Annotated in this window: 49 protein-coding genes and 1 riboswitch (2 of these 50 only partly in view); of the genes, 9 read left to right on the forward strand and 40 right to left on the reverse strand. The window is 32.6% G+C overall.

Translation table 11 applies throughout. The features are described from left to right. From citX to N4A68_10675, 17 genes are all read right to left on the reverse strand, one after another. Positions 1-440 carry the 5' portion of a citrate lyase holo-[acyl-carrier protein] synthase gene (gene citX, locus N4A68_10595; protein MCT4564741.1) on the reverse strand. The gene continues 88 nt to the left of window position 1, outside the view, so 440 of the gene's 528 nt are visible here — the first part of the coding sequence; its start codon is at positions 438-440; its stop codon lies off the left edge, out of view. Between the two features lie 8 nt (positions 441-448). Then, positions 449-1,993 (reverse strand): citrate lyase subunit alpha, encoded by a 1,545-nt coding sequence (citF, locus tag N4A68_10600; GenBank protein MCT4564742.1) that lies wholly within the window; start codon positions 1,991-1,993, stop codon positions 449-451. Between the two features lies 1 nt (position 1,994). Further along, positions 1,995-2,885: a citrate (pro-3S)-lyase subunit beta gene (citE, locus tag N4A68_10605; GenBank protein MCT4564743.1), complete on the reverse strand. Its 891-nt coding sequence runs from the start codon at positions 2,883-2,885 to the stop codon at positions 1,995-1,997. After that, on the reverse strand, positions 2,886-3,182 hold the full coding sequence (gene citD, locus N4A68_10610) for a citrate lyase acyl carrier protein (GenBank protein ID MCT4564744.1): 297 nt from the start codon (positions 3,180-3,182) through the stop codon (positions 2,886-2,888). 106 nt (positions 3,183-3,288) lie between these two features. Then, positions 3,289-4,338: a [citrate (pro-3S)-lyase] ligase gene (citC, locus tag N4A68_10615; protein MCT4564745.1), complete on the reverse strand. Its 1,050-nt coding sequence runs from the start codon at positions 4,336-4,338 to the stop codon at positions 3,289-3,291. Positions 4,339-4,681: 343 nt separating this feature from the next. Then, positions 4,682-5,563: a triphosphoribosyl-dephospho-CoA synthase CitG gene (gene citG, locus N4A68_10620; GenBank protein ID MCT4564746.1), complete on the reverse strand. Its 882-nt coding sequence runs from the start codon at positions 5,561-5,563 to the stop codon at positions 4,682-4,684. A gap of 144 nt (positions 5,564-5,707) precedes the next feature. Beyond that, positions 5,708-8,098, reverse strand: coding sequence for a cellulose biosynthesis cyclic di-GMP-binding regulatory protein BcsB (locus N4A68_10625; GenBank protein ID MCT4564747.1), 2,391 nt, complete (start codon positions 8,096-8,098; stop codon positions 5,708-5,710). Positions 8,099-8,112: 14 nt separating this feature from the next. Then, the gene (locus N4A68_10630; protein MCT4564748.1) at positions 8,113-9,375 is read right to left on the reverse strand and encodes a glycosyltransferase family 2 protein; all 1,263 of its coding nucleotides are present in this window, start codon (positions 9,373-9,375) and stop codon (positions 8,113-8,115) included. Positions 9,376-9,379: 4 nt separating this feature from the next. Then, complete coding sequence (locus N4A68_10635; protein ID MCT4564749.1) at positions 9,380-10,990, reverse strand: polysaccharide deacetylase family protein; 1,611 nt, start codon at positions 10,988-10,990, stop codon at positions 9,380-9,382. Further along, a complete protein-coding gene (locus N4A68_10640) occupies positions 10,980-11,816 on the reverse strand; it encodes a GGDEF domain-containing protein (protein MCT4564750.1) in 837 nt (278 codons plus the stop codon). The genes N4A68_10635 and N4A68_10640 overlap by 11 nt, the downstream gene beginning before the upstream one ends. Positions 11,817-11,827: 11 nt before the next feature. Then, entirely contained in the window at positions 11,828-12,949 is a 1,122-nt protein-coding gene (locus N4A68_10645; GenBank protein ID MCT4564751.1) for a glycosyl hydrolase family 8, read from the reverse strand. A gap of 363 nt (positions 12,950-13,312) precedes the next feature. Beyond that, complete coding sequence (locus N4A68_10650) at positions 13,313-14,326, reverse strand: hypothetical protein (GenBank protein MCT4564752.1); 1,014 nt, start codon at positions 14,324-14,326, stop codon at positions 13,313-13,315. 11 nt (positions 14,327-14,337) lie between these two features. Next, positions 14,338-14,426, reverse strand: a riboswitch (cyclic di-GMP riboswitch). Between the two features lie 62 nt (positions 14,427-14,488). Next, the gene (locus tag N4A68_10655) at positions 14,489-15,295 is read right to left on the reverse strand and encodes a TrmB family transcriptional regulator (GenBank protein MCT4564753.1); all 807 of its coding nucleotides are present in this window, start codon (positions 15,293-15,295) and stop codon (positions 14,489-14,491) included. A 27-nt stretch (positions 15,296-15,322) separates the two neighbouring features. After that, on the reverse strand, positions 15,323-16,249 hold the full coding sequence (arcC, locus tag N4A68_10660) for a carbamate kinase (GenBank protein ID MCT4564754.1): 927 nt from the start codon (positions 16,247-16,249) through the stop codon (positions 15,323-15,325). Between the two features lie 56 nt (positions 16,250-16,305). Then, on the reverse strand, positions 16,306-17,298 hold the full coding sequence (gene argF, locus N4A68_10665) for an ornithine carbamoyltransferase (protein MCT4564755.1): 993 nt from the start codon (positions 17,296-17,298) through the stop codon (positions 16,306-16,308). Positions 17,299-17,317: 19 nt separating this feature from the next. Beyond that, a complete protein-coding gene (gene arcA / locus N4A68_10670; protein ID MCT4564756.1) occupies positions 17,318-18,550 on the reverse strand; it encodes an arginine deiminase in 1,233 nt (410 codons plus the stop codon). Between the two features lie 321 nt (positions 18,551-18,871). Further along, entirely contained in the window at positions 18,872-19,033 is a 162-nt protein-coding gene (locus N4A68_10675) for a hypothetical protein (protein ID MCT4564757.1), read from the reverse strand. A gap of 290 nt (positions 19,034-19,323) precedes the next feature. Between N4A68_10675 and N4A68_10680 the strand changes: the two genes are divergently transcribed. Beyond that, on the forward strand, positions 19,324-21,264 hold the full coding sequence (locus N4A68_10680) for a Cache 3/Cache 2 fusion domain-containing protein (protein MCT4564758.1): 1,941 nt from the start codon (positions 19,324-19,326) through the stop codon (positions 21,262-21,264). A gap of 53 nt (positions 21,265-21,317) precedes the next feature. Here N4A68_10680 and N4A68_10685 read toward each other — a convergent pair whose 3' ends face one another. The 10 genes from N4A68_10685 to N4A68_10730 all read right to left on the reverse strand — a co-directional run bounded on the left by N4A68_10685 (position 21,318) and on the right by N4A68_10730 (position 33,417). Continuing rightward, positions 21,318-22,301, reverse strand: a complete 984-nt coding sequence (locus tag N4A68_10685; GenBank protein MCT4564759.1) for a LacI family transcriptional regulator — start codon at positions 22,299-22,301, stop codon at positions 21,318-21,320. A 20-nt stretch (positions 22,302-22,321) separates the two neighbouring features. Then, positions 22,322-24,013 carry an alpha-glucosidase gene (locus N4A68_10690; protein MCT4564760.1) on the reverse strand — a complete coding sequence of 564 codons (1,692 nt, stop codon included), beginning with the start codon at positions 24,011-24,013 and terminating at the stop codon, positions 22,322-22,324. A gap of 47 nt (positions 24,014-24,060) precedes the next feature. Beyond that, positions 24,061-25,284, reverse strand: a complete 1,224-nt coding sequence (locus tag N4A68_10695) for a hypothetical protein (protein MCT4564761.1) — start codon at positions 25,282-25,284, stop codon at positions 24,061-24,063. A gap of 13 nt (positions 25,285-25,297) precedes the next feature. Continuing rightward, complete coding sequence (locus tag N4A68_10700) at positions 25,298-26,134, reverse strand: carbohydrate ABC transporter permease (GenBank protein MCT4564762.1); 837 nt, start codon at positions 26,132-26,134, stop codon at positions 25,298-25,300. 3 nt (positions 26,135-26,137) lie between these two features. Then, positions 26,138-27,013 (reverse strand): sugar ABC transporter permease, encoded by an 876-nt coding sequence (locus N4A68_10705; protein MCT4564763.1) that lies wholly within the window; start codon positions 27,011-27,013, stop codon positions 26,138-26,140. Between the two features lie 216 nt (positions 27,014-27,229). Next, complete coding sequence (locus N4A68_10710; GenBank protein ID MCT4564764.1) at positions 27,230-28,501, reverse strand: ABC transporter substrate-binding protein; 1,272 nt, start codon at positions 28,499-28,501, stop codon at positions 27,230-27,232. Between the two features lie 207 nt (positions 28,502-28,708). Next, on the reverse strand, positions 28,709-29,338 hold the full coding sequence (locus N4A68_10715) for a PHP domain-containing protein (GenBank protein MCT4564765.1): 630 nt from the start codon (positions 29,336-29,338) through the stop codon (positions 28,709-28,711). Between the two features lie 23 nt (positions 29,339-29,361). Further along, positions 29,362-30,411, reverse strand: a complete 1,050-nt coding sequence (locus N4A68_10720) for an ABC transporter ATP-binding protein (GenBank protein ID MCT4564766.1) — start codon at positions 30,409-30,411, stop codon at positions 29,362-29,364. After that, positions 30,402-32,138 carry an iron ABC transporter permease gene (locus N4A68_10725; GenBank protein MCT4564767.1) on the reverse strand — a complete coding sequence of 579 codons (1,737 nt, stop codon included), beginning with the start codon at positions 32,136-32,138 and terminating at the stop codon, positions 30,402-30,404. The genes N4A68_10720 and N4A68_10725 overlap by 10 nt, the downstream gene beginning before the upstream one ends. 166 nt (positions 32,139-32,304) lie before the next feature. Beyond that, positions 32,305-33,417, reverse strand: coding sequence for an ABC transporter substrate-binding protein (locus tag N4A68_10730; GenBank protein MCT4564768.1), 1,113 nt, complete (start codon positions 33,415-33,417; stop codon positions 32,305-32,307). Between the two features lie 547 nt (positions 33,418-33,964). Here N4A68_10730 and N4A68_10735 point away from each other — a divergent pair. The 4 genes from N4A68_10735 (at position 33,965) to N4A68_10750 (ending at position 37,684) form a co-directional block, all read left to right on the forward strand. Beyond that, entirely contained in the window at positions 33,965-34,489 is a 525-nt protein-coding gene (locus tag N4A68_10735) for an FmdE family protein (GenBank protein MCT4564769.1), read from the forward strand. Between the two features lie 164 nt (positions 34,490-34,653). Then, a complete protein-coding gene (locus N4A68_10740; protein ID MCT4564770.1) occupies positions 34,654-35,739 on the forward strand; it encodes an iron ABC transporter permease in 1,086 nt (361 codons plus the stop codon). After that, entirely contained in the window at positions 35,736-36,488 is a 753-nt protein-coding gene (locus tag N4A68_10745) for an ABC transporter ATP-binding protein (GenBank protein ID MCT4564771.1), read from the forward strand. The genes N4A68_10740 and N4A68_10745 overlap by 4 nt, the downstream gene beginning before the upstream one ends. Before the next feature lie 71 nt (positions 36,489-36,559). Continuing rightward, positions 36,560-37,684, forward strand: a complete 1,125-nt coding sequence (locus N4A68_10750) for an iron ABC transporter substrate-binding protein (GenBank protein ID MCT4564772.1) — start codon at positions 36,560-36,562, stop codon at positions 37,682-37,684. 81 nt (positions 37,685-37,765) lie between these two features. Here the strand turns inward: N4A68_10750 and N4A68_10755 are convergent, their stop codons facing one another. Then, a complete protein-coding gene (locus N4A68_10755) occupies positions 37,766-38,503 on the reverse strand; it encodes a TIGR03915 family putative DNA repair protein (GenBank protein ID MCT4564773.1) in 738 nt (245 codons plus the stop codon). Then, positions 38,503-39,813, reverse strand: a complete 1,311-nt coding sequence (locus tag N4A68_10760; GenBank protein ID MCT4564774.1) for a putative DNA modification/repair radical SAM protein — start codon at positions 39,811-39,813, stop codon at positions 38,503-38,505. Before N4A68_10760 ends, N4A68_10755 begins: the two co-directional genes overlap by 1 nt. A 185-nt stretch (positions 39,814-39,998) precedes the next feature. Between N4A68_10760 and N4A68_10765 the strand changes: the two genes are divergently transcribed. Then, positions 39,999-42,194 carry a beta-propeller domain-containing protein gene (locus N4A68_10765; GenBank protein MCT4564775.1) on the forward strand — a complete coding sequence of 732 codons (2,196 nt, stop codon included), beginning with the start codon at positions 39,999-40,001 and terminating at the stop codon, positions 42,192-42,194. 98 nt (positions 42,195-42,292) lie between these two features. On the opposite strand, the gene N4A68_10770 is transcribed toward N4A68_10765, so the two are convergent. From N4A68_10770 to N4A68_10785, 4 genes are all read right to left on the reverse strand, one after another. After that, positions 42,293-43,213, reverse strand: a complete 921-nt coding sequence (locus tag N4A68_10770; GenBank protein MCT4564776.1) for a CPBP family intramembrane metalloprotease — start codon at positions 43,211-43,213, stop codon at positions 42,293-42,295. A 110-nt stretch (positions 43,214-43,323) separates the two neighbouring features. Further along, complete coding sequence (locus tag N4A68_10775; GenBank protein ID MCT4564777.1) at positions 43,324-44,010, reverse strand: response regulator transcription factor; 687 nt, start codon at positions 44,008-44,010, stop codon at positions 43,324-43,326. A 1-nt stretch (position 44,011) separates the two neighbouring features. After that, the gene (locus tag N4A68_10780) at positions 44,012-45,169 is read right to left on the reverse strand and encodes a HAMP domain-containing histidine kinase (GenBank protein MCT4564778.1); all 1,158 of its coding nucleotides are present in this window, start codon (positions 45,167-45,169) and stop codon (positions 44,012-44,014) included. A gap of 49 nt (positions 45,170-45,218) precedes the next feature. Continuing rightward, positions 45,219-45,974 carry a hypothetical protein gene (locus tag N4A68_10785; GenBank protein ID MCT4564779.1) on the reverse strand — a complete coding sequence of 252 codons (756 nt, stop codon included), beginning with the start codon at positions 45,972-45,974 and terminating at the stop codon, positions 45,219-45,221. 258 nt (positions 45,975-46,232) lie between these two features. Here N4A68_10785 and N4A68_10790 point away from each other — a divergent pair, with 258 nt between their 5' ends. Next, a complete protein-coding gene (locus N4A68_10790) occupies positions 46,233-46,916 on the forward strand; it encodes a response regulator transcription factor (protein ID MCT4564780.1) in 684 nt (227 codons plus the stop codon). 1 nt (position 46,917) lies between these two features. Then, on the forward strand, positions 46,918-48,396 hold the full coding sequence (locus N4A68_10795) for a cell wall metabolism sensor histidine kinase WalK (GenBank protein ID MCT4564781.1): 1,479 nt from the start codon (positions 46,918-46,920) through the stop codon (positions 48,394-48,396). A gap of 142 nt (positions 48,397-48,538) precedes the next feature. Here the strand turns inward: N4A68_10795 and N4A68_10800 are convergent, their stop codons facing one another. The 5 genes from N4A68_10800 to N4A68_10820 form a co-directional block, all read right to left on the reverse strand. Beyond that, entirely contained in the window at positions 48,539-49,201 is a 663-nt protein-coding gene (locus N4A68_10800) for an ABC transporter ATP-binding protein (GenBank protein MCT4564782.1), read from the reverse strand. 19 nt (positions 49,202-49,220) lie between these two features. Next, positions 49,221-49,757: a hypothetical protein gene (locus N4A68_10805; protein MCT4564783.1), complete on the reverse strand. Its 537-nt coding sequence runs from the start codon at positions 49,755-49,757 to the stop codon at positions 49,221-49,223. 13 nt (positions 49,758-49,770) lie between these two features. Further along, entirely contained in the window at positions 49,771-50,961 is a 1,191-nt protein-coding gene (locus N4A68_10810) for an ABC transporter permease (protein ID MCT4564784.1), read from the reverse strand. 10 nt (positions 50,962-50,971) lie between these two features. Beyond that, complete coding sequence (locus N4A68_10815; GenBank protein ID MCT4564785.1) at positions 50,972-52,204, reverse strand: efflux RND transporter periplasmic adaptor subunit; 1,233 nt, start codon at positions 52,202-52,204, stop codon at positions 50,972-50,974. Positions 52,205-52,499: 295 nt separating this feature from the next. Beyond that, a complete protein-coding gene (locus N4A68_10820) occupies positions 52,500-53,309 on the reverse strand; it encodes a TIGR00266 family protein (protein ID MCT4564786.1) in 810 nt (269 codons plus the stop codon). Positions 53,310-53,541: 232 nt separating this feature from the next. Here N4A68_10820 and N4A68_10825 point away from each other — a divergent pair, with 232 nt between their 5' ends. Beyond that, positions 53,542-54,468, forward strand: a complete 927-nt coding sequence (locus N4A68_10825; GenBank protein ID MCT4564787.1) for a metallophosphoesterase family protein — start codon at positions 53,542-53,544, stop codon at positions 54,466-54,468. Between the two features lie 165 nt (positions 54,469-54,633). On the opposite strand, the gene N4A68_10830 is transcribed toward N4A68_10825, so the two are convergent. Then, the gene (locus tag N4A68_10830) at positions 54,634-56,265 is read right to left on the reverse strand and encodes an MFS transporter (GenBank protein ID MCT4564788.1); all 1,632 of its coding nucleotides are present in this window, start codon (positions 56,263-56,265) and stop codon (positions 54,634-54,636) included. Between the two features lie 280 nt (positions 56,266-56,545). Further along, positions 56,546-57,671, reverse strand: the 3' portion of a protein-coding gene (locus N4A68_10835; GenBank protein MCT4564789.1) for a MerR family transcriptional regulator. The gene runs 110 nt beyond the window's last position; the window shows 1,126 of its 1,236 coding nt (coding positions 111-1,236); its start codon lies off the right edge, out of view; the stop codon is at positions 56,546-56,548.

Here is a 57,671-nt window from a genome sequence, read left to right on the forward strand (position 1 = left end):
CATACCCAAACGTATTTATCACACAAAAAGCATTTCCTTTGGGCTTTTCCTATCGTCCCACGTCCAATAGAATTTCCCGAAGAATCAATCACATCAAAGTCATATATTCTTCCTAGGTTATCCTCCTCTTCAATTTCCGTACAAAGTATTTTTATTTCTTCTGCTTTTTTATCTACTACAAGAAATGCCATTGGTCCAGTAGCTTTAAAAAATACCTTTTCAAAAATAGGGTTAATATTATGCTGCTTCAATGAAGCTTTAAGCAGCTTTAATCCATTGCTAAATATCTTTCTGTATAGCTGACCATCTTTCTTCGGCCCTGGGATGTTTAATTTAAAAGCTATTAATGTATTTTTATAGCTCTTGATTAGCATATTTTGATATATAACACGATTTTCTCTCTCTAGTAAAATAGACTCAATATTCTCGTTAGTAGTCACCTAGTATATCATCCCCTGCTTACCTGATTGATAACATCTATGATACTTCCATCACGGTATTCAACTACAGCAACAATCTTATCTGTATATTCAATTGGCTTTGGCTCTCCAGTAGTCCTTAATGCCATATCCCTTAGGTCTTCAATGGTAACAATAGGCAATCCTCTATCTTTAAGGGCTTCAATTAAATCCCTACGTCTTGGATTAATAGCTATTCCCCTATCAGTTACTAAAACATCCACTGTCTCCCCCGGTGTGATAACAGTATTTACACGATTTACTACAGTTGGAATTCTACCTCGAATAAGGGGAGCAACAATTATTGACATCTTTGAACCTGCGGCTGTATCTGAATGGCCTCCAGAAGCTCCACGTATTACTCCATCGGAGCCAGTTATCACATTAACATTAAAGTCTATATCTATTTCTAGGGCACTTAATATTACCACATCTAATTTGTTTACAAAGCTTCCTTTGTTATGGGGATTTGCATATAGCGATGCATCTATTTCATGATGATTTGGATTATTTATGATTGACTCACAAGCCGCCAAATCAAAGGTTTGCACATCAAATAAATGCTCTATAAGCCCCTCTTCATAAAGCTCAACCATTGGCTTTGTAATTCCACCTAATGCAAATTTCCCTTTAACTCCCTTATCCTTCATCTCTTCCTTTAAAAATCTTGTAACAGCTAATGATGATCCTCCAGACCCCGTTTGAAATGAAAAACCATCTTTAAAATATCCTGAATTAACTATAACTTTGCTGGCATACTCTGCAATTAGCAATTCCTTAGGATTTTTAGTATACCTAGTTGCCCCAGAGGCTATTCCATTTGGATCTCCTATGGAATCCACCTTTACAACATAATCAACATCGGTCTGACAAATACTTGCAGGAAAATTGGGATAAGGCACTAAGTCATCGGTAATGAGAACCACTGTATCTGCATACTTGGCATCTACTTTAGAATATCCCAATGACCCACATATTGTATTTGCTCCCTTACCACTGGCATTACCATACTCATCACATCGGGGCATACCTAGAAATGCAATATCAATATGTATATCTCCTGCTTCAATAGCCCTTGCTCTACCACCATGGGAACGTATAACAACTGGCTTTTTCATTATCCCATTAGAGATGGCTTCTGCTAATTCACCCCTAACCCCACTTGTATAAATTCCTGTAATCACTCCACTTTCTACATACTTCTTAAGTGATTCATGAACGGTGGTCAGAGAACTAGGAGCGATTGTAATATCCTTGATGCCCATTTTAGCTATTATCTCAATTACCATGTTTATAATATAGTCACCATTTCTAAAATGGTGGTGGAAGGAAATCGTCATTCCATCCTTTATACCTGCTTTTTTTATGGCTTCTTCTAAGCCGTCAATTACTTTACTATCCTTTGGTTTTACCTGCCTTAACAGGGGGGCTGCTTTTCTTCCGACTGGTTCATTTTTAAAGGGTGCAGAATAGTTATGTACCTCTTTATATCCAATAATACTTTTAGGAACTTCCCGTCCGATGGAATTCTTCATTTTACTGTCCCTCCTTCTCCATACCAGATACCTTAGCTAATTCCAATATTCTTTCAGCTCTTTCAACAATAGGTTTATCGATCATTTTTCCATTAAGGGAAACCACTCCTAAGCCCTTTTCCTTGGCTTCTTTTATTGCTTCTATAACCCTTTTGGAGTGCTGTATTTCCTTTTTATTAGGTGCATATATTCCATGGACTGGAGCAATCTGTCTTGGATTTATTATGGACTTTCCATCAAATCCCAATTGTTTTATATGCTCAACTTCCCTACGAAAGCCCTCTTCGTTGTTTACATCGGAGTAAACAGTATCTAGTGCATATATTCCTGCGGCACGAGCTGCCACTAGTATTTGACTTCTTGCATATAAAAGCTCTATTCCCTCTGGGCTCCTTTTGGTCTTCATATTTGTTACAAAGTCCTCTGCTCCAATTGCTATACCAATTAATCTTGAACTTGCCTGAGCTATTTCCAATGCGTTTATAACACCTAATGGACTCTCAATTGCACCCATCATCTTAGTTGAACCTATGGGGCGTCCAATTTTTCTTTCAACCTCTTCTATTATCTCTTCTACATCCAATATATCCTGAGCCGTCTCTGTCTTAGGCAGCCGAATAACATCTACTCCAGCCCTGACCATGGCTTCTATATCATTTCGACCATAGGGCGAATCTAATCCATTAATTCTTACAACAATCTCCGTATCCCCATAATCCATGGTTTTTACAGCATTATAAACCAATAGTCTTGCTGAATCCTTTTCTGAAAGAGAAATGGAATCCTCTAAATCAAACATCAATGAGTCTGCTCCATAGATATGGGCATCTGCAAGCATACCAGGGTTACTACCTGGAACGTACATCATTGTTCTCCTAAGTCTCTTTTCCATCTATAATAACCCCCAATCCATCTCATTTTCCTTCTGTGCTGACCTCATAACTGCACTCTGTACCCTAGCACGTATAGTACAGTCTAAGGCCCCACGATCAACTGCCCTTACTATCACATCGGTTACATTTAACTCTTTAAGTGTTTCTAATATAACTTTTCTAATTTGATCCCCAAATTGCTTTTCCACTGAGCTGCTTAGATATATTTTAATACCAGACTCTTCATTTTTTTCTATTACTACATTGATATCACTTGATTCCATTGTTCCTGCCATACCTGTCTTTACAATTTTCATTTTTGTCCCCCCTTTAGGTTGATTTCTTAGTACTCCTTAATTAAGGCATATGGAAAGAAATAGTTTAAATAACAAGTGAAATGACCTATTTATTTTTTGAATATGCCTAATGTCTATTTAAAGAAGCATCTTGAATTTTTTTTATTACAGCTTCACCTTCCTTTGAAGTTAAAAAAGAATAGGTTGAAGGTGGAACTATGTCCCTAGTTTTTTCTATTTCACTATTTAAAATATATGATCTAACCTGCGATGCACTAATATATACATCATCCATAGATTTTCGAGGAATCTCCTTTACCTCAATTCCATGCTGGGGCAATATTTTCTTTAATGACTCATTATATGTATTTGTGATATCACAATATGGTTCTTCACCAACATATCGTCTATTTATTCCAAGGCAGGGCCCAATATATTTCCCAAAAACCCTTGCATCTAAAGCGGTATGCAATTGAGCAATCTGGGATTTTTCCTTTATAAAATATGATGGAAAGGTAGCATTTGAAATAATATAATTACCGCCTTCATGGATAGTGACATTTTTAATATCCTTTACCCCTTCCTTTATCAGGCTCATTCGAATCCCATAGGGAAAACTGGATTCATCAGAGGATAAAACGAAAATATGTAAATGATCACTTTCCCTCGATGCCCTTTCAATTAAGTACCTATGTCCAAATGTGAAGGGGTTTCCATTCATGACAATAGCACTTATCCTTTGCCCATCTACTTTGTACCTTCCCAATTTATCTAAATAGTTTCCTAAGCCATCAGGTCGATTTTCCATTAGTACTACCTTATTATCAACCTCTTCTATAACATGAAAACCTAAAAACTCAAAGCTCTTCTTAGCAGATGGTTTTGTAAATAAAAATATATCGTCCACATTACGTAGGTATTGAATGCGTATTAATTCACTCATAAGCATATTTAATACCTTTCCTCCTTGATAAAGCTTATTTACAGCTATACACCTCAAGGTATTAGCTTTGACTCCACCCACAGCAATTAATTTTTCTTCATCAAAAATACCTACCATTTCTTCTATTGATGGGTCTATAGTCAAATCATTCTGCTCCAAAAGATTAAGCACTTTTTCCATTGTATTTTCTTCATGAATATTTATTTTTTGGATTTGAAATTCATCATATGCCATAGATACCTTTCCTCCAGGCTAAACATGTATAGATTCACCCTAAACTCTCTATAAATGGGTTCTACATAATAAACAACAAAAAAGGCCAGCATATAAAATTCCTAGAATATCTAAGAATTTTATATACTGACCTTTGATAGCTTAACAAATTTGTTATCTCTCGCTTTGTCAATATACATATTATTAAATTGCATTTTAAGACTTTATGATTTTCTACCCCTCTTGTCTTGTTCATGGTCTACACTCAGCATCCATAACAAGCCCAAGAACATGTTAGAAAACGTTTTTTCAAGTTTATTATACAACAAAATTTATAAGAATACAATATTTTTTATTGCTTTTTTTATGCATTCAATGTCTCTATAAAATACATCATTATGGTAACAGCTAGTAAATCAGCTGAACCCCCAGGGCTCACCCAATGCTTTATGCACCATTGGTCAAATCCCTTAATAGCCTCAATCCCTTCTAAAGAAAAAATACCGCCTATCTCAATAATTCTTTTGCCTCGATTTTGTACCTCTTTTAGCATTTCAATATTATGACGTCCAAGAATATTTGAATCCTCTGTATGGGCCATTAAATGTAATAACACCTGCACCAATCTGTCATTCAGTGATCCTGTTTTAGATATCATTAGTTTCTTTAACAAAGGCAATCCATAATCCATAACCGTTTTAAATCCTGATGCAACTTCTCCTCGTATCCCAGTAACTCCATATTTTACATATAATTTCTCACCATAGGTTAGCTGCTTATGAAATGTTTTACTTGTTAATTCCCTTTCAACCAAGCCCTCCGTCATATATATTACTTGTTCACATATATCTGGGGCACACCAAGTACGATTTGGATTCATCCTATAAAGATATCCTATAACTGCACATATAATTCCTAGGGAAAAAACCAGCCCCTTATGGGTGTTTACATTTTTTGTAATAAAAAACATTCTTTCTTCACCTTTGATTCCGAAAGATCGAATGGACTTTAATAGATTTTTGATAGACCCCGTATGTTCTATACCTGCCAACGTACAATCATAAAACATTTCTCCAAGCACAGAGCTACTATCCATGAAGGTAAAAAAATTCATATCATTATGGGCCCCGTTATTATTTCGGTCTACTAATCCTGGTTTTGGCGTAGCAGAGACTTCATAGAGAAGAGAACGAACAGCCATGGACTCTATCTCTTTTGCAAAACAATTTTTATTCTTCAAGATCATCTCTCCCATGTTTTCCAAGCATATCAGCTCCAATAATACCTAATTTGTTTTCTCATATACTATAAATGATAACCCATGTTGCTAATTAATTTCAAGTATAAAAAGGGGAGGACGGGGATGACCAAATACTAATTTTAGATATATTTATTTTTTCTTCCTCATTATCAAAATAGAGCTTACTATGATAAAACATAGGATAGCTGTAATAAAAATAATGTAATTCCTTATTTGCTTATTTGATATTATTTTTTTTATATCCTTCTTTTTATCTTCCTGTTCTTTGATAGGCTTTTCTTCTTTTTTATCATCTGGGATTCCATAATAGTTTGACTGTACATTACCTGACTTTCCTATTATTACTGCATTTCCCCTTAATTCATTTATAAGCTGAAAGTCAGTCAAAAACTCCTTAGCCCAGCTTAACCCTTGGTCTTTAGTGGCAGTAATTATAAGTGCTTTTTTGCTTTCATCAAATGGTGATTTAAGAAGCTGCAAAGAAGCTAAATCATTATTATAATCATCTAATAATGTTATCCTTTCATTAGATATAAATCTTTGAAATTCCTTATCAAACTTAATGTGCAATTTATCATTCATAGATTTTATAATACTATTTTTAATTGGAGTCCCAATAATAATTAAGTTCTTATCCTTAAATTGATTAGTATCTCCATCAAAAATTAAAGCTTCTATATCATCCAAACTATTAACATTACGACCTAGGGCACTAGCTATACTTCCCACTATGCTCATTTCGTAGGAAGATGGACTTCTAGGAACTACTACCATCAGATCATTAAATCTCTTATTTGTAATAAAAGGATTTTCATAGTTCTCAAAAAAACTATCATTTCTTTTTTCATGGGGTAAATATAAGTATGATTCATTTGAAATATATGCCCAAGAGTTGCTATCACGTCTATAATTACAATCTTGACTATCTAATTCTAGATAAAAAACTATTTCAATATTATAATAATCGTTTTCTTTCACTTCTTTAGGTATTTCTATGTCAAATCCATCATTATTTGCGGTTTCATAATCCAGCTTTTTACTTCCAATTGGCACATCATTCAAGTATACTGTTAACACGGATCTTTCAAAATTTAAAACCTCAGAATACCTCATATCAATATGTAAAAGTGATCCCTCTTTTACAATCCAACTTTTAGGTATATTAACCCCAAAGGTAGCTTTTTGATAAAATATTCCTTCTAATTTAATGTTTGAATAACCTAGGTCTTTTAGGTAAATATACTGAGATTCCTTTGGGCTTTCCTCATCCATCTTTAGTATATTAGGTATAAACTGATAGGATTTATCCATTTGGGCTATGATATTATCATTAGATAGTGCCTTTACAGCCTGTTGACTGCTTTTTTTATCATCAGATAATATAATTAGCATCTTATAATTACTATTATAAGGAGAACCTAACTCCTTAATCAATGCATTATTTGAACTCAAATTAATTTCTTCCTGGGATAATAAGTCCAATATTTCCTTTGGAGTATTATCCTTGCTTCCAATATAAATTATATTACTTTTATCCTTATTAGCAGCTTCACTGAACCTTGATATATTAATATCTAGCTTTGAATAGGGATATCTTTGCCCAAAATTAGCTGCTAAAACCATGGCCGCATTTACCTCATTGCTGCTAAAATTATCTGGTATAACTATCATATTGTTTAATGGGTTATTATTTGTTTCTTTTAAGTATGGGTATGGATATTCTTTTAAACTCAAGCTATCATTTTTTTCCGCAAATTCTATATGAACATAGGAGTCTTTATGAAATACTATCCAATTCCCTGGGTTTATGATATCAGTACAGGGTTCATCTGTGATTCTATGATAAACCTTTATTTTAACTTCATTAAATCCTTGCTGAATTTTATCTAATGGAATAGGCACTCTTATCTTTTCTTTGTTTACACCCTTATCATATAAAAGAACGCTGTAAATTGGAGAATTATTTACTTCAATGGTTAAAGTGGAATTTCTATAGTTCTTTATTTGACTTTGACTAAAAATCAATTCTAAATAGGAGTTATCCTTAACCTCCCAGTACTTGTTGATGTCAACAAAAAATGTATGACTTCCAAAAATACCATCTATGGTAATATCCTCATTTAAATGATAGTTCTTAGCTTCTATTTCTTTAGTTACACCGGCCACTTTGTATAGATTTTGCTCTAGGCTATTATTATTAGTAGTATTACTCTCTCCAATAATTATCTTCTTTACATATCCATCAATTCCTATTTTTGTAAGATTCTTGAGGACTATGTTCGCCTTAAGCTTATCTTCATATGGTCCTATATAAATCCAAATTTTATCTTTTTCCTCCTTATATGCAGGAAGTTCATTCTTTATTAAAAGATCATATACCTTGTTAGCATTATATTGACTCTGAAACACTCCTGCCTGGACTACATATTTTTCATTGGCATTTGCTTGGGTATAGATTAGACTAAGATTTAAAATACAAATAAATATTACACATGAAATAAAGATTTTTAATTTTTTCATTCTCTCACCCCAATTTAGAACCTCTCTGTCTTATACCACTTCGTTTCTTTTTTCAATAAAACATCCTTAAAATATAATATTATTCCTTTGATAGCAACTACCATCCATAGCTGGCAATATGTAAAATACATAAGTGCAACTATTAAAATATTTTTGTAGTTACTTTCTCCCTTCTCCATGGTTAAGGTTATGCTTACTTCTAGAATAAACAAAATATAGGCAAGTATCCAAAGGAGTAAATAGTTGCTGGATAAGCCTATCTTTATATTAGTAAATAACCCTAATATAAAAATAATGTCTGATATTATAACCGATGATAGAAAGAAAAAGTATACGGAAAAAAAGTAATATAAATCAAATAAAACACTTTTTGTTTTTTCCCTAAAAATATTTCTTATATATTTAACAAGTACATATACATTTCCCTTTGCCCATCTTGTTCTCTGCTTGAACCAAACTCTAAGCTTTTCTGGCTCCTGTTCCCAGGTGACAGCCAAGGGCATAAATCCTATTCTATAACCCATTTTATATATCCTAAAGCTAATCTCAGTATCCTCTGCTATAGCATGTATATCCCATCCTCCAAGGGCTTCCACAATACTTTTTCTAATGATAAAATTAGTTCCTGGAATGGTACAAAGTCTAAATAATTGCCATCTTCCTGCCTGAGCCATCCATTGAAAGCTTAGGGTTTCGATATTTATAAATCTCGTTAAAAGGTTTTTACTTTTATTTCTGGTTCTAAACTTTCCTATTACTGCCCCTAACTCCCTTGAATTAGTAATAGCATATACTAAATATCTTAAAGCCAATTTTTCCGGAGTGTTATCGGCATCATAAACTGCGATAAACTCACCCCTAGAGTTTTTATAACCTATATTTAATGCATTAGATTTTCCTTTACCCCCAGTTATTTTGTCGGTAGTAATGACTTTTAATCTTCCCTTGCCATATGTTTTTTTTATTTCTTCTAATATTTTTCCCGTATTATCACTGGAATTATCGTTTATAACAATAACCTCTAATTTATCTTCTGGATAATTGAGGGATAACATAGACATCACAGTTTTACCAATAACTTTTTCTTCATTATGGGCTGGTATCAATATGGATACAGAGGGAAACTCTTTAAGTTCCTTAAGTATATTTATTTTCTTTCCCATAGAAGTAGTATAAAACCTATATCCACTGAAGGTTAGAAATATGTTTAATAATAAAAGAACCCAGGTAGAAATCAAAGAATATAGAAAAAAATAGTCTATTACATTTAAGCCCATATTATCAGTCTCCCAGTAGTTTTTTATTGGCTTTTCTCTTAGAGTTAATGAAAATAATTAGAAACATTATATTTATAGTTAATACAAGACCTATCAATATTTTTGTTCCCAATTGAAATTTCCCTAGCAGAGGATTATTTTCTGTATCTTTCAACCCATCAACCTTTATTTCTCCATCCTTTGAAATTATACTTATTTCTTCCCATTTAACCCAATTATTTTCTTTTTTCAAATCATAAAATTCTATATCCTGAGCCTCAATAAACTCGACTATTTCTTTTAGATATTTAATATCAATATATGGATGATAAAATACCCCTGCCGTAAATCCCCTAACAACAGAGACCCTATTCATATTATTTTCAATTTCATTTATAGCCAAAGGATTATTAACATCAATATACCCAAGATTCTCTGGAACCAGCTTGTTGAATAGTTGTGTATTGTAAAGGTTATATGGATAGCTTGTTGTGGTAAAACCTTGATCACTGGTTTGAATATGTCCACAATATGTTGAAAAATAATTTTTTAAAATCCCATACCCCTTTTGACAAATAGCATAATGTGGTGCTTCAAATGCCAGTGGGTATATACTATTTTTCACAGATTCCTGTACACCTAAGCCTATTCTTTCATGTATCCATTTTTCCATATCTAAATCTAGGGGACTATCATTTATTCCATCCCAAAATTCATAGCCTTCTCCACTTAGTTCCCCTCCAAAGCCTTGATGAGTATATCCGTGCAGAATTATACTCCCTCCAAGCTCCTGCAAATATTTCATAGTTTCAACAAACTCAGGTTTTTCTGACATTGTAGTTATATAGGATGAATCTGGGCTCTTATAGGCAGGTATCATTGCTATCATAAATGGAATGTTTTTACTATTTAGGTACTCTCCTATAGCCCTTAGTTTCTCCGTATCCCTAAAGGGATGTACATCCTCTAGTCTTATAAATACTTTGCTACTTTGTATATCATGTTCATCAAAAATATCGTACAAAACATCTGAAAATATATAGAATAAAGTGGGATAAATCTCTGCCTTAGATACATACCAAAAATTATTTTCTCTGAGGATATAAGGATACATTTTATTGCCATCATTAAGCCAAGAATACACCTCAGTATTCTGTGAAAGCCCATCTACAATAGCTAATTCATCAACCCTTCCTATATTAAAGCTTTTATCCTTATAGGATATATTTACAATATTGTCTGATTCTCCCTTGTATTTAAAGGTTATATTTTCATTGTCCTTTAAAAGCTTATCTATTCCCCTACCAATCCAGCAAAGGGTTTTTTCGGTCTTAATTAAGTCATTCACTAAATCTGAATTTGAAAAATCTCCTTCTATGCCCATAATGAATACATAGTCATACCCACTCAATTGCCCTTTTCGATAATCCCGTTGATGCTGTTCAAAAACATCTGCATCAAAATGCCCTAATAATTCCCTGTAGGATGTTACAACATCTTCCACATATCCAAAATACTGCCTAGCGTCATAAATCAATAACACTTTTTTGCTATTTTCTTCAGCATTACATAATTGAAGGGGATATAAAACAACTATTAATATAAAAAAAGATATCAATATCCTTCTAAATATCATATTCAAGCTCCTTTTGGACCAACTCTTTAAATTCAAAAGAACTAGCCATGCCCTTATTGTATTGTAAAATCGCAACCTTTGTATCAAATTTATATCTCTTTTTAACATCCTCATCTAACATAATATCTTCTAGTTTCTTTTTGAGCCTTGATTTAACTATATCCGCTCCAGCTACATCTGTATTTGGCATTATTACGGCAAATAACGCTTCATCTATCTTATACTTTTTATCTTCTGTTCTTGTGACATCTTCAATAGCTTCTGATATAGCTTTAAAGACCCTACTTATTTTATATCTTCCGTAAATATTTCTCAATTCTTCTAAATACTGAATTTCAGTCAACATTACTACTAAGTTAAATTCATGTCTTTTAGCTCTACTCATTTCTTCATTTAAATCTTTATAGAATTCCTTTGAATTACTAAATCCAGTTGCTTCATCTATGGTAACTAAATCCTTTAATTGCTTTTCAAATTTTAAATTTTTATCTCTTATCTCGTCTATTGAATCCGATAATCTTCCAGAAATAAATGCTGATAGGGGAAATAATATTATCCAAAAATAACTACTTTGAAAAACTACTGTCTCATAAAATAGACTTTGGTATAACATGTAGCTTCCATATCCAAATACTAAAAAAGCACTAGAAATTAAACCCGTTATTAGATTAGAATAAAAAGAAATGACTATTATTAGAAAAGTTAACACATATAAAATATAATCACTAAATACAGCTTTGTCTATATTTATTATGAGCAAAGTCGTTATAATAAATATTTCTATAATTAAAAGTAGAAAAAATACATCCACATGTCTATTTTTCATTAATGCTCCTCCTAGGGTTTAAATGCCAATAGGGCTTGAAGGTTATCAAAGGAGTACACCTTTAATGTGACTATATCTCCAAAGCTTCCATAAATTGGGTTGGTTTCATCTTGTACCTGTAGGGCCAACATTCTGTTAATTATGGCTGTATATAATGACTTGTCCCCTATATTTTTTGCTATTCTTGCTGCTATGGCATATGTAGCAGTACACTCTACTTTTTCTACAGGCTCTCCAGTTCCTACATAATACTGAGCAAAAATACCTTGTCCATAGTTGATTTGCTTCCTTATCCATTGTATAGTCTCTTCCTTTACTACCCCCACTTCACTGAGATGCAGTATGACTAAAAAGGCATCTATTGAGTTTATAACTTCACTATCTACATATTTAGCTTCATCTATGCCATAGACTTTTTTATATAATGGAAATTCATCATATAAATAGCCATCTTCAATAACATTCAATCCATTGTCATATACCTCAAGCCATTTACTATTTATATTAGAAAGAAGCTTTATTGTATGTAAATCTATATATGCGGCATCAATTTGCTGTGACTTATATTTGTATTCCATATCATAATAGTTGTTTAAATTACCTTCATATATGTTATATTTCAGCATCCCTTTATTGATTTTTTTCATCATATTATAGTAATCTTTATCATTCCAAACTTCATAGGCATGTATTAATGCACGAAGGATTCTAAGATCATCAATGCTAGCACTGCTAATTGATAGTGTATGGTCATCTTCTTTAATTCTCCATCTTACTAAACCTGTCTTATCTAGCATTTTATCCTTAACTATATTGAAGTGCTTATCGAATTCTTCCTTGTCTCGAATCCTCGCATAATATAACATAATAAGTCCTTCAGACTCAGAAAGTATCTCATGTCCACTTGCCATTTCTTCAACCTTAGGATTTTCTAAATAATTGGTATATATACCTCCGCTTTGGGATGACATACTTTCCTTTATAAAATTTAAACAAAGCTCTTCCTGTGAATACTCATCTGTAAAACCACTTTTGTCATTTACATCCACTATATTTAGCTTAGGTGAGGACTTTAACCTAACAAAGCAAAATACTGCCATTATACTCAAAATAATGATTATAATCTTTTTCATAAATATGCAACTCCTTTAATTAGAGAAAAGACCCCTTCTTCGATAATTTTCGACACGCTTCCCCAAATTCCTCTTTTTTTCTACTTTTTATGTTAGGAATTAAAGATTTCTTGTATATTATTATATATGTCTTTTACAGAAGGTAATTATGCAATTTGCTTTCTCGAATAGCTTATTGTGTTTACAGACCCACAGATACATTAGAATATTAATACCCAAAAAACAGCAAAAAAATAGCTTATTAGCTATTTTAAGATTATTGACAAAGTCAACAGGATCATAGTATTCCTAAAAACCTAAAGTTCCAGGTGTGATGAAAGGAAAAGACCTCAGTGTATATAGACATATCCACTATATTAATCCCTATTGACTTACATAATATTTAACTGTATTTTCCATATTGTTATTATCCATAAAATAATATCTTGAATCATGTACTCCTATTTGAAATAATGAGTAGCCTAAAACAAATTCACTATCCTTAAAGGTTTCAAAGAATGCTTTAAAGGCTGCTTCCTGCTCATTTTCACCTTTTATAGACTCTAAGCAGTAATTCCAAGGCTCAACAGTTGTTCCTTTATAGCTTGTATAGCCAACCTCACCAAAAAATATTTTTTTGTTATAGTGATCAGATAATTTTTTAATCTGATCATAGATAGGCTGCATTCTATCATAACGTGTGGATGACTTCCAGCTATTAATTAGCTTATCTACATTTGAAGTAGGTTTATCAACTAATTCAAAATACGCAGGTATACTGATAAAATCTACTTTTTGTAAATATGAAAGATTAAAAAGTGAGTCATAGTATTCATAACTTTCAGGAGCCCAATCCGCATTATACCACCAATTCACTTTAAATCCTATTTTAGCACTTGTTCTTTCCCTAACATTATTTATTATTCTTGACCAATCATTTTCATAATAATAAAGACTTACAAAATTATTTTCGATTAATATTCCTTCTATCCCATAGTCTTTACATATTTCTAAGACCTCATCAATACATTTATACCATGTATCAAAAAAAACTTCTGTATTGTCTGGACAATACTCAGTTTCCACATTTTCTCCTTGTTTTATCCATGGAAATAGCTCTATGAATATTTTATATTTTCCCTTAGATATTCTATCTAAAGAACTTTTTAGATTTTGTTTTTCTTCATCAGACAACTTTGCTATACTGCTTGTAGTAGAATCTATATCAATTTTTACTGAGAGGTTTATAGTATCAACCCCTAATTTTTCAGCATTTTCCAAGGATAAATTTATATCATATCCTGGTGTTAAGGTAGCCGAATTAATTTCAAATCCCGATTGAGCAAAGGATATATATGGTAATAGCCAAATAAACATAACCAATACATATTTTTTCACAAAAAACACCTCCGGGTAACCCAGCCGTCATAGAAGCTTTTGCTTCCTTAGACCTGTGACTTTGCGTCCCCATATTTCTATGGGTTTGCCTTTTTCCAAAAGGAAAACTTTATAAATCAATTATATACCAAAACATCAGGATTTTAAAGTTGCTTATATTTTTTATATATGGCCTATCCACATTTTTTCCCTAATTTTTTTTAAATTCGGACCAAATTTCTCATCAAGCTCTTTTCTATACTCTTTATATATCTCAGCTAAATAAATATCATGAACTATAAAGGATTCCGCCATTAGCATAAATGCCTCATTCTCTGTCCATATTGCTTGGGGTTTATCTTTATTAAACATAGCAAATAGTGATTCCCTTCCATCGGCTACTAAGGTTAACCATCTACCATGCTTCAAGACATTATCCTCCATGTCTTCCATCTCATGATAGTATATCTCACCTATCCTATCCTCAGTATCTCCGTATAATACTGTTACTAATTCTATTCCCCTTTCTTCTAAAGGCTTTAAATCGTCTTTAAAATATTCATAATCCTTATTCCAAGCCTCTAAATATACGAATTTCTTGGAATTTGATAAAACATTCCTAATTTTATTATTTATATTATCAGTTCCTTCTAAATGTAATAAATATGAAATCCGATTATGGGAATTAACTTCCTTGAGATTATTTTTAAGATATCTTACGGTTTTACTTACATTCTTCTTATAATTATCTAAAAAGCTTTCAAATTCTAAAGCAATGTATTTAACCGGATTATCACTTATAATATTAACTAAGTTCTTTTCCAAAAGTTTAGTCATTGTTTCATATATTTTAGCCTGGGGAACTCCACATAGCTTAGCTAATTCATAGGCTGTTATATCAGGTCTTTTAAGAAGAGATAAATAGGCTTTGGCTTCATATTTATTTAAGCCTATTTCCATCATCTTCTCAATAACTTTCTCATCTTCCATTTATGCTTTATTCCTTTCAAAGATTTACTAAACTACTAATGTACCAGTCTTACCTTCGATTCCTTTTCCCGCACTTTCTAAAGCAGTTATAAGGGATTTTCTACCTTTCTTAGACGCTGTAAACTTCATTGCTGCTTTCACCTTTGGCAGCATTGATCCAGGCGCAAAATGTCCTTCTTCTATATATTTTTCAGCATCAGCTATGGTCATCTTACTCAACTGCTCTTGATTGGGCTTGCCAAAATTAATAGCAACCTTTTCCACAGCAGTTAACATGATTAAATAATCCGCATCTAATATCTCAGCTATTTTCTCACTGGCAAAATCCTTGTCTATGACGGCTGGCACTCCAATCAACCTATTTCCCTCGGCTATAACAGGTATTCCACCTCCACCGACGGTTATAACTATATGTCCATTTTCTACTAATGTTTTAACGGTTTCTTTTTCTGCAACATCAACTGGAATAGGGGATGGTACAACTCTTCTCCAACCTCTACCTGCATCCTCCTTTACAATATAGCCCTTTTCCGATGCTAATTTTTTAGCCTCCTTCTCAGTATAAAATGAGCCTATTGGTTTAGTTGGATTTTTAAATGCTTGATCATCCTTATCTACTATAACCTGGGTTACTACTGTAGCAACCGATCTTTTAATTCCTCTATTTAAAAGTTCTTCTCTTATGGCGTTTTGCAAATGATATCCAATATAGCCTTGGCTCATAGCCCCACATTCCGGGAAAGGCATTTCTGGAGTTTTAGCTTCAGTTTGAGACGCAGTCTCTAAAGCTAAGTTTATCATTCCCACCTGTGGTCCATTGCCATGGGCTATAATAACTTCATTTCCTTTTTCTATTAAATCTACTATTGGCTTAGCTGTAATTTTAACCAAATCTAATTGCTGCTGGGGTGTTTTCCCAAGTGCATTTCCACCTAATGCAACTACTATTCTCATTATTTGACCTCCCCTTTGCATCTTAATAGAATTAACCCCAATAACTGTAAACTATTCTATCTCCCTGCAGTGGCAACCATCACTGCTTTAATTGTATGCATTCTATTTTCGGCCTCATCAAATACTACTGAATGCTTGCTTCTAAACACTTCATCCGTTACTTCCATTGACTCTATTCCAAACTTTTCATAAATCTCTTTACCAATTATTGTCTTAGTATCATGGAACGATGGTAAGCAATGCAAGAAGATCACATCTGGATTTCCTGTTTTATTAATCATATCCATGTTTACTTGATAGGGTTTAAGCTGCTTAATTCTTTCTTCAAACTGGTCTTCTTCACCCATTGATACCCAAACATCTGTATAGATTACATCTGCAGCCTGCACTCCTTCTTCTATATTTTCAGTAAACTCTATTACTGCTCCTGTCTCCTTAGCTACTTCCTTCATTTCCCCTACTAATTCTTCAGATGGGAATAATTCCTTTGGAGCTACTCCGACAAAATGCATACCCATCTTAGCTGCACCAATCATTAATGAATTGCCCATATTGTTTCTTGCATCACCTACATAAACAAACTTAACCTTATTAAGTGGCTTATTTACATGCTCCATTACTGTTAAGAAATCTGCAAGAATTTGTGTTGGATGATAAAGATCCGTAAGCCCATTCCATACCGGCACCCCGGCATGAGCCGCTAAATCTTCTACTGTTTCTTGTTTAAAGCCTCTAAATTCAATACCGTCATAGTATCTTCCAAGAACCTTTGCAGTATCCTCTATTGACTCCTTCTTACCCATTTGACTGTTGCTCAAGAAAGTAACCTGTGCCCCTTCGTCAAAACCAGCTACTTCAAAAGCACATCTTGTTCTTGTTGATGTTTTTTCAAATAACAATACTATATTTTTTCCCTCTAATAAGTCTCCCCTTATACCTGATCTTTTCTTTTTCTTAAGGTCCATTGATAAATCTAACATATACTTGATTTCCCGTGGTGTAAAGTCCTTTAATGTAATAAAATTTCTTCCCTTTAAATTGATTGGCATTATTATTCCTCCCTTTTAATTATCCTTCTCTAAATAGTGGCATACTCATGCATCTTGGGCCTCCTCGACCTCGTGACAGCTCTGATGATGGCATGACATGTAATTTTACACCGTGATCCTCTAAAAGCCTGTTTGTAACATGATTTCTAGAATAAACAATAACTTCTCCCGGTGAAATGGCTAGTGTATTAGACCCATCATTCCACTGTTCTCTACCGGCATCTATCATATTTCCAGCACCACAGCGAATCAATGTAACCTTATCAAGCTCTAGATATTTTTCAAGTATTTCACTAAGCTCCATGGTTTCCTTTTCTATTAATAAATCCCCTGGGCCATCTCCCTTTCTTAATGAATACACCGTAAGGGGGCCTTCTATTTCAGGATGAATAGTAAATTTATCATAATCAACCATCGTGAATACCGTGTCTAGATGCATAAATGCTCTTTTTTTTGGTATATCAAAGGCTAGCACCACTTCAAAGCTTTCATCTTTTTCAAATATCCTTTTAGCTATACTTTCCACAGCCGGCCCTTCCGTTCTTTCGGATATACCTATAGCTATTACTTTCTCACTTAGTATAAGCTGATCTCCGCCTTCTATAGAAGCATTTTCTTTTCTATCATACCAAAAAGGAATATCTGAATCCTTGAACATAGTATGAAATTTAAATATATATTTTGAAAATAATGTTTCTCTGTTTCTAGTAACTGTCCTCATGTGATTTAAAGAAATTCCCCTCCCTATAGTAGCAAAAGGATCTCTGGTAAAATAAAGATTTGGCATAGGATCTACTATAAAAGGATAGTTGGACTCAATCATATCTGCTAAGGAAGTCCTTTCATAATGACTTATCTCATTTTTCCTAATGCCCTCCATCATTTTATCAACCATTTCTTTGTTAGATGAAAAGCTTAAAAGGTATTCCTTAACAAGCTCTTTTTTTCTTTGACTCATGTTTTTTGCTTCATTAATAAATTCATCAATAAATTCATTTTTAATTCCATCATTTATAAGGGACTCAGCAGCCAAATCTTCCAAATAGAATACCTCCACACCATTTTCTCTAAAAATATTCGCAAAAACATCGTGTTCTTGTCTTGCAATTTCTAAATAGGGTATATCATCAAATAGTAATCTATCCATTAAATCAGGTGTCAAGTTTTCTATCTCTTTTCCCGGTCTATGTAATAAAACTTTTTTCAATCTTCCAATCTCGGAATAGACTTGTAAAGCCTGTTTTTCACCCATATTTCACCCCTGCCTTCAATTAATCACTACCCAAGTAGTTATTAAATACTCTTTGAGTATAATCCTTAGCATTTCTTTTGTCAATCGTTTTCCTAATACATTTTTGAAAATTCTAAAATTTTTATGTAATTGAGTTCTTTTCTGGTAATATACGAAGATATCCTATTTATTTAGGACCCTGTATACTTATTTTGTTTTAATCCTTTACAAGTTATGCAGTTTCCTCAAGTAAAAAACCCCCTATATAGGGAAGCTTCAAGCTGCCTATAAGGGAGTTTATATATTTTTTATGGTAAAGTGCTATAATGAAAATCAATATGTTTATTCTTCCAACTCCATGCATACACCGGTTTCACTATCTATTAAAACGAATTTCTTATCTTTTGTTACCCCAATACCCACATTATTATTTTTCAGTAAAGTCACTATTGTAGTAACTATCCCCTTCAAGTCTTCCACCGCTTGCTCCTTGGTCTTTCCCATATTAAATCACCTATCCTTATTTAATAATGTAATTCTATAGTATATATAACATTGCTTATAGACCATTATTTTTTGATGACATTTTTCTTTAAATTATCTTATATTTATTATAATACAATTTTCTATTATTGTAAGTTTAAAATTATTAAAAGAGGAATTTGTCCTAGTTTGTAGAATTATGAATTATATGAATATTATTATGCAATATTTTACTTAATTACATTATTTATTTTAATTCAACTTTAAAATTCCATTTGTTGATATAAAAATATTGAAGGAGATTTTCATATATGAGTATTAAATCTAAATTGATAATTAGCTATATCATTTTAATAGTCTTTTCCATAAGCTGTTTAGGTTTCTTCATTGCAGATAAATCAAGGGATGCAATTTTTAATGAAGTAACGGAAAAAAGCCAGCGAATCTCAGAATTAATACTTAATATGGTCAGCGTCAGAAATGATTTACTTTCCGAGAAAATTCGTACTGATTTACACTGTGCAGAACAGAAATTAGACAATCTAGGCTCAATAAAAATAGATGCTGTAAATAGTGTTAAAGTTGAAGATCATAGTCTCCCATCTTTATATGCTGGAAGTACTAATTTGACTGTTAATAATGATTTTGTTGATAATATAGAAGAATCTCTAGAAGCGATAGCTTCTATATTTTTACTTATGGATCAGAAATTAGTAAGGGTCACTACTAACCTCACCGTGAATAATACAAGGCCAATAGGAAGCTATATTGACAATAAATCTCCCATATACAAAACAATCATAAAGGATCAGCATTACTATGGGAATTCATTGGTTTTAGGTGAATGGTTTGTAGCGGGCTATAAACCCCTAAAGGATGTAGATGGAAGGATTATCGGAGCAATTGCTTTGGGCTATAAGGCTTTAAACAATCATTTAGAAAAAACTATAAATGATGTGAAGATCGGAGAAACTGGCTATGTTTATGTTATGAACTCATCTGGAGACGTTTTTGTTCATCCCCATATAAAAGGAGATAATCTTGGTAATTATGATTTTTTTAAAAGAATAGCTGCACAAAAAAATGGAATAATAGAGTATGAACTTGAAGGAGTAAAAAAACTAGCTGCCTATAGATATTTTGAACCTTGGGACTGGCATATAGTAACTACTGCTAACTATGATGATTTAGAAGCTCCTTCTACATCTCTTTTATCTACAATAATTATAATAACATTGATTATCCTCTTACTAAGCATAATATTAGCTATATTCTTAACCCATACCTTTGTTATGCCTATTAATAAATTAAAGGGATACATGGAAATAGCAGGTAAGGGAGATTTAACCATCCAATCCGATATAAATACAAAGGATGAAATAGGTGTATTATCAAATAGCTTTAATTCTATGATTAAGGAAAATAAAAGGTTACTAGAAGAGACAATTAAATATGATAGCTTAAAAACAGAGTTTTTTTCAAATATATCCCATGAATTGAAAACACCAATAAATATAATTTTCTCAACCACACAGCTTTTTTCATTATATACCGATAAAGACATTGAAGCTTCAATTGATCCCCTTAAATTTAAAAAACATGTAAATACAATTAAGCAAAATTGCTACAGATTGCTAAGATTGGTTAATAACTTGATTGATATTACTAAAATAGATTCAGGCTTTATGCTGTTAGATTTAAAGAACCACAATATTGTTGAGGTGATTGAAAATATTACTATGTCAACCACTGAATATATTAAAAGCAAATCAAGAACAATTATATTTGATACTGATATAGAAGAAAAAATTATGGCCTTAGATGCAGAAAAAATAGAAAGAATTATTTTGAATCTTATCTCTAATGGAGTGAAATTCACTAGACCAGGAGATAAGATCGAAGTGAATGTTTATGATAAAGGTGATAATATTCAAATCTCCGTAAAGGATACTGGAATAGGTATTCCAGGGGATAAACTCGATATGATATTTGAAAGATTTAAACAGGTAGATCCACTGCTAAGTAGAAGACATGAAGGCAGTGGTATTGGACTATCCCTTGTAAAATCATTAGTTGAAATGCATAAAGGTACAATTCATGTAAATAGTAAATGTAATAAAGGCACTGAATTTGTGATAGAATTACCCGTTAGATTAATTGATAATGACAATAGTGAAGAACACAAAAATAATATTAACCACCATGCCAATGTTGAAAAAATCGAAGTGGAATTTTCCGATATATATGAATAAAGTAAAAGCGATCAAGACATCAAGATCGCTTTTACGATTATAGGAGAATATCTTTAAGTATCTCTTTTTACTAATCTATGGGGAAGTATAACTTGCATATTTTTTACTTCATTTTTATTGAGTTTATCAATTAGGATTTCTACTGATTGATAGCCTAGCTCATACATAGGCTGTACAATACTAGTTAAACTTGGATCAACAATCTGGGAAATAATTGTTCCATCAAAGCTTATTATTCCAACATCCTCAGGAATCCTTAATCCCAATTGCTTTAATGTTTTTAAAACAATGGAAGCTTGAATATCAGAATTGACTAAGAGTCCATCTATACTAGGATGCTCCTCAATTAATTTTATGGTCTGTAATCTTAATTTTTCAAAGTCATTACTTCCTTTAATTATGCATTCCGTATTGTAAGGAACTTTTTTTTCTTTATGGGCCTTTTTATAACCATCAAGTCTTCCCAATGATGAACTAGAATCTATATAACCCCTAATATAGGCTATATTATTTTTACCCCTTTCAAATAGATATTTACATGCATCATATCCAGCCCTTTTATTATCTATTGATACGTAGGGAACATCTATTTCATCAAAATATTCATTACACATTACAACGGAATAATCATCGGCGATTTCCTTAAGCTTATTTTTATTAATACTTGATGATAAAAATACTGCCCCATCAACCTGTTGGGTTTTTAATAGGTTTATAAAGGTTTCTAATTGATTATTATCAAGTTCAGTTGTTCCAATGATAACGTTATATCCCTTTTCTTTTATTGCAGTTTCAGCACCCCTAATAATTTCATTAAATATAGGGTTAGAAATAGTAGGTAGCACAATCAATATGGTACTGCTTGATTTTTTTCTTAAGTTCTTTGCCAATAAATTAGGTCTATAATCTATTTCTTCTATAACCTTTAATACCCTTTCTCTTGTTTCAGCTTTAACTTTATTATCATTGTTTAAAACCCTTGAAACTGTTGCCACTGATACATTTGCAAGTTTAGCAACCGTCTTAATTGAACTCATAAAAACACTTCCCTGTTCAGTTAATTATTTAAAGAATATACTCTAACTTCATATGGTCTTAGATTTATATCACTAATATCTTCATATTTGTTTTCGTAATTGGATATCAACAGCTGACAATTATTGAAATCATTCAATGCCTCTAAGTCTAAATTCACCTTTATTTCTTCATTTGAAAAACTAGCTATAATCAATACTTTTTTGTTATTCCATTCTCTAATATATGAAAAAACATATTCATCCTTTTCTAATAATAACTTAAACTTACCTTTTCTAAGAACATCATTATTTTTTCTTAATTTAATCATCTTCTTATAATAATTATATATGGAATTTTCATCAATTAAATTATTATATACATTTATTTCTTTATAATTTTCATTAACTTTTATCCAAGGCTCTCCATTGGTAAAACCAGAATTTTTACTTAAATCCCATTGCATAGGTGTTCTCGCATTATCACGACTAATCTCCCAAATATCTTCCATTACCCTTTTAATATCCTCTTTTCCTTCCAAAACCCTTTCTTTATAAATATTAGATGTTCTGATATCCCTATAATCATCAATATCTGAAAACCTCACATTTGTCATACCTATTTCGTCTCCAAAATATACAATAGGAGTGCCTTTTAATGTCAATAATATGGTGGCCAACATTTTTGCTGACTGTATTCTATATTTTTTATCGTTACCGAAATGTGAAACACTACGGGATAGATCATGACTTCCAAAAAATATTGTGTTCCAAAGCTTGCCATCTAATGCTATTTGCCACTTATTAATAATCCTTTTAAATTCTACTAAATCAAAAGCTAACTTTCTGTTTCCTTTTTTATCTAATTCAACATGTTCAAATTGAAGAAACATATTAATCTCATTTCTTTCTTCCCCCGTATATAGATATGCATCCTCAGGAGTGAGCCCTTGAGTCTGTCCTAAAGCCATAATGCCCTCATATTTTGATAATACCTCTTTATTCATTTCCTTCAAGTACTTATGTACCTTTGGATGATTTTGAAAATACTCTTCAGCAGGTAAATATTCTCTAGTATCTCCTACTTTTCTTTTAACATCTGGAAGTCCATCTTCCTTAGCTATCTTATTTATTACATCCATTCTAAAACCATCCACACCTTTATCGATCCAAAATTTCATTATATCATAGATCGATTGACGTACCCTTGGATTCTCCCAGTTAAAATCCGGTTGTTTTTTTGAATATATATGCAGATAGTATTCATCGGTTCCTTCATCATATTCCCAGGCAGAACCCCCTACCTTTGTAGCCAACCAATTATTTGGCTTTTTACCATTTTTACCCCTTTTCCATATATAGTAATCACGATATGGATTATCCTTTGATTTTTTTGACTCTATAAACCATTCATGTTCATCGGAGCTATGATTTACTACTAAATCCATAATAAGCTTTATATCACGCTTTTTCAATTCTGCTACTAGTCTATGGAAATCCTCCATAGTCCCTAGTTCATTCCAAATACTATAATAGTCACTTATGTCATAGCCACTATCATCATTTGGAGATTTGTATATGGGACAAAGCCAAATTGCATCAACTCCTAAATCCCTTATATAATCTAGTTTTGAAATTATTCCTTGAATATCTCCAATACCATCTCCATTACTATCTTTAAAACTTCTTGGGAAAATTTCATAGATAACACTATTTTCCCACCATCTATCACTCAACTTTTATTCCTTCTTTCTATATATAGCCATAAACCCCGGCTATAATCCTATTTTCCACCCAATTCTAGGGCTTTTAATAAAACGTATTTGTTTTCCCCCATTTTTTCCATATTATAAATATAACTCTTTTGTAGATCCTTGTACTCCTGCCATCTATCTTTATTAATATATTTTTCAATTTCACAAATCAATGTATTTTCAACTTCATCGACTTTTTCTTTAGGATAGTCATATTTTTGTCTGATTTCTTCTACTATACTTAACAGTTTTTTCTTCATATCTTTATAACCAAACATAGCCTTTAAATAGTATGATAGCTCCTCTAGCCTTGACTCAGATAGATTCTGCTGATTACTGAACATATTCCATTCCATGATGAACCTTCTCATATTATTTTCAAAATACTTTAAAAAGTCTTTTTTTGCTTCCCTAGGAGGTCTATGAATAATAGTAACTTCTTTATCACAGCAAAAATATGCAGCATACCTATTATCCTTGGGTAATATACCTACCTCATCATTACCATTTTCATAAATTAATCTATTTGCCAAAAGATAAGAAAAATCTTCTCCCCTTGGTACATCTAGGGGATAAAATGATACCTGTGCCGTTTCTCTTTTTATGATCATATTTCCCCCGAAACCAAACAAGGTTTCCCTTAAACCTTCATAGTTAATTAATCTTTCCATATCATTGTCCATTGTGGAAAACTTCTTCCAACTAGTCAATGGATCCGATGCTTTAATTCGAATAGTTCCATTCTTCTCATATGGAGCTGTAATTATATACTTATCCCCATTGAATTTTATCAATTGTTTAGCATGTAGTATGTACTGCTCTCTCAATAATTCGTCATCATCTATTTGTATTATTACATCTTCCTTTAAAATCGATGGTATTATCAATCCCAGATTTCGGATTTCTGGATATCCTGATGTATCCAAGAAATCATTGTTTGTAATTTCCTTAAGCTTAAATATATCATCATTTGTATATATTAATGTCTCATAAGGGCATTTCTCATCTTCAAAGATTTTTCTGATCTTTTTTCTAATTTCACTATCATATTTTGTTTCTTTTTGAGTTGCTACTGCAAATATATAAACTCTTAAATTGTCTTCCTTATCAATACCAAGCTTATTTATACTTTTTACAGTCTCAATCAATGTATTTTCCTCATTAAATCTTTCAAAAGAGGTTGGATGATCAAAGGAATTATACTTGTTCTCATCAACATCTACATAAACATTAATTACCATTGCAAATCTCATATGTCTGTCTCCTTTACTCTTTAACTCCACCTTCTAACACCCCTGAAAGTATCCTTTTTTGTAAAGCTAAAACCATTACAATCAATGGTATGATAGTCACTATAGCCGCTGCACTTAATGTCCCCCAGGGTACTACATAATCAGTTTGATATAATGTTAATCCCACCGTTACCGTCCTATGGGATTCATATTGATTGAGTATCTGTGCAAATAGATATTGATTCCATCCGAAAATAAAAACTAATATGCTAACGGTGAAAATCCCGGGCTTAACTAATGGTATTATTATCCTTATAAAGGTTTGATAAATATTTGCTCCATCAATCTCTGCACTTTCTTCCAATGAAAATGGAATGGCTTCAAAATAGGCTGTTAAAAACCAAACTGCCATGGGCAAATCTAGGACTGTTATCACTATAGCAAGACCTAAATATGAGTTTAACAGCTTTAATTTACTCATCATAAGATATATCGGACTTATAATTGTCACTGGAGGCAAAAGCGATATAGCCAATAGGAATATTAAAAATACTTTTTTGCCTTTTATATTAGTCCTTGAAAGGGAATATGCAGCCATGCATGCTATTGTAATGCATATAAAAACAACTAAAATTGATACAACAAAGCTATTGAATATATATTTCAAAAGAGGCTGCTGGGTAAAAGCATTTATATAATTTTTCAAAGTCCATTCTGTAGGCAATATTTTAGGTGGTATTGCTATGATATCTTTCTCAGTTTTAAATGAACTAAATAGTAAATATAAAAACGGAAACAGCATTGAACCTATAAATGCCAAAAAAAATAAGATATAAAAGGTTTTGCTTCCTATTTTCTTGATTCTTTCCATATGTTATCCCACCTTAGTCTTTAATGCATTAACAAACAATAAACTAATAATAAGTGATAAAACAAGCATAGCAACAGCTAAAGCTGCTCCATATCCAATGTTGCCATAGGTAAAATACGTACTTATGGTATAAATAGATAAACTTTCTGTAGTTCCAGCGGGTCCTCCACTGGTCATGGCAGCAATCAAATCATAAATCCTAAGTGCGGCCACAACTCTAAATAAAATAGCTACCATCATGGCTGGTTTTATAAGAGGTAAAGTAACCCGGAAAAATTGCTGTATTTTATTAGCCCCATCTATGGATGCCGCTTCATACAAATTCTTAGGAACATTTTGAAGCCCTGCTAATAATAGTAATGACATATAGGGTGTTGTTTTCCAAACATCGGCAATTATAACTGCTGCCTTTGCAGTAATTTCTTCTGTCAACCAAGGTATGTACTCCGATATTATCCCCATGGCATACAATTCAGCATTAATAATACCATTATGTCCAAACATATATGCCCATATCAAGCCCGATACAATGGTTGGTATAGCCCATGGAATCAAAATAGCTGTTCTTATAATCCCTTGCCCAAATATTTTTCTATTCATTATCAAGGCCAAAGTTATACCAAGAATCAATTCTAAAATTACAGATATACCTGTGAACTGTACAGTCCATTTAAAGGATTCTATGAAATGTTCATCTGTAAATATTTTCTTATAATTATCTAATCCAATAAATTTAGATCCCTGTGCTATAGTCTGAACTCTATATTCAAATAAACTTATATAAATAGTCTTCATTACTGGATAAAATACAAGGGTTGCAACTAAAAGGACAGCGGGTAATAGGAATATATAACCTATCCTTTGCTTTCTTTTATGCATTGCCATTTCTCCTTTCAGCCTTATACAAAGATGACTTGGTCTCTTTGCTAGGTTAAGGTTCCATTCGTAGTCAATTTTTCTAAATATAGATTAATATTGGAACTTAAATAAAGAAGTAATTTCTAAGAACCTATAAAAATAGATATTAGGATAGATTTAGAACTTTTTATAGTATAAAATTTCTGCCTCTCTACCTATCCTAATATCCTACTAATGTTATTGTCCTAAGACTTGTTTCATCTTCTCTTCAGCATATTTCACAGCTTCTTCAGCTGTTTTTTTACCTGTAATAACATTTTGAGTTTCTAGCTGTAAAATCCCAGATAACTCAGCATAATATGGAGATTGTGGTCTTGGTTTAGTTGACATCATCACCGGATACATATCAGCTGCAAAGGGTAACGCTTTCTTTACATCTTCATCTTTATATAATGCAATTCTTGTTGGTAAATGAGCTAGACCAAGGGCTTCTTGTTTTTGTATCTGAAGACTTGATCTAAACTTTGCAAATTTAACGGCTTCTTCTTTATGCTCAGAAAAATTAGATACCATTACGCCCCATCCACCTAGGGTTGAGTAATTTTTACCACCTTTAACTGTAGGTAAAACTGTATATCCTACATTTCCCACTACTTTAGATCCTTCCATACTATCGGCCTTCTTGGCAAATGTAGGCCAGTCCCTTGAAAAGATCAATTGTCCATTTGCAAATAAATTCCTTACATCACCACTGCCAAAGTTACTGATTCCCGGAGGAGTTATTTTTTCCTTGATAACCATGTCACCCATTAATTTTACTGCTTCAATTGTCTCAGGCGAGTTGAAAACTATATTTCCTTTTTCGTCTAAAAAGTCTCCCCCATGGGACCATACTAATTCGGTCAAGTTACAAGTTACTCCTTCATACTGCTTCCACGAACCTGCATATCCATATAAATTAGGATTTTTTTCTTGTTCTATAATGTATTTAGTAGTTTCAACTAACTCATTCCATGTAGCTGGAACTTCCTTATTGTATTTCTTAAGCAAATCTTTTCTATAATATAGCATTCCTCCATCGGTGAAAAACGGAATACCATATACATTATTATTATATTTATAAGCAGCCATTGAACCAGGAGTATGTTCCTTTATCTCTTCATCAGTTAAATACTCATCTAAGGGTAATACCCAATCTGCTCCTGCAAAAATAGGTGTCCAAACAACATCTCCTACAAATACATCCATTGATGATTCCTTAGCTTGTAAAATTGTATTAATAGTTTGAAGCTTTTTATCTGTACTTTCAGGTAATTCTACATAATTAACTTTAATATTTGCATTCTCTTTTTCAAATTGCTCAATTACTTTTGTTTCAAAACCCTTCTCATCAGGTCTACCATAATATGTAATTGTAACTGGACCTTCTTCCTTAGTCCCAGCATCACAACCAGTGATAAATGACGTTACAAGCATAACTATGCTTAGAAGTAGAGCAAACTTTTTCATTATAAACATCCTTTCAAATAATTTTTTGATACAAATGTAATCGATTACATTTTTGGTAAAAAAATATATTTATACAGAGAGGAATACGTTTGTAATCGATTACATTATATCTTGATTTAAGATTATCAAATTAATCCTCCTGTGTCAATATTTTTTACTATAATAAATGTCATCAATACAAAAAATGAAGAGGGGCTTATTTAGTATTTAATCTACAAACTCATTAAATTTCTTGCTATCATTATCATAATATACTGGCACTACTTTGCCATGGTTAATGGCTCTTATCAAATCATTTTCATCGGTAATATTATCAAAAAATTTCGTTGCATATTTCCCAATATTTTGTAACCTATGAGCATCACTTGCCCCAACACAAGGAATATTTAATATGTTTGCAATTTTATTTGCCCTAAAATTATTTTCAGGGGACGTATTTCCATTGAAAATTTCAATTGCCGATAGTCCTCTTATATCCTTAATTGTATCCCCTAATCCCCTTCCGTTATTTCTAAATGGATGGGCACTTATTGTAGCACCACCTAATTGATTGACTAAATCAATTAGCTCCTGGGCATGAAGCTTTTTTTCTGGTACTTTATCCATACCAAAGCAAAGAATATCCCCTTCATAGGTTAATATCTCAACCCCAGCAATAACAATCAAGCCATATTTTTCCCTTAATTTATTTACATATTTTTTGGATTCATTATTGTCGTGATCCGTTATACATATTCCATCTAAACCCATGGCTTTAGCTTTTTTTATACCCTCTTCCATATCAATGTGGCTACATGGAGAAAATTGCGATGTATGAAAATGTAAGTCTATAATCATGATATCCTCCTCCTTTTTAAATTTTAATCATACAAAACATAGACTCCCTCTTCATCAAAGTCTATATTAACTGTGTCCCCCAGCTCTAAAGACTTATGGTTTCGCCTATTAAATACATCAATAATGATTTCAAATCCTAAAGCTTCCACTTTGTATCTATTTATTGTACCTAGATTTTCCTTCCATTTCACGATGGCCTTTACTCCAATATTATTGTGGGTAACCCTTATTTCCTCTGGTCTAAGCAAAAGGGTTATATTATTACCTTCAAATTCCTTTGCTATTTCTATTTCAAGCTTTTTCCCAAGCAAAGTAATTGTTGCTTTATTATTTTTTCTTTTTTCTAAAACACAGTTAATTAAATTAGCTTTACCAACAAAATTAGCAACAAAGGAATTAGCAGGGCTATAATAAAGCTCATCGGGCTTTGCAATTTGTTGAACCCTCCCCTTATCCATAATAACTATTCTATCGGCTATAGCCAAAGCTTCCCCTTGATCGTGGGTTACATACACACTAGTTATTCCGATTTCTCTTTGTATTTTTTTGATTTCTTCCCTCATACTAACCCTTAATTTTTCATCTAAATTGCTAAGGGGTTCATCAAAAAGCAATATATTAGGCTCTACCACCAATGCCCTTGCAAGGGCTACTCTTTGCTTTTGTCCTCCACTTAACTCCTGTATACGTCTTTTGCCATAACCTTCTAGCTGCACACGCTTTAAAGCTGACTTTACCCGATCCTTTATTTCACTCTTTGGAAGTTTTCTTACTTTGAGCCCATAGGCTATATTTTCTGCTACCGATAAATGGGGAAACAATGCATAATTTTGAAAAACCATTGCAGCATTTCTCTTTTGTGCAGACCAATTGCTTATATCCATGCCATCAAAGTATATCTCCCCTAAATCATTAGAAATTAACCCTGCAATAATGCGAAGCAAAGTAGTTTTGCCACATCCCGAGGGGCCTAATAAAGCAATCAATTCTCCCTGTTTTAAATCTAAGGACACCCCATCAACAGCCACTATTTCTCCATATTTCTTAGTTATGTCTTTTAAAACTATTTCCAACTAAATCTACCTTCTTTCAATTTATTACATACTGAGCTTCCATAAAAAAGTAAATAGAAAAATCCAAGGAGTGCTAAACTCAAGAAGGATAAGAGTAATGACATTGCCGCCGCTTCTCCCATTACACTACTGGTGATTATTTGAAATATTTGTTGAACAGCTACTTTGTTCTTTGGAAGCAGTAAAAATATTATTGCCCCCAATGTAGTCATTGTGGTTGCAAAATTTTTGAAGAATGCTGCGAAAAATGCGTCCCTTAACAAGGGTATCGTCACAGTAAAAAATGTTCTGATTTCACTTGCTCCTAGGTTATATGCTGCTTTTTCTAGATCGGGATTCAGATGCTCAAGAAGAGCATATCCAGACCGCAATCCAATATTCATATACCTAGCTATGCATATTATGTAAATGATTATATTAGTCCCTAACAATATGGTAGGCTTAATATTTTCAAAAACAAAGCGTCCAATACCTAATATAGGATATCTAAATGTGACTAAATATCCAATACCAAATAGTATACCGGGAACTGCAGCGGGCAAAACCGCCATGAAATCCACAAGGGTAGCCATAAAAAGTTTTTTACTATGTAAGAGATAAGCAATTAAGACCCCAATAAATGATGATATAAGTGCAACAAAAAATGCTAACTTAACACTATTTGCAAAGGGCAAAAGGTTTCTTTTGAATATAGAGTTAAAATGTTTAAGAGTAAATGTATAATCATACCCCCATTGCTTTGTAAATGCACCAATTATTATAAATACATATTTCAAAAAAACAAATCCAACAAAAATCACTGTAAGAAAAATCAAAGTATATTTTGCAAAGGGTTTTATCTCTTTATATTCAATTTCATCTAAACTTATATTATCAGTAAAGTAAGTACCTTTCTGAACATAATACCTTTGAATAATAAATGCAAGGATACATGGAATGAGTAAAAATATTCCTGATACCGATGCAGTTTGCATATCATATAAGCCTGTAATCTGAATATATATATCCGATGCCAGGGTCTGAAAGTTTCCTCCAATAATCAATGGAGTACCAAAGTCAGCCATTGAAGCTAAAAATACAAGAAGTGCTGTCCCCGATATTTCCGGAATCATCATAGGTAGTGTAACAGTAGCAAATACTCTTTTCTCAGAAGCCCCTAGATTACGTGCCGCTTCTTCTAAAGATATATCTAATTTTTGAATAGAGCTGGATATTAATATATATGCTAATGATCCTAATCCTAAAATCTGTATAAATACAATGCCTTGCCATCCATAGGGACTCATATTTAATCCTAATAATTTGTGGGTGATTAGTCCATTTCTTCCAAATAACATTATAAAGGCGATGCTTCCCACGAAGGGTGGATTAATAAGTGGAAGTAATGCAAGAAGCCTAAGTATACTACGACCCTTAAAATTTAAACGTTTCAAAGTAAATGAAGTAACGAGCCCAAATATAGTTGCAAATAAAGTAACCGAAAGGGATACTCCTAGACTATTCCTAAGATAATGCAATGCTCGTTCTAGATTATCATATGTTATCCCTATACTATTTCCTGAATTAATTCCATATAATATGACACTTATTACAGGGAGAAAGGCAAAATATAATATAAAGAATATTAATAAACAATAGATAACTTTAGTAATCAAACTGAGTCTTTTCAATTTTATTCTCTCCTCAATTGATATAACTAAGGCATATTCAAAAAATAAACTAGTCATCTTACCCATCCTTTTGATTTTCCCCCATACTCAATCAATTACATACATTGCCTATGCCCGTAACTGGGGGCCTAAAAAATAATCAAAATCACTTCGTAAACTCACCTGTTTATTTTCTTAATATGCCTAAAAGCTGGCAAAGAAACTCTACCAGCTTTTTTAATCATTACTCTACATGCTTTTTCCATTCAGTAATAGTTGCATCACGCTTTTCAGCATTGGCCTTAAAATCTGACATAAATAATTTTATGTTTTTGATATCAACTATTCCTTCGGGGCTTTCTATATCAGTACGTGCAACTGCTGCATTACGAACCTTAGCTAAAGTTTCCATACCTCTTTTTGAAAGAAGCCAGTCAATGAAAACCTTAGCTGAGTCTAAATTTTTAGTCCCATCTACTATAGCTACTGGCTGTGGCCACCATCCAGTTCCATCCTTTGGATAAACTAATTTAACATGGGCATTATTTTCTTCTAACTCTCTATCTCCATTACTTGCATTAATACCTACAATAGCCTCTCCATTCACAACAAATCTTGCTGGGTCACTTCCCCTTGCTGTGAAAAATGGAACTTGACCTATTAGCTTATCAAGATATTTCCAGCCTTCTTCTTCACCCTGTGTCTGTAAAATAGCACTTACTACATTATAGGCCGTACCGGAAGAAGCAGGATTTGACATAGATACTTGACCCTTAAGTCCTTCTTGTAAAAGGTCTTCCCATGTTTCTGGCATTTTCAATCCCTTTTCTTCAATCAATTGCTTATTTACAACCCAGTTAACCAAGGTCAATGAAGTACCGTGCCAATAACCTTCTTTATCCTTCATAACATCTTCTAGAACTTCACCCTGTGGTGACTTATATGCAACCAACAGTCCATTTCCAGCTGCATTAATAAATGTATCTGCTCCTCCTGTAAACCAGATATCTGCAACATTTACACCTGATTCTTTTTCATTTTTTAATCTTTGTAATATCTCACCATTCTTCATAGTTAGATTTTCCACTTTGATTCCAGTATCTTCTTGAAATTTATCTAGAACTGGACGTATCTTATCAGTTACACCATACATATTTAATGTTACATCCTTCATTGCTTCAGCATCATAATACTCTGAAGCCCATCCCAAATCCTCTGTGCTTTCATTTTCTTTTTCACCATTTTCTGTAGAAGCTTCCGTTTGGACTTTTTCTGGTGAACTCTCTTGCTTTTCTTGACATCCAACAAAAGAAAAAACCATAATACTTATCATAAATAAGACTAAAATTTTTCTCATATGTTTGCCTCCTTTAGTTTTTTATAGATATTCCAGTTAAACATTTAATTTATATACATCAAAAATCCCTAGAAACATCGGATATTTTGAGATGCATAAATTAAGTTTGACTTTTGGAAATCTATATATATTAATTACATTTTAAAATAATATATATTTATACTCTAATTGTCAATATTTATAATACATCATAAAAAATTCTAATGCATTTATGTTTACTATAAAAAATTTCTATTTGACAAAATTAAGTACTGTCATAACATTTTTGCAGGATGAGAAATTTGAATTTCAACAGCTATATAATGGGTTCAAAGGGTTTTTTTCTACAAAAGAAACAAAAAATTCTTGTATTTTTATGGCATTATTGTTATACTATACCTAGTAAATCATGAAGACTTACTGTTCAAATTTGAAACTAATAAGCTTAGCTTTGAATATCTATGAAAGATAATATTCTGAAATTAACCCACGAAGGGGATCAATAATTTGTGTCCCTACGTGGGTTTTTTTATGCATAAATATACAATATTGAAGGGAGTGTATGATTATGAATATCCAATTGTGGAATAAATGTGTAGATTTTCATGGTCACGAATGTCCAGGATTAGCAATCGGATACAAAGTGTGTGAAATGGCTTCAGAAAGAATGGATTTACAATTTTCTTTCGATGAAGAACTTGTATGTGTAACAGAAAATGATTCATGTGCAGTTGATGCAGTACAATATATTACTGGATGTACGTTGGGAAAAGGGAATTTAGTATATAGAGATACGGGAAAACTCGCTTTTTCATTTTTCAGCAGACGTACAGGTGAAAGCATAAGATTAATTTTAAAAGGTTTAAAGGATGGAATGACAAAAGATGAAAGAAAAAAATACATATTAGAAGCACCCTTCGAAGAAATTTTTGACATAAAGAAACCTAGTTTTGAGATACCAAAAAAAGCAGAAATATTTGATACTATCATCTGTGAAAACTGTCATGAGGGCGTACCTGAACATAAAATTAGAATAAATAAAGGCAAAAAACTATGTTTAGATTGTGCAAAACACTATTCAAGGGGTTGGTAAATCATAATGAATATCACTAATTCCCCAGAGCTATGGGGTAAACCTAGTAGGGAAGATTTATTAGAAATACAGAATTTTTGGGATTTAAGAGGTAGTCGAAGGAAAAATAGCATATATGCTATGGCAAGCAGATTAATAAAATCGTTGAGAGAATGTGGTGAAATATGAAACAAGGATTATATATAGAAAAAAATTCAGATACAATTTATAGTTATAGAACTTATACGGGAAGAAAGTTAGTCATAGGTCTATTTTTATTAGTAATGGTTTTTGTTTTATCAATTCTGGCAATCAATGCGGGTTCTGCAAAACTCAATCCATATGACATTTTGAAGTCAATTATTGGTAAGGGAACGGATACATCGAATATAGTAATCTGGCGTATACGTCTTCCTAGAATCCTAGGTGCCATAATCGCAGGTACTGGTTTGGCTGTATCCGGTTGTGTGATGCAAAACAATTTAAGAAATCCTTTGGCATCCCCATCAACATTGGGTATATCAAGTGCAGCAGCCTTTGGAGCTAATATAGCAATAATAGTATTGGGTGCTGGAAGCATCCAAAGTTTAAGTGCCGACGCTGTTATAATAAATAATCCATATCTTGTTACTATATCAGCCTTTATATGTTCCGTCATAGCCATGTTAATTGTTCTAATGCTGGCGAAATTAAGGGGTTCTTTACCAGAAACCATAGTATTAGCCGGAGTTGCCCTCAGTTCTCTTTTTTCCGCGGGAACTACTTTAATTCAGTATTTTGCCGATGATGTCGAGGTAGCAGCGGCAGTTTTTTGGACTTTTGGTGATTTAGGTCGTATTTCTTGGAAAGAAGTATATATAATGATAGTTATTATTAGTTTATCCCTAATCTATTTTATGCTTAGAAGATGGGATTATAATGCCCTCAATAGTGGTGAAGAGGCGGCAAAAAGCCTTGGTGTAAATGTAGAAAGGGTAAGACTTGGGGGACTCCTTGTTTCTTCCATAGTTACTGCAGTAGCAGTTTCATTTCTTGGGATCATTGGATTTATTGGTTTGATAGCCCCTCAGATAATGAGGAGGCTTATTGGCGGGGATCATCGGTTTTTGATTCCCATGTCGGCAATAACTGGGGCTGTACTTCTACTTTTTTCTGATACTTTAGCAAGGACAATTATAGCTCCTATAATCCTACCGGTAGGTGCAATCACTTCATTTTTTGGGGCTCCACTATTTCTATATTTACTGCTAAGGGGGTATAAAAAGAAATGATTTTATCAGTTCAAGGATTAAGCTTTAAATATCCAAGCCTTAAGGTTCTTAAGGATGTATCTTTTTCCGTAGAAAAGGGTGAATGTATTGCAATATTAGGAACCAATGGGACGGGAAAATCTACTTTATTGAGATGTATTAATAGAATACTAGAGCCCCAAAAAGGCACAGTATTTATTGGTAAAAATGACATCCAAAAATTGAAGCAAAGCGAATTGGCTCAAAAAATAGGATATGTTTCCCAAAGTAATAATTCATTCAGAACTACTGTCTTTGACGCTATACTCATCGGAAGAAAGCCCTATATAAAATGGGATGTAACTAAGAAAGATCTAAATATAGTAAATAAAATTATAAACATTCTTGGTTTAGAAAAATATTCATTAAGATATATAGATGAGTTAAGTGGTGGAGAATTTCAAAAAGTGCTGATTGCTAGGGCATTGGCACAGGAACCAGATATTCTTATGTTTGATGAACCTACAAGCAGCCTTGATTTAAAAAACCAGCTTGAAGTTATTTATATAATCAAGGAGATCGTTAAAAGGAAAAATATATCTGCTTTAGTAACAATACATGATTTGAATCTTGCATTACGTTTTGCAGATAAATTCATATTTCTTAAAGATGGTAAAATTTTTGCAGCGGGTGGGATTGAAATAATGACGTCTAAAAATATAGAGCAAGTATATTCCGTACCCGTTAAAGTTGAGCATTTAAAATATACTACTGTAATAGTACCTGTTTAACAGCTTTAAGCAAATGTACTATACAATTGTGTGATTTCCCTAAGTAATAAATATGTAAGGAGAGATTAAAGATGAGCAAAAAAAATATTTTATTATTGATTTCATTATTAATTATATTTATATTGGTTGGATGTAATACTGAATCATCAACCGATCCTAATACAGAAACCAGTTCTACATCTGATTCACAAAATATTTCAATCACGGATATGGTAGGTAGAAATATTATACTAGATAGTCCTTCAAAAAGAATAGTAGCTATTGGCCCTGGGGCACTTAGACTTTTTTGTTATGTGGGCGATGTGGAAAACCTAGTGGGTATAGAACAAATCGAAAAAAAATATCCAATGGGCAGACCCTATGCCATTGCCAATCCATCTTTAACTAATATAGAAGTAATAGGCCCTGGAGGTCCAAATAATTTACCGGATCCCGAAAAATTATTATCGGTTAAGCCCGACGCGATTTTTACTATGTATTCATATGATAAGTCTACTGTCGATGATTTACAATCAAAAACTGGCATACCGGTAATAGCCTTAAGTTATGGTAAAGTATCTACCTTCGATCCAAATGTATATGAATCTATAGAAATCATCGGTAGGGTCATTGGTAAAGAAAAAAGAGCCAGGGAAGTAGTTAACTTCATGAAAGAATGCAAGAATGATTTAGATAATAGGACAAAGGATATCCTTGACGATGAGAAACCAAGGACATATGTAGGAGCATTGAGCTATAAAGGTTCCCATGGTATAGAAAGCACAAGTTGTAATTTTGCATTGTTTGATGCGGTACATGCCAAGAATGTAGTAGATGAGGTAAATGGAAATGGACATGTAATGATAGATAAGGAAAAATTACTTGAATGGAATCCAGATAAAATTTTTATTGATTATGGTGGTTTAAATTTAGTAAAAGAAGATTATAATAAGAATCCCGAATTCTATGATTCATTGACTGCTTTTAAAAAAGGGGATATTTATTCACAATTACCCTATAATTTTTATCATACAAATATCGGTACATCAATAGCTGATGCCTATTTTATAGGTAAAGTACTTTATCCAGATAAATTTGGTGATATAGACTCTGAAAAGAAAGCCGATGAAATCTATAGGTTCCTATTTGGAAAAGAAGTTTACTCCCAGATGGTTAATGATTTTGGCAGATTTGGTAAGATGTCGATAAAAGAATAAATTATGGGAAGTCACTGAAAAGAAAAGGCTTTTCAGGGGCTTCCCATAAAGCATCTAACTTTTAGTGGTTTGTTATGTAAATTAATTTTTCTCTACAAGATATCGCCAATATCTCATTGGCATATTTTTCTTTTGAAGCTTGGGGTTTATTCTATTTTTAATTGCCACGCTTTTAAAATATTCCCTCCATAGGTTCTGAAAAAAAGTCTCATCTTCACCAAATTTCAGATCATGTTTAAAGTTAATATCACTAATAATCCATTCCTCTTTATTATATACGGCTCCGATTCCCCTTTTTACATCGTGGATCACCCAATTTTGATCACCTAATCTTTCAGCAAAGTGAGGAGCCAAAAGTCCAACGGTATTATACATAGGTTCAACAGGAGCATAATAGATATTGGCCTCTAGGCGACGAAAACGTATAAGCCCCGTTAGCAAATGTACTTCCCTCTCTACACTTCGTCTAGTTTTGTATATTTTCAAAACTCCATCGTCTGACATGTTAAGATCAACATTCTTACCAATTTTCCATCCCAATCTTAAATACTTATATACCCAAGTTCCTAAGTTCTCTTCCTCAGAGAGATATGTATAAAATATGTTTTTAAGAGCCCTGCTTGATATCTTGTTCTTAATAGAATCATAGACTTTTTTAGACTTCCCTATATCAGTGCTAATATGTATTCTATTTACTAATAAATTTTCCTGGGGGTCTTTATTAAATAGGATTTTCTCAGGAATATCTTTTCTGTAGTAGGCCTCATAAATTGATGTAAGTAGTCCATCAAAACTACCGTCATATATATAATGTATCATCAAAATTCTCCTGTTATCTTCATTATGTTCTCTTCCATGGTCATAAAAATACTGGGATAAAGGGAAAACAAAGAAAGCTGCTCGTGGGAAATTGGATTTTTCTTATTTATGTTATTCATGACTATTTCTTGCTTAACTGTGTGCTGGTTCATATTTCTAACACCATAATATTTTCCCTTACAGGTTATAAAGTATTTTGCCCTCTTTAAAACTATTCCCATTTTCTTTAAGTCGTCATAGGTCAAGGATGAGAACCTTCTAGCAGCAACAATTCTTCTAGCCGATTTTACACCTATACCTGGAATTCTGAGAAGCATTTCGTAATCAGCCCTGTTTATTTCTATAGGAAAATGGTGAAGATTTCTAATCGCCCAATCACATTTTGGGTCAAGATTTTCATCAAAATTTGGATTTGCTCCGCTTAGAAGCTCATTAGCCTTAAATCCATAAAATCTAAGCAACCAATCTGCTTGATAAAGCCTATGTTCCCTCAATAAAGGAGGCGCAGGGATGCTAGGAAGATTAGGATGATTAGCTATGGGAACATATGCAGAATAATAAACCCTTTTTAATTTAAATTGATTATATAAAGCCTCCGTTAAAGTTAAAATATTCAGATCATCATCATTAGTCGCACCGACAATTAGCTGTGTAGATTGTCCAGCGGGTACAAATTTAGAAGCATTTCTATACTTCCTTCTATTTTCAACATTTTGTATAATATTTGATTTAATCACTCCCATTGGCTTTATTATTGATTCCCTTTTCTTTTGAGGTGCAAGGAGTTTGAGTCCACGGTCAGACGGCAGTTCAACATTTACACTCATTCTATCCACATACTTTCCTGCTTTTTGAATAAGAATGGGATCAGCTCCTGGTATAGCTTTAAGATGTATATATCCATTAAAGTTTACCTCTTCCCTAAGCTTTCTTACCGTTTTTAGGAGTAATTCCATAGTATAATTAGGACTTTTATAAATAGCAGAGCTTAAAAATAACCCTTCAATATAATTTCTTTTATAAAAATTAATTGTCAAATTCACAAGTTCATCGGGGGTAAAGGCCGCCCTCGGCAGATCATTGGATACTCTATTCACACAATATTTGCAATCGTATATACAATAATTTGTGAATAATATCTTTAATAATGATATGCACCTTCCATCATCTGACCAACTATGACAGATTCCACTCACATGGGCATTTCCCACCCCGCCCTTCTTATTTTTCCTTGAACTACCACTTGAAGAGCAGGAAACATCATATTTTGCCGCATCGGATAAAACACTCAATTTATCAATAAGTTCCATATCAACCACCTCGAACATTTGTTTGTCTTTATTTTACCATAATATATATTTCTTAGCAAACGTATGTTCGAAAAAATTTGCTCGTATATCTCTATAATTCCATGGGTGAATTTTATTTACTAATTTTGGAACTTTCCTTTTATAATACCGTCTATATAAATAAATATACTTTGGAGGTGTACCCTATGAAAAAAAGAATATTCTTAATAGTCCTTATTGCAGTTTTATTTCTTCTAGCATATAATTGGAGTTTCTCACAAAGAAATATTAATGCAAATCCATCTAAATCTATAGCTAAGACAATTGAAAAGACTGTAAGCAAAGAGTTACTAATAGAAAATACTACAATTGGTAAAAGCTCCTATATTCCTATTAGAGAATTATTTGAAAAACTAGGTTTCTCAGTTAAATGGATCCGACAGGAAAGGGCTGTTCTTCTTTATAAAGAAGATGATTTCATTAAACTTAAGGTGGATGACAATTATTTTATTTGCAATGGAGAGTTAATTAAACATAAAATTATACCTGTACTCAAAAATAACAAGTTTTATGTTAGCCTTGAATTTATGGATAATGTTTTTAAGGATTTTGAATACAATGAATCTAAAAATTTATTGAGTTTTTACACGAAGAACACATTAAAGATACTCACTAGCCTTCCAGCTGTTGAAAACAATGAAAAGTTAGATAAACTTCTAAGCTATTCAAATCAAATGTATTATGACAATAGAAACGATGTTTTAGAGATGACTATGGATAAAAGTCTCTCTAATGAAAAATCAAAGGAGGCCGAATCAAACCATTCTGAGACAAATGTTCAGGTCAAGGGAGTGGACGAAGCCGATATCATAAAAACCGATGGTTCATACATATATACACTAAGTAACAACAAAATATATATAGTTAAAAGTGATATTGAAGATTTTCGTGTTATAAACACTTTGGATTTTAATGATTATGACCCATTGGAGTTCTATATAAAGGATAATAAATTAGTAACCATTGGATATTTTCATGGAGTAAATCTAGAAAAGACAAAGGAAGATAAGAAATATAAAGTTTCCTCTTCCTTTGAAAATTCACTAAAAGTACTAGTTTATGATATAAGTGATAAAAATAGTTTATCTTTATTAAGGGAAATTGAACTAGATGGTTACTATCTTTCATCAAGATTAATAAACAATAATTTCTACTTAGCGGCTAATAAGGATATCCACAATGGATACGACGAACTAAGACCATATTATAAGGATTCTATTAATGATAAAAGGATTTTCGTTGATTATGAAAACATTAGATATTTCCCTGAGAGTATATATAATAACTATCTTATTACCTTAGGAGTTGATTTAAACAATCTTGATTCATCAAATATCGATGTTAACGCCTATCTTGGAAGTGGAAATAACATGTATGTCTCTGAGGATAACATGTATATAAGTCAAGATAAATATAAATACAATATATATAATTCAAAGGAATCCATTGATGATAGTATGACATCAAACATTTATAAATTCAAACTAGAAAAGGGAAGAATAATTTACTCTACAAAGGGTGAAGTCCCGGGAAACATATTAAATCAATTCTCAATGGATGAACATAGGGGAAATTTCCGAATAGCAACCACAAAGGATCAATCCTGGCGTAGTAGTGAATCAAAGTCTACATCTAACATATATATATTAGATAAAAATCTAAAGCTGATAAGTAAAACAAAGGATCTGGCACCAGGTGAGAGAATCTATTCTGTTAGGTTTATGGGAGATAAGGTGTATGTTGTTACCTTTAGGCAAGTGGATCCATTCTATGTCATTGATTTAAAGGAACCTAATAATCCTAAAGTCCTTGGATATTTAAAGATTCCTGGTTATAGCAGCTATTTACATCCCTATGACGAAAATCATATCATAGGTATAGGAATGGATACCATTGATAAGAATGGTGGGGTTATTAATGGTGGTGTGAAAATATCCATGTTTGATGTTACAGATTATAACAAGCCACTGGAAACAGATAAACTGATTATTGGAGGTCGAGGTTCATATACTGATATTGGTTCTGACCACAAATCCCTATTATTTTCAAAGGAAAAAAATATACTTGCTCTACCTATTTATGTGGCTAACTATGATAAAAACACATATAAGCACAGCTTTGAAACCCAGGGAGCTTTTATAATCGGCTTAGATAATAATTTAAAATTTAATCTTAGAGGAAATATATCTCACTTAGAAAATAGTAAGGACTATAATAATCATGTGAGAAGAATAATATATATAGACGATTATTTATATACAGTATCCGATGGGAAAATAAAAGTTTCTGATTTTGATACTTTAGAAGGAATCAAGGATTTAAGTCTTGAGAATGTTGAATAAAACACATTATTAATCATCAAAGTGCCGAGGGATTTAATCCCCGGCACTTTGATTGCATAAAGAAAATATTTTTATCATATTTTGTGATAATTTTATTGTTATCTTCTCTTAATTAAGAAAATCATGGTTATAATTCCTGCTGCTAATACAATACTACAAACTAATCCCCCTTCTACTCCAAACAATCCACCGGTGATTAGCTCTGAACCCTTTGCAGTTTCTACATCTATCAGTATCCCTCCAACGGGTAAAGTTCCACTTACCTCTATACCAAATACATTTCCCTGTGCCCAGTTCCATGCACTATGTAAACCACATATGCCCCATATTCCACCTTCCCATATTACATAAACAGCTGCAAACAATCCAAATAAAATCAAGTTTATCATTGGCAAAACATTTATATTGGCATTAAACAAATGCATAAACCCAAATAATGTTGAAGATATAAATATCCCCAATGCTACATTATGTCTTGCTCCTATTACCGGTAATAACCAGCCCCTTATCATTATTTCCTCAGAAGCTCCCTGTACTATCCACCCCATAAGCACAATGAATACACCTCCAAGGGCACTAAATCCTTTAATAGTAGAATCAGAAGTATCAATGTTCACAAGCCCCATAACTGCAAAAGCTGTAACACATATACCCATCATTAAAAATCCGATACCAAATCCTCTAAAATATTTTTTAAGCACATTATGCTTCCCAAATCCCATGGTATGTATAGGTCTTCTTTCAATAAATTTTACCCATGCAAAAAATGTCAAAATATACATCCCGAATCGCACAGCTAAACCATTTATTGCATAGGAAAGTGCCTCTCCCTTTAAGCCTTGTACCGGCAAGCTCCTTCCAATATTCCCTATAGGTGTTAAAAATAAAACTAAATCCACTCCAAATAAAATTATTATAGTAATTATAATAGCCAAAAACACATTAGGTAAATATCTTCCTTCCTTAGCCAAGGAAAATATTTTGTTCTCCTTAGACAAAATTGAATTTTCTTTTCCCACTACCCATCACTTCCCTTCCTAAAATACTTTCTATTTCTATAATATTCTATTGATATAATTATAGAAGTATCATTGTCTCCTTGGTCCTTTTAATAATTCATAAAATACCACTATTTATTAAACCTATACCCCGATCCCCATATGGTTTCAATTATCCTAGGCTCAGATGGATTTTGTTCAATCTTTTTCCTTACTTTTTGTATATGTACAGCAACCGTTGCGATATCTCCATACTCATCTTCACCCCAAATCCTATCAAACAAAATCTCCTTACTAAAAACTATGTTAGGATTTGATGCCAGAAAAACTAATAGGTCAAATTCCTTTGTTGTAAATAGGGTCTCCTTGTCATTCACATATACCTGCCTTGACTGTTTATTTATGATGATTCCATTGATTTCTATGCTAGAATCCTTTTTTAGTTCCCCAAGCAACCTTCTATATCTGCCAAGATGATTTTTTACCCTTGCGACCAACTCACTGGGGCTAAAGGGCTTAGTCATATAATCATCGGCCCCAAGTCCCAATCCCCTTATCTTATCAATATCCTCGTCCTTGGCAGATACTATTATAAGGGGTATCTCCATAGATTCTCTTATAGTCTTGCATATCTCAAAACCATCAATCCCAGGAAGCATAATATCCACAATTATTAAATCAAAGGCCCCACTAAGAGCGGCATTTAGTCCCTCACACCCATCCCGGATAATCTGTACATCAAATCCATCTATTTCTAGATAATCCCTTTCAAGCTCCGCAATATTTATATCATCTTCAATAATAAGAATTCTGGACACCCTATATCCTCCCCCTATATTCATCCTCTTTTTCAGATTGAATAGTAAAATGAATAATGGTACCATTACCCACTTCACTTTCAGCCCATATCTCACCATTATGAGCCTTAACTAATTCCTTTGATATAGCTAGACCAAGGCCTGTTCCTCCGATATCCTTATTCCTTGCTTGATCAACTCTATAAAATCTATCAAAAATACTATCGATATTTTCGTTATCAATTCCCGTCCCATTATCCTTTATAGATATTTTAACTCCTTTATCCTCCTCAGATAATATACATAGGATTTTAATTTTATCCTTATCATTATATTTTATAGCATTATTTATTATATTAATAATTACCTGACGAATTCTTTTTCTATCAATAAATAGCATTTTATCCTTTAAAACTTCATCATCATAATTGAGGTTATATCCATTTTCTCCTAATTCTATCTTCATCTCAGTCATGAGGTCATTCATGTAATCTTTAATGGATGTTTCGACAAAATCAAAATCCACTTGCTGTATATCAAGCTTTGAAAAAAGAAATAAATCGTTAATTAACTTATTTGTATAGCTTGCATTATGATAAATGATGTCAATATATTTATTGAGTTTTTCGGGACTATTGGCCACCCCTTCTTGAATCCCCTCAACATATCCCATAATAGATGTAATAGGTGTTTTTAGATCATGGGATATATTGGCTATCAAGGTCTTACGATTAATCTCATACTTCTTTTTCAATTCTTCACTTTCTTTAAGCTTTAAACTCATCTGGTTAAATGACTCAATTAATTCTCCTATTTCATTATGAGGGTAGTGGTTTATTACTGCTCCATAGTTTCCCTCAGAAACTTCGTCCACTGCTTCCTTTAAATTCTCTATAGGCTTCATAATTTTTTGGGACATTTTTCTTGCAAATATTATAGTACCTATTTCTCTAAGCATAATAACACTAAGAAACATTATAAGTATATATATAGGAAATTTTATCTTGAAATAAATCACTATAATATAGAAAATCAAAATATTAATGATCAAGAAAATAATTGGTGAAAACTTCATATATCTGTGATATCTCTTGAATTCTTCCCGTACAAAATAGGGATGGGGCCTATGCATATGATGCATGGCCCTTTTTTTAAAATGTTTATTATGATTTTGTCTCATAGTATCCTCCTATTAGACTAACCGTAAATAGCTAACAACAAAATATTACTTAAGCAATTTCCTTAACATTACCCTTAAAAGCAAACTTTACTACTTTATCTTCATTATCACTTAATTCTAAGTTTATTTCAACATTTTCTATATAATCTTTATTATTAATTAGTATCTCGGCCTTTAAACCTTTTAAATCCATGTCTTTACTTAATAATCCCATTGGATGATCTTTTTTCATTTCATCATGTTTCATTTCATCATGTTTCATTCCACCATAATTCCCTTTGACATGTTTATGAATCATAGGATGTTTATGCATACATTTATGCTTTATTAAATCCTTTAATTCATCGGTGAGGCTATCTTTATCAAGGCTTATGACTATTTTCTTACTGTCATCCTTTAATTTTTCAACCTCAGCTTTATTTAATAGATCAAGCATAACCATAAATCTCTGAAACCTATTTTTCATTGTGAAATGCCCCACTTCTCCTTCATTATCCATTATTCCCCCCATCATTCTACGTTTACCAAATCTTCCTCCAAAGTAACCATGGCCTTTGCGAAAATGATTTATCCTATCGACACTAAATGTGCTATTAAACTGATGCTCAAAGCTTTCATCTCCGTATACTACCTTTATACTGGCAAAATTTTTCAATATTTCTCCTTCCTTGTTCCTACTAAATGTCTTGTTAACCTCTAAAACTGTTTCATCCTCTTTCTCTACCCTTGCCTCGATATCACCTGCTATTTTTTCAAAGTCCTTCATGTTTTTCATTACATTATAAATAGTTGTTAATTTATTCATTTTCTATACCTCCTAGGATTTTTTATTGTTATTTTTCTTTGCTATGGATATAGTATAGAAAACGAATTTAAATCTAAAATAAAAAAAGTTTAAAAATTTTATAAAATAATATAAAGAATATATAAATGTTATGGGATTTACATTTGTGATGAATTTATGATGTTCCTATGATGAAAAAATGAATTTTTATCTAGATATTATTTATTACTATTTTATATGCTATGATAAACTTAAGTATAGTTTTAAGGAGAGAAGTATATGCAAGACTTAAAAATTCTAGTTGCCGACGATGAAGAAAAAATGCGTCAAGTAATTAAAATCTATCTTAAAAATGAAGGTTATTTAGTGGAAGAGGCAAGTAACGGTAAAGAGGCCTTAGAAAAAATTGCTATTAATAAGTTTTCTTTAATACTACTAGATGTAATGATGCCCGAAGTAGATGGTTGGACAGTATGCCGAAGTATCCGTCTAGAGTCCTCAGTCCCAATTATCATGTTATCCGCAAGGGGAGAAGAGTACGATAAACTTTTTGGATTTGAATTGGGTGTAGACGATTATATAACTAAACCCTTTAGCCCAAAGGAACTGGTGGCGAGAATTAAAGCCGTATTAAAACGAAGCTGCGGTGGCAATATAGTAAATACAAACATGATAAAAATTGGAGCCATAGAAATAAAGCCCATGTCAAAACAGGTTTTTCTTGAAGATAAGGAATTGGCCCTCACTCCAAAGGAATTTGATCTTTTGAATTTTCTTTCCAAGAATCCTGAAATTGTATATTCTAGAGAACAATTACTAAATCAAGTCTGGGGCTACGATTTTGTTGGAGACCTAAGAACCGTTGATACCCATGTAAAGCAGCTTAGGGAAAAGCTTGGAATCTATAAAAAATATATCCACACAGTTTGGGGAACAGGATATAGACTAAAGGTAGGGAAATAGGATGAAAAGTATTTTAAGCAAGGTTTGGCTTGGCATTACTTCATTGGTGCTAATTATTCTCCTAATTATTTGGCTGTTTCAAATTGGATTATTAAACCGCTTTTATATCAACGAAAGATCTAATATCCTATTAAAGGAAGGGGAAAAGCTTTCGTCAATGCTTTCCTCATCTAAAGACTATGAGTCAGTGTCTCAAGAGATTATTGGAGAGATAGAGACTGTCGGAGCATCCTATAATGCAAGGATTTTAATAATAGATTCCTACAGTAATATATTGTTCTATAATGCTCCTAAACACTCTTTTAAGAGAGACAAAGGCCCGCTAGATGGAGATGCTGAATCTAAGGAAGGTTTTATTAGAAGAACTCTATCGGTTTTTTATAATGATGAGGAAATAGAACGAAACATTTCAGAAAAAAGCACATTTACCATAATCAAAACTGATCCAAGGTTTCCCGAAAGAAAGGCTATAATAGTAGGTATACCAATTGAAGATAATGGAAATATAATGGGCTATACACTTTTAAATTCTCCATTAGCACCTATTGAAGAGATGATATCAATATTAAAAAAGCAGTTATCCATCATTACATTTGCATCCTTAATAATCGGTACACTTTTGGCCTTATTATTTGCCAAACATTTCACGAAACCAATCAGACAAATTAACGATACTGCAAGGAAAATAGCAAAGGGTGATTTTACTGCAAATGTAGTACTAGATTCAAAGGATGAAATCGGTGATTTAGGTGATACCATAAATAATATGTCTAATCAGCTGGGACAAACTGAAAATTTCAGAAGAGAATTTATCGCTAATACTTCCCATGAGCTAAAAACTCCCATTAGCTTAATAAGAGCCTATGCTGAGTTGGTTAAGGATATAAATACTGGAAATGATGAGGCCACAACTGACCATCTACAGGTTATTATTGATGAATCAACTAGATTGAATGATATAGTTGAAGACATACTTTATCTATCAAAGATGGAATCAGGATACTCAAAGCTTGAAACTTCACCCTTTCCAATTATCAATATAATAAATAATGTGATAGATAAGCTTTCATTCTTTACCTCAAACAAAGGTATAGATATTATATTAGAAATTGATAATAAAGAGACTTTAATTAATGGCGACAAAGAAAAAATCCATCAAGTATTTTATAATATTATAAATAATGCTATTAATCACTCCTATGAAAATGGAAAGGTCACTATTAAAATCAATAATTCAAATAATATCACCAGAGTTGATATTATTGATAATGGCAAGGGAATTCCTAAAGAGGATTTACCCTATATCTGGGATAGATTTTATAAGGTAGATAAGTCAAGAAAAAGAGATGATAGTGGGACTGGTCTTGGAATGTCAATAGTAAAAAATATTTTAGATGCCCATAATTTCAAGTATGGAATTGAAAGTGAAATAGATAGGGGAACTACAGTGTGGTTTGAGATTAGGGGTGTATCAGAATGACGAATTTCTTCGTTATTTAAAATTTCACCGACTTGGCACGTACATCAGTACTATCCAAACCGATGAAATTTCAGAACCTCGAACTTCATTCATTCTGAAACACCCAGATGCTGACTCAAGGGATTGTCTTTTGAGACATCCCCTATTCATATACCTCCCCATCTCTCACATTTATAATCCGACCAGCTCTTTTAGCTATATCTAAATCATGGGTTATCATTACAATAGTATTGCCCCTTTTATTTAATTCTACAAATAGATCAAGTATCTCCTCCCCAGTCTTAGAATCCAATGCCCCCGTTGGTTCATCGGCAAGTAGTATATTTGGTTCACCAACTAACGCCCTAGCAATCGACACTCTTTGCTGTTGTCCTCCAGATAGCTCAAAGGGCTTATGATCTGTTCTATCTCCAAGACCTACACTATCTAGTACTTCCCTTGCCCTTTGATGGGCTTCAATTTTATCAATTCCTCTTAATAGCAAAGGAAATGCTACATTATGCTCAGCGGTATATTTGGATAAAAGGTTAAATTTTTGAAATATAAATCCTATTTCTCTATTCCTTATGTGGGCCAACTCATCGTCATTTTTTGCCTTAATATCCTGTCCAGATAGAACATATTTTCCTGAATCAGCAATATCAATACATCCAATAATGTTCATTAAAGTTGATTTACCTGAACCTGAAGGCCCCAAAACTGCAACAAATTCACCTTTTTTTATTTCTATAGATACACCCTTTAGAACCTTTAGTATGTTCTTACCCATTTTATAGGACTTTACTATGTCCTCCATATAGATTATTGTATTATTATTCATATTATTACCTTCCTTGCAGCATCACAACATGGGTGATCATTCTTTCTTCTTTATCTATATCATCAAACCATATTTGTAGTGAGGAACCTTCATATATATCAACCAAATCAATTGCCCTTGTTCCACTTTGGCTTCTCGTTGTTATTGGTATACCTACGGGTATAAGCAATGTGACAGTCTCACCTGTGAATTCCAGTTCTCTCCCTCCTGAGCCTTGGAATCTTTTACCACTACCCTTTTCTTCCCCAATAGGTACTCCAACCCCTTTATTCTTCTGCTTATTATCCCTATTAGCTGACATTTGAGGCATTTTGGCAATTTCCAATACTAATTCATTACCAGTGATACTTTTAACCCTTCCAAATATATCTGGCCGTTTTCTGGACCTTTTTTCTTCCTTATTTGCATCCTTTTCTTCTCCAACTTGATTTACTTTATTGTTTAATTCTACCTCACTGGGTTGACTTGATGCCGCACATCCTGATAATCCAATCGATAGACAAATTAGTACTATACAAAACTTAGAAACAAGCTTATTCATATAAACATCCCCTTTATTCATAGTTTAATGCATCAATAGGCTTAAGAGAAGCCGCCTTTGAAGCAGGATAATAACCAAAAAAAGTACCTATTACCACTGAAAAACCAAAAGCTAATAAATATCCGGACATACTGGGAATAGCCCTTACATTAAAATAATCCATCACCGGCATTACAGCTATACTTAAAAGTATCCCTACAACCCCTCCTGCTCCACTAACAATAATTGCTTCAAATAGGAATATACGAAGTATATCCTTTTTTCGAGCCCCAATAGCCTTTAAAATGCCTATTTCCCTAGTCCTTTCTTTAACGGAAACAAACAGTACATTCATTATACCTATTCCTCCTACAATTAAAACCACTGTTGCTACTGATAAAAGCATAAGTGTCATAGTATTTGCCGAACTTCTTGCTGACTCAAGACTACTTCCTGCATCCCTAATCATAAACCTTTCACTATTAGATCCATATCTCTTTTGAAGCACTACACTAATTTCATCTATCGCTAAGTCCACATGATCTATATCCTTAGCAAGGGCCATAATCATAGGTCGTAGATTTCTCCCTGTTATGTACTTTTCAGCTACTTCATATGGTATAATAACACCTTCATCAGGATTAAACCCCCTTTCACCACTTCCTATATACTGTAGAACCCCAATTATTTCAAACCTCTTTCCATTTAGTATCAGCTTTTCCCCTATAACCTCGGAACCATCCATTTCTTCAAAAAGTAGCTTCACTATCTCCGATCCAATAACAGCCACTTTGTCACTACTATTATCCTCATTTATAAACTCTCCATATTCTAACTCAAGATTGTTTATCTCTTTAAAATCACCCTTTACCCCTCCCACATTTGAATTGGCTGAGACTCCTTGATAGCTTATACTGGCATTACCATTAATCATCATACTAACACTTTTGATGGAAGCTGCCTCATCAGTTATGGCTTCCATATCCTCCGTTCCAAGCTTAAGATTTGTTCCACCACCTCTACCAAAGGCCGTCATCACATGCAGGGTACCTACATTCAGTCTTTTAAATTGTTCTTCAACACTTGCCTGACTTCCATTTCCAATAGCCATCACTAATACAATAGTCAAAGCTCCAACGATAACCCCTAATGTAGTAAGAAAAACCTTAGACTTATTTTCTCTAATATTAATAAAAATTGATCTTATAATCTCAGAAAAGCTCATAACTATACACCTACTTTACCCTCTTATCTTCTATCAAAATGATTTCTCCTACATTAAGCCCTTCAGTAACTTCTACATATTTTCCATCGGTAAGTCCCGTCTTAATATTTCTGATCTCTGTATTACCATTTTTATCTTTGACCTGTACTACCTGCTTACCTTCTGCCATTGTTACTGCTTTATTAGATATATATGTAACATTTTTTCTCTGCCTGATTATAAAAGAAACTGAACAAGTCATCCCTGATTTGATCTTATCAATTCCACCATCGAGTTCAATTCTAATATCAAATGTAACTAATCCACTATTATCTATTATAGGTAAAGCATCCATTGAAATGACTTTTCCCATGAATTTTTGACCCTCAAAGGCCTCAAATTCTACCTCCACTTGTTGATTTAATTCCACCTTTGATAAATCTATTTCGGAAACTGGTACAACAACCTCTACTTTATCTGAATCCGAAACAATCATAAAGTGTGTAGTATTTGCAGTTAATGTAACTGATTCTTTTATGCTGGTAATTGTCTCTCCAGGTTTATAAGCTAAATTCAATATCCTTCCTTCTATGGAGGATTCCAGAATTGTACTACTTAAATCATCCTTAGCCATTTCCAATGAAAGCTTTGCCGATTCGACATTTGCTTTTTCAAGCTCTATATCTTTATTAGAGTTTGATAGAATATCATATCTTTCTAATTGAAACTCATAGGCCGATTTTGCACTTTCATAGGAAGTCCTCTTGATATGTAAAGCTTGCTCTGAGTATATATCCTTTAGCTCAACCATCGGTAAATACTCTGCTTCCATTTGGTTGAATTTTGCTTTTAAGTCCTCTACCTTCTGTTGTTCGGCTAAAAGGCTAAGCTTTCTATTTTCCTCCTTTTGTTCAAGACTCGCAAGAGCTTTCTTGTAGTTTATCTCAGCAGTTTTTAGCTTTTTTACGTATTCCGTATCATCTAGCTTTGCTAAAATCTGTCCTTTACTAATTTCATCACCTTCCTGTACATAAAGCTCCTTTAGCTTACCGCTTATATCAAAATCTAAATTTACTACAGGTATTTCTGCCTCTCCATCACTATCAAAATCAATTGTAATATCCCCTCTCATTACCTGTTCTTCTTTTATTGCCGTAGTCTCACCTATAGATTCCACCGGTTTGTTTATGTACTTTAATCCAACAAAACCAATACATATAATAGCCACAAGTATGCCAGATATTTTAATGAACTTTTTTGACAACCCTAATTACCTCCTTTATTTACTTCCATAGATTTTTATAACAATATAAAAAACCATAGTATTATAAGAAAAATACCGTATTTTAATTTCTAATTTTATTATAAATATCAAATGTGATGAAAGGGTGATGCAAATCAGAATGATTTGTGAATGTTGGTAAGCTACAAGTTTTTTGGTCTTTCTTTTGGGTTTTAAATCTCAATATTAAGTTATTTTTACAAAAAAATACATATGACTATAGATAGCCATATGTATATACAAACTTTCTTAAAACTTACTTTTTTATTTTTAAACTCTAGTCTCCATCTATTAGATTTCCTAGACCACCTAAAACATCAAGTACGCTTCCTTCACCTCTTCTTGCTCCACCGGTTTGAGGGGCTGCAGAATATATTCTATCTGCTAACCTGCTAAATGGAAGGGATTGGAGCCAAACCTTACCTGGCCCCCTAACTGTAGCGAAAAATAGACCCTCGCCACCAAAGAATGCACTTTTTACATTTCCTACAAACTGGACATCATAATTTACGTTTTTAGTAAATGCTACTAGGCACCCTGTATCAACCCTAAGGCTTTCCCCGGGCTGTAGTTCCTTCTCAATAATAGTTCCCCCGGCATGTAAGAATGCTAAGCCATCGCCTTCTAGCTTTTGCATAATAAATCCTTCGCCCCCGAAGAATCCCGTTCCTATTTTCTTTTGGAATTCTATTCCTATTGAAACCCCCTTTGCAGCACATAGGAAAGCATCCTTTTGACAGATTAGCTTGCCTCCATAACTACTCAAATCCATTGGGATGATCTTTCCTGGATAGGGTGAAGCGAATGAGGCATGTTGTTTCCCAGCCCCCATATTAGTGAATACTGTCATAAACAAGCTTTCTCCAGTAATAAGTCTCTTACCTGCTCCAAACAATTTTCCCATAAATCCGCCTTGATTACTTTTTCCCGATCCGTCTCCGAAAATAGTTTCCATCTGAATCCCTTGTTCTATATACATCATTGCTCCTGCTTCAGCTACTACACTTTCCTGTGGGTCTAGTTCGATCTCAACAAACTGCATGTCATCCCCATATAACTTATAATCGATTTCATGAGCATTTCTCATACCTATAGCCTCCTTGTATTTAATCTATTACAATTATACCAAATATTAACTAACCAATTCCTTAAGATAACATTAAAACAAATAATTTTTACTACTTTTATTAAAAGTAATTATGCAATTTGTTCAAATAAACAAGAACAAAACATATATGAAAGTCATATATTATAATGATATTATTTATTTTTCAATATGGACAATTCATTATTTATTATTATTTAGTGAGGTATAAAATATGTCTACATTTAAACGATTAACACAAGTATTTAACTCATCAAAGGAAATACCCTTTGATGAATCATCTAAGCTAGTTCTAATTAGCGACTGTCACCGTGGAGATAATAGCTGGGCCGATAACTTTGCCCATAATCAAAATGTCATGTTTACAGCCCTAAACTATTATTACAATGCTGGATTCACATACATTGAGCTTGGGGATGGAGATGAGCTTTGGGAGAATAGAAGGTTTACTGAAATAAGAAAATCCCATAGTCATATCTTTGATATTTTAAAAAAATTTCATGCCAATAACCGTCTACACATGATTTACGGAAATCATGACATGGTAAAAAAAAATAAAAGCTATGTTAAGAAGAATCTATATCACTATTATGATGAACGTGAAAAAAGGATAGAGCCACTATTTAAAAATATAGAAATTCACGAAGGTTTAGTCCTACGCTATAAAGATACTGAGAACAAAATATTTGTTGTACATGGACATCAAGGGGATCTACTAAATGATTATTTATGGTGGCTAACTAGATTCCTAGTTAGGTATGTATGGAGACCTTTAGAATTATATTTGGGTTATAAAGATCCCACTAGTCCTGCAAAGAATTTTAAGAAAAAGAAAGATACTGAAAAGAAGATTTTAGAATGGGTAAAGGAAAACAATCAAATGATTATTGCCGGACATACCCATCGTCCTATGTTCCCTAAGTTCAACAACAATTTATACTTTAATGATGGCAGCTGTGTTCACCCCCGATGTATAACGGGTATAGAAATCGAAGATGGTAAAATTGCTTTAGTTAAATGGAATATCAAAGCAAATGCCAAGGGTATATTGTATGTAGGTCGTGAAATAATATCTGGCCCACGAAAATTAGACTACTACTTTGAAAATAGCTCCGGCTCAGCGAATTATTCTGCAAAATAAAAACCCAGGGATATTAAGCCCTTCGTTCTTGGTCAAATCTTTCTTCGGAAATGAACTGAAATAACTCCTAAGGAGAATATATTTATATCCTTAGGAGCTTAGTTTGCTATAAATAAAGCAAATTGCATAATTACCTTCCGTAAAAAACATCTACTATATATAGTTTTAGAATCTGCGAAGACATACCAACATATATCCTATAAAATTTATTGTTAAACAAGATAAATAAACTAAATTCATTTCATCAAAAGCTCCACCATAAATTCTTTTATCTCTTGAAATAGCCATATCTTTTTTTAATAAGCCTATACCTAAAATATCATTTGTGCAGTTTAAATGCTTTGGTGGATTGTTAGCTCTCTTATTGATAATATTGTCTAACAACAATAATAATGACAGTAATATCCATATTAAAAAGAACATATCTACATTTTTAGGCCTAATAATTATGAACAAAAACAACTCTAGCATAATATAAATAATATTTATCTGTATTCTTTGTTCATTTATAAGACTTCTCTTATACTCAAAATATCCTTTTCTACTATTTCTTGAATGTACTATATTTGAAGTAATCAAAATCATACTACCAAATAACTGTAATAGGTAGACTGGCAAAATATTTATTAAAGCTCCTGCCAGCATAAAGGCCAAAGGCGATATAATCTTACCCATACTAATAACTAAACTCAACACTCTACCTCTATATTCATCGGGTATAATGCTTTGCAAAATAGATATTAAAGGTATGTCAATAAAGGATATAGCTACTCCTACTATAGACATTACTAAACAATAATAAATAACTATAGCAATTTCATTTGTAATAATATTGAATGGAAAAACTGGTATACCTATCATAAAAATAGATATTGCAAGTATGAAATTCATCGTCATTAAAATCCTGTTATAGTCTAATCGTATAAGGAGCTTTCCAACAAAAACAGCACCTATTATTAATCCTATAGGAAATGAACCCTGGATTATGCCCAGATACTTTGACCCCAATCCTAATACATTGTTTATAATATAGGGCAATGGTACTGATATGGATAAACCAAGGGAAAAATTGAGAAAAACTACTACCATAAATTTACTAATAATTTCCTGTTCCCCTAACATATACCCAAAGCCTTCTTTGACATCCTTTATTAAATTGATTTCTTTTTTTTCTTCGTCATGTTCTTCATAGTTAAATTTAAAATCTATAAACATTTCTGAGATTCCGGAAAGAATAAATGATACACCATTAAAAACTATAAATGTCCTTATATCTACTATGGCAAATAGGATTCCTCCAACCATAGGGCCTAAAATGGTTGCTATGGAATCAATAATTTTACTGATGGAGTTTACACTCATCAAATTATTTTTTGAAACTATATTAGGCTTAGCAGCTTCAAAGCTTATATCAAATATAGTTATGAAGCTAGTCATAATGAATGTACTTAGATAAATCATAGTAAGGGATAATCCATTAACTAAGCTAATAAAATAAAGTCCTATTAAAAGTACTCCATTGAGCAAATCCATAGATACTACTAGAATCTTTTTGTTGAGCCTATCTGCTAGTACTCCAGCAATAGGATTTATTATGACCATGGGAATTGTACTAAAAAATAAAGTGGTTGCAAAGGACAGCCCAGATCCCGTAAGCTCAAGTACATATAGTCCTATGGCAAATGCATATATAAACGTACCAAATAACGAAACAAGTTTTCCCAGTGAAAAAAGTATAAGATTTGAAAGTTCCCTTTTCCCCATTAATTTGTTTAAAAAATGAACTGACATAGTCATATTGAAGCCTCCTATCCTTTAACTCCATTATAAATAGTTGGCCACAGACCATATCAATAACTAAATTATATTTTTTCAACAAAAAAACTACTAAAAGATAGGGTTAACCCTATCTCAGATTGTTGACAAAGTCAACAAGATGACAGGCTGCCTAACAATTCGAAGTTCGAGGCGTGCTGAAACCGAGAGGCCGTAGCGTATACAGACATACGTAAGGGTTCTTGGTTAAAGCAACAACGAAGAAATTCGGATTGTTAGGCAGCCTGAGATAGGGTTAACCCTATCTTTTTCCATAAACCATATAACTATATACTCTTTCATCTTCCCGGAAATAACTCTCGTATTTACCACCCTTGTCTACTACATCGGATGTTCTTTCATCCACGACCTTGTAGTTAAGCTTTTTGATTCCCTCTTTGATATTACTTAAGGTAAAGTTCTTCTTACATTTATCATCTATAAAGCTATTTAAACTAAATTTCTTAAATACTATATATGCGCCTATCAATAGGGAACTATCCTTTACATAACCATCTATAAGCTTTAGCAGAAAATCTTCATGCTCAAACCCATAATTACTGGAACCAGAATTATCAATTAAAATATCAACTAATTTATTTTCTAATGGTATGTCTAAAAAATCTGAGCATATAAATATTACTTTCTTTCGTCTGTCTGCTTTTTCTAATATATTTTTCAAAAACTTATGGGCCTTGATATCATGATCAACTGCTATGTATAAGGAATCATCGGGTAAGTCATTATATATATACCTCAATAAAAATCCAACCCCTGACCCTAAATCCAGTATAACCTTATTCTTAAGTTCATTAAAATCAAGCTTCTTGTATGTCCATTCCAGTCCCTTATATATATTATTTAAATAATTGGGGTCAGTTTTATTTATATATTCAGCTATATAGTCATACTCAGTTCCATCACAATACATGGAATTATTATTTATATTTTTAGCCCTACTATCTAAAAGTAAAATCCCGTCCTCAATGCCATACTCTTCTCCACATCTGCACTTAAGCTTTCCATTGATAATCTGATTGTTCGATATACTTCCTTCATGTAGTATCAAATCATTCCCACACTTTAAACATTTAAAAAGAGACAAAGCACTTATATCTATGCCTATCTTAGTATTATCATCATACTTTTCAGATGAAATCTCATTCAGCTTTCCTTCTAGCTTCAATTTAATCTTTGGTAATTCCTCTAATTGTTTATTTACTTTGCTAAGTTTATTTACAAAGAATTCCTTGAAGCATTCATTTGCTTGATAGGGGGTAAGCTTCCCAAGTTTTTTAAATAAAAATATGGACTTAATTTCATTCAAGGTAAAGCCCATTCCCTTTAAACTAAGAATTTCTTCTAAATCCTCTTTGCATCTTTCATCA

Origin of the sequence: Maledivibacter sp., assembly GCA_025210375.1 — a bacterium.
Classification (GTDB): Bacteria; Bacillota; Clostridia; order Peptostreptococcales; family Caminicellaceae; genus JAOASB01.

Bases quoted from the DNA above. Each gene is read 5' to 3' on its own strand.
- citE (MCT4564743.1), bottom strand. From the start codon at position 2,885: ATGGAAAAGAGACTTAGGAGAACAATGATGTACGTTCCAGGTAGTAAC.
- N4A68_10760 (MCT4564774.1), bottom strand. From the start codon at position 39,813: ATGGAACTTATTGATAAATTGAGTGTTTTATCCGATGCGGCAAAATAT.
- N4A68_10630 (MCT4564748.1), bottom strand. From the start codon at position 9,375: ATGGGCTTAAATGTAATAGACTATTTTTTTCTATATTCTTTGATTTCT.
- N4A68_10725 (MCT4564767.1), bottom strand. From the start codon at position 32,138: ATGACTAGTTTATTTTTTGAATATGCCTTAGTTATATCAATTGAGGAG.
- N4A68_10765 (MCT4564775.1), top strand. From the start codon at position 39,999: ATGAAAAAAAGAATATTCTTAATAGTCCTTATTGCAGTTTTATTTCTT.
- citG (MCT4564746.1), bottom strand. From the start codon at position 5,563: ATGATCTTGAAGAATAAAAATTGTTTTGCAAAAGAGATAGAGTCCATG.
- N4A68_10675 (MCT4564757.1), bottom strand. From the start codon at position 19,033: ATGGGAAAGACCAAGGAGCAAGCGGTGGAAGACTTGAAGGGGATAGTT.
- N4A68_10655 (MCT4564753.1), bottom strand. From the start codon at position 15,295: ATGGAAGATGAGAAAGTTATTGAGAAGATGATGGAAATAGGCTTAAAT.
- citC (MCT4564745.1), bottom strand. From the start codon at position 4,338: ATGGCATATGATGAATTTCAAATCCAAAAAATAAATATTCATGAAGAA.
- N4A68_10710 (MCT4564764.1), bottom strand. From the start codon at position 28,501: ATGAAAAAGTTTGCTCTACTTCTAAGCATAGTTATGCTTGTAACGTCA.
- N4A68_10830 (MCT4564788.1), bottom strand. From the start codon at position 56,265: ATGACTATGTCAGTTCATTTTTTAAACAAATTAATGGGGAAAAGGGAA.
- N4A68_10745 (MCT4564771.1), top strand. From the start codon at position 35,736: ATGATTTTATCAGTTCAAGGATTAAGCTTTAAATATCCAAGCCTTAAG.
- N4A68_10685 (MCT4564759.1), bottom strand. From the start codon at position 22,301: ATGAGTTCAATTAAGACGGTTGCTAAACTTGCAAATGTATCAGTGGCA.
- argF (MCT4564755.1), bottom strand. From the start codon at position 17,298: ATGCCAATCAATTTAAAGGGAAGAAATTTTATTACATTAAAGGACTTT.
- N4A68_10680 (MCT4564758.1), top strand. From the start codon at position 19,324: ATGAGTATTAAATCTAAATTGATAATTAGCTATATCATTTTAATAGTC.
- N4A68_10735 (MCT4564769.1), top strand. From the start codon at position 33,965: ATGAATATCCAATTGTGGAATAAATGTGTAGATTTTCATGGTCACGAA.
- N4A68_10730 (MCT4564768.1), bottom strand. From the start codon at position 33,417: ATGAGAAAAATTTTAGTCTTATTTATGATAAGTATTATGGTTTTTTCT.
- N4A68_10825 (MCT4564787.1), top strand. From the start codon at position 53,542: ATGTCTACATTTAAACGATTAACACAAGTATTTAACTCATCAAAGGAA.
- N4A68_10740 (MCT4564770.1), top strand. From the start codon at position 34,654: ATGAAACAAGGATTATATATAGAAAAAAATTCAGATACAATTTATAGT.
- N4A68_10750 (MCT4564772.1), top strand. From the start codon at position 36,560: ATGAGCAAAAAAAATATTTTATTATTGATTTCATTATTAATTATATTT.
- arcC (MCT4564754.1), bottom strand. From the start codon at position 16,249: ATGAGAATAGTAGTTGCATTAGGTGGAAATGCACTTGGGAAAACACCC.
- N4A68_10645 (MCT4564751.1), bottom strand. From the start codon at position 12,949: ATGAAAAAGATTATAATCATTATTTTGAGTATAATGGCAGTATTTTGC.
- N4A68_10625 (MCT4564747.1), bottom strand. From the start codon at position 8,098: ATGAAAAAATTAAAAATCTTTATTTCATGTGTAATATTTATTTGTATT.
- N4A68_10700 (MCT4564762.1), bottom strand. From the start codon at position 26,134: ATGGAAAGAATCAAGAAAATAGGAAGCAAAACCTTTTATATCTTATTT.
- citD (MCT4564744.1), bottom strand. From the start codon at position 3,182: ATGAAAATTGTAAAGACAGGTATGGCAGGAACAATGGAATCAAGTGAT.
- N4A68_10780 (MCT4564778.1), bottom strand. From the start codon at position 45,169: ATGAGACAAAATCATAATAAACATTTTAAAAAAAGGGCCATGCATCAT.
- N4A68_10820 (MCT4564786.1), bottom strand. From the start codon at position 53,309: ATGAGAAATGCTCATGAAATCGATTATAAGTTATATGGGGATGACATG.
- N4A68_10695 (MCT4564761.1), bottom strand. From the start codon at position 25,284: ATGAGATTTGCAATGGTAATTAATGTTTATGTAGATGTTGATGAGAAC.
- N4A68_10635 (MCT4564749.1), bottom strand. From the start codon at position 10,990: ATGATATTTAGAAGGATATTGATATCTTTTTTTATATTAATAGTTGTT.
- N4A68_10810 (MCT4564784.1), bottom strand. From the start codon at position 50,961: ATGAGCTTTTCTGAGATTATAAGATCAATTTTTATTAATATTAGAGAA.
- citF (MCT4564742.1), bottom strand. From the start codon at position 1,993: ATGAAGAATTCCATCGGACGGGAAGTTCCTAAAAGTATTATTGGATAT.
- N4A68_10705 (MCT4564763.1), bottom strand. From the start codon at position 27,013: ATGCATAAAAGAAAGCAAAGGATAGGTTATATATTCCTATTACCCGCT.
- N4A68_10785 (MCT4564779.1), bottom strand. From the start codon at position 45,974: ATGAATAAATTAACAACTATTTATAATGTAATGAAAAACATGAAGGAC.
- N4A68_10755 (MCT4564773.1), bottom strand. From the start codon at position 38,503: ATGATACATTATATATATGACGGTAGTTTTGATGGACTACTTACATCA.
- N4A68_10805 (MCT4564783.1), bottom strand. From the start codon at position 49,757: ATGAATAAGCTTGTTTCTAAGTTTTGTATAGTACTAATTTGTCTATCG.
- N4A68_10715 (MCT4564765.1), bottom strand. From the start codon at position 29,338: ATGATTATAGACTTACATTTTCATACATCGCAATTTTCTCCATGTAGC.
- arcA (MCT4564756.1), bottom strand. From the start codon at position 18,550: ATGGGTGAAAAACAGGCTTTACAAGTCTATTCCGAGATTGGAAGATTG.
- N4A68_10640 (MCT4564750.1), bottom strand. From the start codon at position 11,816: ATGAAAAATAGACATGTGGATGTATTTTTTCTACTTTTAATTATAGAA.
- N4A68_10795 (MCT4564781.1), top strand. From the start codon at position 46,918: ATGAAAAGTATTTTAAGCAAGGTTTGGCTTGGCATTACTTCATTGGTG.
- N4A68_10790 (MCT4564780.1), top strand. From the start codon at position 46,233: ATGCAAGACTTAAAAATTCTAGTTGCCGACGATGAAGAAAAAATGCGT.